A 56,786-nucleotide genomic window follows, 5' to 3' on the forward strand; every position below is an offset into this window, starting at 1 on the left:
GTCGATCATCGTGCGCTCTGGGACGGCCGCTTTCCGGGCCAAGAGGCGGCCGTGCGCATCGGCGCCGCAGGCGGCATTTCGCTGTCGCCGGCGTTGAGCGGCACCGACGGTTTTTATGTCTGCGTGCTGCGCAGGAATGGCTGAACCTTACTTCAATCCACCGCGGATCGTCCATCGAGGCAGATGAGGCCGATTGCTGCAGTGCAGCATTTGCGATTGCCTGCCGTCCATGCCTCTGCAATAAGCTTTTCCTGGAGCGGCGTGCATCCGTTTGGAGGCACAAAGCTCCAGCACTTTGAATCTACACATCGTGCATTCCGAAAATCGGTCCCGATTTTCGGGCCGATGCGGGAAATGAAGGCGGTGGCCATGGCAGCAAAGATTGTACCCGCTCCCGACTACGAGGATCGCGTCAGGACATCTTTTGCCCGCCAGAATGCAATGTCGACCATCGGCGCCGAATTGACGCTGGTGACGCCCGGCATCATCGAGATCGAGATGCCCTATTCGGCAGCGCTGACCCAGCAGCATGGTTTTCTTCATGCCGGCGTCATCTCGACCGCGCTGGACTCGGCTTGCGGCTACGCGGCGTTCTCGCTGATGCCGGAGAATTCCGGCGTGCTGACCATCGAGTTCAAGGTCAATCTGCTGGCGCCCGGCAAGGGAGAGCGCTTCCTGTTCCGCGGCTCGGTGACCAAACCCGGCCGCACCATCATCGTCGCCGATGGCCAGGCCTATGCGTTCGCCGCCGACGGCGAAGCCAAGCTGATCGCTACCATGACCGGGACGATGATGACGGTGGTCGGCCGCGACGGGATTGAAGGGTGAGGGCGACGAACGCCCGGAGCCACAGCGAAGGGCAGGGAGGATTGAATGACCAGCAAAGCATCAGATGAGTTCCTGTCCGGCAAGTCCGTCCTCTTCGTCATGGCGGCGGCGGCCGAATACGGTCCGCATCTGCAGCGGCTGTTCACGCCTGTCATGACAGGGGTGGGGCCGGTCGAGGCCGGCGTCAGGCTGGGCGCGGAACTGTCGCGGCTTAAGTTCGAAGGCACGCTGCCGGACCTCGTCGTGTCCCTCGGTTCGGCGGGCAGCCGGACGCTCGAACAGACGGAAATCTACCAGGCCGTTTCCGTCAGCTACCGCGACATGGACGCCTCGCCCCTGGGCTTCGAGATGGGCGCCACGCCGTTTCTCGACCTGCCGGTGACCGTGCCGCTGCCGTTCCGGATCCCGGGCATCAGGCAAGCGACGCTGTCGACCGGCGCAGCGATCATCTCCGGCGCTGCTTACGATGCGGTCGCCGAGGACATGGTCGACATGGAGACCTTCGCCTGCCTGCGCGCCTGCCAGTTCTTCGGCGTGCCGCTGGTCGGTCTGCGCGGCATTTCCGACGGTGCCGCCGATCTGAGGCATGTCAACGACTGGAAGGAATACCTCCACGTCATCGACGAGAAGCTGGCGGGGGCGGTCGAACTGCTGGAACAGGCGATCGCCTCCGGTACGCTGCAGTTTGGTCCATCGCATGAGCACGCCCAATCGGATTGACGGAGGCGACCTCGCAACCCATTGCGCCGACTCATTTCTTTCTCTAAACGCTCGCCATGAAAACAGCCAATCATCCCGACACCGTCCTGATTGTCGATTTCGGCAGCCAGTTCACGCAACTCATCGCCCGCCGCATCCGCGAGGCCGGCGTCTTTTCCGAGATCGTGCCGTTCCAGTCGGCCGAGGCGGCGTTCGAGCGCATCAATCCGAAGGCGGTGATCCTCTCCGGCGGCCCAGCCTCGACCAGCGACATCGGCAGCCCGCGCGCGCCGCAGATCGTCTTCGACGCCGGTGTGCCGGTGCTCGGCATCTGTTATGGCCAGATGGCCATGTGCGTGCAGATGGGCGGCGTCGCCGAAAGCTCCGATCATCGCGAATTCGGCCGCGCCTTCGTCGAGATCGAGAAGGACAGCCCGCTGTTCGAAGGCCTGTGGGCAACCGGCCAGCGCCACCAGGTGTGGATGAGCCACGGCGACCGCGTCATCTCCTTGCCCAAGGGGTTTGAGGTGTTCGGAAAATCCGAGGGCTCGCCCTTCGCCATCTTCGGCAATATCGAGCGCAAGATGTACGGCATCATGTTCCACCCGGAAGTGGTGCACACGCCGGACGGCGCTCGGCTACTCCGCAATTTCGTCCACAACATCGCCGGCATCGAAGGCGACTGGACGATGCGCGCCTACCGCGAACATGCGGTCGAGACGATCCGCAAGCAGGTCGGCAAGGGCAAGGTCATCTGCGCGCTTTCGGGCGGGGTGGACTCCTCGGTTGCGGCGCTGCTGATCCATGAGGCGGTCGGCGACCAGCTGACCTGCATCCTTGTCGACCACGGGCTGATGCGCAAGGACGAGGCGGCCGGTGTGGTGGAAATGTTCCGTCAGCATTACAATTTGCCGCTGATCCTGGTCGATGCCTCGGATCGCTTCATCGGCGCGCTCGAAGGCGAGGCCGACCCGGAGAAGAAGCGCAAGACCATCGGCCGGCTGTTCATCGAGGTGTTCGAGGAAGAGGCGAAAAAGCTTGGCGGCGCCGATTTCCTGGCGCAAGGCACGCTCTATCCCGACGTCATCGAAAGCGTCTCCTTCACCGGCGGCCCGTCGGTGACCATCAAGTCGCACCACAATGTCGGCGGCCTGCCCGAGCGCATGAACATGAAGCTGGTCGAGCCGCTGCGCGAACTGTTCAAGGATGAGGTGAGGGCGCTCGGCAAGGAGCTCGGCCTGCCCGACAGCTTCATTGGCCGGCATCCGTTTCCAGGCCCCGGTCTCGCCATCCGCTGCCCCGGCGGCATCACCCGCGAAAAGCTGGAGATCCTGCGCGAGGCTGACGCCATCTATCTCGACGAGATCCGCAAGGCCGGCCTTTACGATGCCATCTGGCAGGCCTTTGCCGTGCTGTTGCCAGTGCAGACCGTCGGCGTGATGGGCGATGGCCGCACCTACGAGTTCGTCTGCGCGCTGCGCGCCGTCACCTCGGTCGACGGCATGACGGCGGACTTCTACCACTACGACATGGCGTTCCTGGGCGCCGTCGCCACCCGCATCATCAACGAGGTGCGCGGCATCAACCGCGTTGTCTACGACGTTACCTCGAAGCCGCCCGGCACCATCGAGTGGGAATAAAGGTGCATCATTAGCTAGCTTTCGGTAAGTATCGATCAGAGTTGTATAAGCCTCTGAAATAAGTGTGTTTTCCTTACTGCATCTATCGCCATCTATCGCCTGGAAGCGGAATCATTTGGCGGTAAATTTGACGGCATGCGTTTCAGCGTTCTCTTTCCTGCCATGTAATACCGTCGTCCCGCCGATTGCAAGCGCACTCACTTCTTGCCCATCAAAGCATTGAAATACAATGATCGTTCCTAACAGTTGACGGTAAAATTAATGACGGTAAAATTGGCGGCCGAGAAACCAAAGTTGTGATCCGATCCTCTGTCATTATGTTAACAGATATTGCCCTTAAGCGGCTGAAACCGAAAGACAAAATGTACAAAGTTGCCGACCGTGACGGTATGTACGCTGCGGTGTCTCCGACTGGGCAGATTGCGTTTCGGTACGACTACCGGACCAATGGTCGGAGAGAGACTGTGACGCTGGGCCGATATGGGAACGGAGGTCTCACGCTGGCAGAGGCACGCGACCGCTGCCTTGCCGCGCGAAAAATGGTGGCAGCCGGAAAGTCGCCGGCGCAAGAAAAGCAGCGCGAGAAGCGTCGCCTGTCAGGCACGGCGAGCTTCGGGGATCAAGGCAAGCGCTGGTTAAAGGAAGCGAAGATGGCGGATAGCACCCGCTCGATGCGCAAGGCTATTTTCGATCGCGACATTTTGCCGATTTGGGAAAAAAGACTCCTAACCGAAATAACACCTGACGACTTGCGGGCGCTCTGCGCAAAGGTGAGGGATCGTGGTGCGCCGGCAACCGCCGTCCATATCCGCGATGTCGTGAAGCAGATCTATAGCTACGCCATTCTGCACGGCGAGAAGATCGCCAACCCTGCGGACGAGGTGGGACCAGCCTCAATTGCCACGTTCGAGGCGAAAGACCGCGCTCTGTCGCCTGCAGAAATCCGGATAATGCTGAAAGAGTTGGAAAACGTGCCGACGCTGCCGACGATTCGGGTCGGCCTAAAGTTCATCCTGCTCACGATGGTCCGAAAGAGTGAACTACTCGAGGCGACTTGGGACGAGGTCGATTTCGAGAACGCCGTCTGGAGCATCCCAAAAGAGCGAATGAAGCGGAAGAAGCCGCATAACGTCTACCTGTCACAGCAATCCCTCGATATCATGATCGCGCTCAAGACTTGTGCGGCGAACTCCCGATATGTGCTGCCGTCCCGCTACGATGCCGATGAGCCCATGTCGCGCGCGACGTTCAATCGGGTAACCGCGGCGATTGTCGAGCGGGCAAAGCAGCAAGACTTTCCGCTCGCGCCTTTCACAGTGCACGACCTTCGGCGCACCGGCTCAACACTCCTGAACGAGATCGGATTTAATCGCGACTGGATTGAGAAATGCCTTGCCCACGACGACAGGCGGTCCTCTCGAGGTGTCTACAACAGAGCTGAATATGAGCCGCAGCGTCGTCATATGCTGCAGGAATGGGCGGACATGGTCGATGCGTGGGCGGCAGGCAAAAAGCACACGCCCAGACTCCAGCCGCCTGCAGAGGCAGCGGTTATCCTTGATCCGATTTGACGGGTCTTGCCTTTCGTAGTCTTACGTCAGGCGCAGGCTTGGTCTTGATTTTTCCGACAGATGACGCATTCCGCCGCTCCTCGATCCACGCTTCGACTTCTGCCAAGTCCCAAACAACACAGCGGGCGGTGAGATTGAAGCGTCGTGGGAACTCGCCACGCTGTTCCATCTCATAGACGGTCGTATCAGACAGGGGAACGATTTCTCGCAGCTGCGACCGGCGAACAGTTCGCACTACTCGACGCGACGCGATGTGTGGTAGAACCAGAAGTGGATCCGGCTGCCCAATTTCGATGCCCTTGAATTTATCGACCTCGGAAGACTGCTGCCGTTTGACCATTTGCGTGACCGGGATGGATTGCCTTACTGGCCAACAATCGCGCAACTTTTCGAGGTTTCGTACAGCCCTCAATTGCGACCACGTATCCTCGCCTACTGACGTGAAGACTCAAGGGCATTTCACTGCGGATTATGTCAGGACCGCACCACCAATGGGATCCATCGAGCAGGCGCTGCATAAGGTCCGACAGGCGATCCTTGCTGCAGGCTTCTCGATGCTCGAATATCTCAAGCTGCGCGCTGACAATGACCTTGCGCCAATTGACGCGTTAATCGGCCGGCGCGGCTAGATCGCGGCGGAGGCGAAGCGCCGCGAGATCACGCTCACAGCCGAGGACGCGAAGCGCCGCCGGCTTCGCAGTTACGCCGTCGCCGATCTCACCAATCATGAGAGATTGCCGACATGGACAGCGAGACTTGGTCTTTGGTTAAACGGCAGCAGGCTCGGCGGTCGCAACGGCTACCTTGTCAAATACTGTGATGAGAAACGTTGCATCGCCAACATCTTCATCGAAGATGTGCTCGCATATTTCGAATTCCTGCGTGCCTTAGCGTGGCTGATCACGGAGGACGGCAGAACAGCCGATGCCGACCGACAAAAGGTGAAAGGCAATGAAGGCGAGCATAGTTCCTGCTCCGCTTGGTTGTTTGCGGAACCGGACCGAGTGTTGGAAAATGAAAGTTGGGGACAGTGCTCTCCGGCAGTTGATTGCAGACGCATCACAATGCGTATTACTCCGACTCAACCGCGCGGGGAAAACCAATGGCGAAGAAACCCAATGAGACTACGAGCAAGAAAGTTGCTTCGACGGCATCCAAGTTGCTTCGTTCTAACAGCTCCTCAAAGGCAGTCAAATCGGTCGCGGGATCCGCTCTTACGCAAAGGGTGAAAAAAAAGAAATAGCGCCGGTTTGACAGACATGGAGCAGTTTTGGCCTCATTCAGAAGAGCGCCAAGGAGTTTGGTTTCCGGCGAACTGGTTGTGTCCGAAAAGGTGGACTGCACGTTGGCGTCGACGCCATCCACAAACTGGAGAGCGCAGAGATTGGCGTTTTGGTTTGCCTTGATCCACCAACGGCACCGATGCTGAGAGAGGCTGCATCCGAGGGTGAGGTCGGCCCGCGCTCAAAGCAAGTTCCTAAAGTCCAGATTTAGAAGACGCCCGTCGAACGCCTGGGGGATGATAGATCTTCCGGAAGTAGGAAGACAGCCGGCTGTTTCGCCACAAAAGCTTGGCCGCAAGCGGGTTGAGGGTCAAACGGAAATGATGTTTCCAATGTCTTCAAACAGCAGAATGTCGAAGGGCCAAAACGCAAGGGAAATGGGCCCATCCGGACGGTCGACATCGAAGTGACCCGCGGACCATAGCCGAAAACAAAATAGCCTTTAAGGGCCCGCTCGACTGAATCCAGGAGCGGGCTTTTCTAATTCAGGGCGGGGTTCGAACCCACGAGACCGATGAAGGTCCACCTCCTTATCAGGGATGCGCAATCGACCGCTCTGCCACCTATCCACAACGTTGGTTCGATTGATCGATCTTCAAGCCCCGAGACATTCTCGGTGCGAATACGGCGGACTTTTGCCGCAAGCACGGCATTTCGGCAGCGACCTTCTATAAGTTCAAGGCGAAGTTTGGCGGGGATGGAATTGTCCGACGCCCGTCCCCTGACGGCGCTGGAGGACGAGAACGCGCGGCTCAAGAAGCTGCCGGCGGAGCGGATGCTCGACAATGGATCTTGAAGGATGCTGCCGCAAAAATGTATGGTCCGCCCCGTCCGGGCAAGGTGTCGCGAGATCGCGAATGACCTATGGAAGGGCCGATACCCTCGAAGAGCGGCTTGGGTTGAAGCCGCTGGTTGGCCAGCGCATTGCGCCGATCATCATCTTCGCCGCCAGCATCGAACATCACCTGGAGCGGCGTTGTGGAAGCTCAAGGGCGTCAATCCAAAGGGCATTCGACCCGAGACCGACGCGAAGATGATCTCTGATTTGATCGGGATGCTTGAAACATTCGCGTCAACCGCTGCCAGCGGGAGACGAGCGCACCCTTCTTCAGACATGGTCCAATGCGGCCAGTCTTGCATTTGCGATCAGGAATGACATCGCTCATGGCGTGCCACCAACTTGGGCGAGAACGCGCAAGAGACCGTCCAGCGACTATTGGGCCGACGATCACTCTCTCGATCTCGTTCGTCACGCCTTCGCGGTTCTACTGCGCGTCACTGTTGGCGTTTCGACAGAGAAGATGCCGTTGATCGAGCTTGCGAACCCATCTTTGCTACGTGCCCTCCGCCGCGAATTATTCTGAGCGAGATGGCCTGCAAAGACTATAATCCGACCTTCAGAAATACTAAATCGGCAGCGATGGCTTCCTATTTCCCCGCGAGCGCTACACTGGTCACTTCAAGAATGGCGGCACCGTACCGCGGGCGCGCAGGCCAGGATGTCCAGTTCGACGTCACGGAAGGCCAATCGAAGACACGATCGAGGCATTCAACAATCTTGGATTTAACGATCGCACGATGACGATCAATCGTACGGCTACTCGGGCTATATCGCTCGAACTTGGACCGATTGCCCTTGGCCGCTTCCAGGTCGCATTGGTTTCGAGGTTGTGCCGGCATTCAACGAAGCTTTCTACGGCGCGCTCCACGTCGATCATATCGATCACAGCTGGAATGAGAATGACGGCCTCGCTTTTCGCATTCAAAATACACTTGGCCTTGCCGGCTTAGTGGTCGGCGGCAAAGTAGAGTTCTGCAAGATAAGCGGCACCATTCCAATCGGCGGCGCGCTGGTTACCTTGGGCGCGAAGTCGGCGACGGGGTCGACATCGCTTGATACGCCCAATGGCGACAGCACAACCTACCATGTGCGGCTCACGCAGCCGATCTACATGCTCGCCCATGTCGTCACGCCGGTGTTTTCAGGTACGGTCCCCCTGTGGTTCAAGTTGGAACCGACCAAGGGCAAGATCCCTACAACGCTGGGACAGAAGGGGTCGATCCAGATCACACCGACAGGACAGCGCCGTGACTACGTCCTTGTCGTTAGGCTCGATCAGGCCGCCTTTCTCCCGCAAGGGCTGACCGCGTCGGGCAAAGTCGACGTTAATTGGCAGGCACCGACCACGCTGCCGCCGACCGCGGCCGGCATCACGATGCCGCACCAGTAGCGAATTTCTCGCTGTAGCCGGGTTTGAGCGCAGCAAGCGATCTATTCGTCGCACTGCAATCGGCCTATGGCGAACTGAGTGCGAGGCCCTTTTGGAGGGCTTTTCCGTGTTGGCCGAAACGGTAGCTTTGGGTCAGGTCACGACTATGCCTAGCGGGGTGCCTCAACGTTCGTTTCCGACTATTTGTGCCTTAAAACTGCCAACCTGCAACGGCCCAACGCCGCCTGGCAGCTTTTGCGCCTCGTGTCGGCCATAGAGGCGAACTTTACCTCTGCCCGGAAGCAGACATTTCGGTTGACAACGCGCGCCGTCGCGGTCGCGCCATGAACAGGCATGGAATGTGGGTTCAACTGAAATGGATAGCTGGAGACTAGTATTGGCAAAAGTGCTTGCATCGCGGTGCGAACTGACGCTCTCTATTAGCTTAAGGTAAGATCAATTAGCTAAACCTAGTGCCATGGGCGATACTGACATCAACGCCGCTTTCGCGGGGGTGGACATAGCGCGATTTGCCCCGAGGGGGCATGAGCGTTTTGATGGTCCTATTCGAACGTTCTCAGACGCAGATGGGACAACTCTCTCAGCAATATCGGATCGAACGTTTCTTAGGTGGATAATCAGAGAACTCGGCGATCTGAGGGGGAAGCGCATATACGAAATTGGAACAGGAACTGGTTATCTGGTGTCAGTACTCTCCTTGCTAGCCGGCAGGGAAGGAGACGTCCCACTGATATTTGGTTGCGAGATTATTCCCGACCTCTTCGATCAATCACAGCGCGCCCTCATCGGCACTTCTGGTGTGCGCGTGCAATTAGGTGATTGGGTCGATCGACTGCCCGAGCTGGGTCTCTTCGACGTCATAATAGCCACTTCTGCGTTTCGTGGCATCCCGCGACTGCTTCGCGAGGCGTTGCGGGTGCCGGGAGGCATGCTCGCTATGCCTGTAGCGATTCCGGGTGGCGGGGACTGCTTTACGATCTTCCTAGCAACCGAGAAAGGACTACTCACGGTCGGCGCTAGGATGTCCGTGTCCGTCCCTACAACCGGTTCCATTGCAGATGAGGACACATGGTACATCCCGCTTGAAAAGCTTATTGATCCGCGACCGAAGTCCTTCTTGCATATTGAAAAGGGCCGAGGCTTTGGTCACCCTGTTTTGGATTCTTTGGCATTCCGGAGCTACCTTTTTGGCGCTGAACCGAATTTCCGCGCTGTGAACCTAGGCGTCGAGCGTACATTCGACCTCACACACTACTCTTTCGGTCTCATCGATAGCGAGCGCCGCTCGGGCGCGCTTTATCACGGCCGCGACATAGTCGTGTTCGGTGATCTGGGCCTCGAATTTGCCGGCACCTTGGCAGCCCATCGGGAACGATGGCAAGCAAATGGGCAGTCGGATCTTAGCCGAGTGCACTATCATATCCCTTGGACCGCGTTCGATGCTGACCAGTTGCCAAGCGGATATGTTGCTGCCCTTGGAGGCTGAGGATGTTGCAGACGGCTCCTCCAGACTTGTCATACGTTTGTCCCGATGTGAGATTTCGGGAAATAGGTTGCATCCCCATCATCGGAATGAAGTGCGCAGCAGAGCTGATGGAAACTCCCTGGGTGTCGCGAGACGTTTCCGCTCTGGATGAACTTGCTGCCCTCCTCACACCCCAGCGTATCGCGGCACGGCATGGGACGCGCTTGGTCACGCTCGAGCATAAGGAACGATGGCGGAACCTCCGGGCGCAACAGAGATTGGGCGATTATCTCGCTGGTCTCGACACAACTGAATTTTATCTCAGGCAGAGTGACGCGTCCTTCGTCGACATCGCGCATCGATTGCCTGTTTCACCTCGATCACGCGAGCCGGCATACTTCGACAACATATGGATCGGTCCGCCAGGAACGGTGCAAACCTTTCATCAAGATAACCACAACGACTACGTCACGAACCATAATTACTTCATTCAGTTGTTTGGGTGGAAATATGTTGCAGTCTGCCACCCACGGGATACCTTCGCGCTCACGGACGGCGCCACAGTGCGAGGGCACCATTGCGATGCCTCGCCGACGGACCCCAATGTCTGGCAACGCGTGCCGTCGTTACGTCATGCAATCGTCGGTCCATGCGACCTCCTGCATATCCCTCCCAGTTACTGGCATTACGTCCAATCCCTCTCAGTTAGCATTTCGGTGTCGCGTTGGTGGTTCGATAACCACTTGGCAGAGATCATTTACAGCGTTGGGCAAGAGCGTTGGGAGCGTCCTGCAATCGTTGTGGCGGATACTAGGACATTCTTGGCTGACCTTGAAGAGTTTGGCGGCGCTTCTGCTTTGAAGCGTGTCCTTTTGCAATTGTCTCCCATCGCAAGATTTGCAATTATAACGGCGTTCAGTGAATTCTATGGCAAAGGAGTTTTCGACTATGTCTGAAGCACCGCTTTCCTTCGAACTGAGTGAAGATCAAGCTAAGGCCCTCAGGTCCCTCGCTGGAGGTAAAGGCATACGCATTTCCGGTTATGTCGATGGGACAACCCTGAAGGTCGACAACATTGCCATCAACGCAGGGATAATCGGTATCAGCAGTTCACCCTTCAAGGACGGCATGGCCCCTTTTATCGCTTGCAATGGCCCGCTCGAAGTTGAAAAATGACAATGGACTACGTCGCGCGTTTTGTTGAAACTGCCCTTGACGAACAAGGCGACATAGCAACGCGCGACTACCTTCGGCTGTTTGGCGACGCTGTTGCACGTCACGTGCCGCCATACTTCCTCGCCGACTACGGCAACAGTTTTAGGTCGCATATTGAGAACCCGGTATGGGTGCTGCAGTCGCTTGTCTCGAATGCGATCAAAGAGGGCGAGGGTTCCCGCGACTTAGCGAAGATTGCCAACGCTTGCACAAGTGCCGGGCTTGTTGACGATCTGAGCCAGCATGTCGAGGATGAGGCAGGTCATTGCCGAATGTACCTTCGTCTCGCCGATCTGGTATTTCCAGACGCATTGCCAGATAATGTGCGCGGGGCCGTTGAGACCCAGTTTCCCCCCATGCAGCACAGCCAGGTCGAGGCCGCTAGCCTCGAAACCTGGAGGGTGCTCGACTATTTGATTCAGGTGAACCTCGGTGAGGTGAGGACCCGCATTCACCAGAAGTTGTTGGAGCCCGTGCTCGAGGCATATTGCCCGCACCGTAACCTAGACATGCTGGGTCGAACGCTATGCAAGTTAAGTGGCGACGAGTGTAGCCACATCCGCTACACTGCAAGACGCATCGGAGAACTGTCCAAAGAATTTGCCTCGACTCGGGTTGAAGAACTCTTTTGGCAGAGATTGCTACAGTTCACCGCATACACAGAGCGCGAATTGGGTAGCCAGAGGGCTGGAGGGTTTGCGACGTCCCTAGTTAGGGATCGGTGATTGCTCCGTGGGGATCGTGTTGGCAGGCACGCTCTTATTCAGGTCGCCTTCGCCGTTGACCCGCGCCGTTAGATCTGTCGACCTCCTGGATGAAAATTCGCTTGCGAACCGCGGGGAGTCAACCGGACAGTTCTCAGGACGGCTGTTGGCGCCAAGCGGTCCGCGCTATGCTGGACGTGTTAGTCCGTTTCTAGACCGGCCAACCCGAAAACAAATAGTCCGCTTGCGGCCCAGAAGCCGACGCATCTGGCCGCCGACAGCGCCTACGGATCGGCAGCGAACCTCGCCTGGTTGGTCAAGGAACGGGAGATCGCGCAGCATATCCCCGTGTTCGATAAAACCGCACGGATGGCACTTTCTCGCGCGCCGACTTCATGTTCAGCGGAACTACTGGTTCGCCCTGAGCGAGGATCGACCGCTATTCTTTTTCGCCGGCCTTCGGACGCCTTGGCATGGTATCGGAAGGTTACTCGGGTCTAGCCGGCGCGGCCGTCTTGTCCCGTTCCTGCCCGCTCCTTCGCTGCGCTCCCGTGTTGGGGACAAGCCAGCCCTGCACGCCGTCTCCTTTGGAGCCGTCCTCCCGGGACAGCGCGTCGGCCGCATCCAAGTCTGACGCTTCGTGAAACGAACGCCACCCTGCGACGGCGTTCGTCACGTCTCTTCGATTGAGTGCCAGGAAGGGCGGGCCTGAGACGTACATTCCCGCTGGAAGCTCTGTGTGATAGCAACGGCTTGGCGCGGGTGTTTGAGCGCCCCCACGGCAGTGCCGGAATGGCGGATCGCTCAATTGCATGGCGGAGAACAAGAACCAGCACTTTGTTCCCCGGGTACATCTATCGCCCTTCAGCGTGTGTGCCGAAGGCAAAGCCATTCACCTGTTTAACCTTGATCGCAACCAATCATTCTTCGATGCCCCGGTGAAGAATCAGTGTTCCAGGGATTACTTCTACGGGCAGGACCCAAGGCTCGAAACCGCAATCCAGACCGTCGAGGGACACTATGGCGACTGCGTTTCGTCGTTGCTCAAGCCACGTGCGGTCATCAAGGATCTTCATGCCACAATCCTCAGGCGTTTCGCCTACCTGCAGCATGTCCGCACAGAAGCCGCCGCGCGTCGATCCGCGGAGTTTGCTTTCGCTGCCACGTCAGTCAAAGGTGCGGACTTCGAACAACCGTCTTTCAAGGAGGCCGTCAAAAGTGCGGTGATCTCGGCGATGCATCACTACGCCAAAACGATGAGCGTCGTAGACGATCTAAAGGTGCGGGTTGTTCGCAACCTTACCTCGGTGCCGTTTCTCACATCAGATGACCCTGCTGCTCTCGCCAACCGCTGGCATCAACAGCACAGGCATGCGCAGCACAGATCTTTTGGAATCTCCAGCGCAGGTGCGCTTCTCTTCCTGCCGCTTTCGCCAACGCTGTTGGCTGTTCTCCTGGATGGCGACGTCTATCAAGCCGAGCACGTCGGTGGCTGGATCGATGTGTCAAATACGGCGGACATTCTTGCGTGCAACCACCAGCAGGTACTGAACTGCGCGGCAAATCTGTACTTTGGCGAGCGTAGCTCTGGGGATGATGTGCAAGCTATAGCGATCTCAGTTGCGCATCTGCGACCCCCGAGTCGGTTTGACGTGGTTATGGCGGTAGCCGACGGCAGAACCGAAACTCATACTCACTACGCAGTCGTAGATGCCCCCGACGCTCGGGAGCATGACGACGTGCTTATCCACGTGAGAACTGTCAGGCCGGTTCCGCCAACGTGGCCCTCGTTCCTGAAGTTTCGAAACAATCGTTTCGTCTTCACCAACGATACGGGCGCAGGCTTCCGCCGTCGGAGGACTGCGACGTCAAGTCTTTGGGGTAGTCCGCCTTGGCGGAAGGTTCGAGGCTAAGGAGACCAATGCTATTCTGGCGCTTCGCCATCATTCTCACCTGGCGGCGTTTTCGGGTTGTTCGGTTTCATCGAAGACCAAGAAGAGGGTGTCGTCATCCTCGTTCATGGCCCTTTCCGCCAATCCTTTTGCCAATCGCAAAGGCAACGCGTTGGCCGATGGCGGGATGCTGGTCCCCGAGTGGGTCATAGAACGGAGGTACGGCGTCGGCTTTGACTTTACAGCTTAGCGTGTGAAGCACGAAGAGCAGCCGCTATCGTTTGCGGGAGTGGCGTCCCATGCGAACTGGGACAGATTGGTTAGGTTAGTCTCCTACGGGCTAAGCCCACCCGACGTCGTCCTTTCTGGAAAGTCTCAAAAACAGATCGAACCAGAATCGATATTCGGCATCTTCACGATTGCCAGACACTTCCAAGGGACACTAGGCGACCGACGTGGTAGCGTCCTTGCCGTGCCTTCGATCTCGGCTTCCATCGCCTCGTCGTCGGATAGGAGTGCCCAATCTTTAACAATGTCATACTGGCTTCGCACATCGATGCCCTCCGTCTTGCCGAGAAGCAGCCTTAGGTACCCCGACGCCTCCCGACCTTCAACACAATGACAATGGCCATCACCAGCCCCGACGCGGCCAAGACGCCGTAAAACCCTTCGGCCGTTATTGCAAAGCCCCAGAAGTCGATTGTGATCTTGTCCATTGGTTCGGTTGCCTTCACCAGATTCCAGGTTCAAACGACAGACTGAACCGTCTGCGCTCGTGTTGCGTTTTACGGCGCAAGCATGAGGCACCCTTGCAGGCGTCAATTGCAAAAGCGCCATCTTAGAAAATTATACCTACAAAATGCGTCGTTTCAGTCCCGGCTGGGGCCGAAATCTGTCCTTCGCGAACCGGTCGCGCGCTGCCTTGGCGTCAATTGCCGTTATTGGGCAGTTTTTGTAGCCTCAACCCCATTTTTTCAGCTCGGCAAGGAAGCGATCCTGCTCCTCCAAGGCTTTCAGCATCGTTCCATGACAGTGGAATCCGTCATGCGCCGCAATTCTCGCTGAATGGACGATTCGTGAAGACCCAGCGCCGTCCTCAGCGCCAGTGAGTCTAAAACACCATGTACCTCTTTCCTGAGGGGCGTATCGAGGTATCCAGCCGCGGCCTTTTGGAGAGCAGATGCTTCCGAAAAATTGTACATACTCGCCGTCTCTTTGGCTTTCCGCATAAGGTACTCGCTAGCCGAGTCGGAGATCGATGACGTCGTGCGCGAGGGCGCTCTCGCCGTCCTTGCAGCTCTCGTTGCCGCCGCTTCGTTCATGAATTTCTGTCTGTTCAGCTTCCAGCGCCCCTGCCATCGACGGATCAAGGTAACGTCTGTCTCCCTCCGCGAGCTGGACATATCATTGAGGACCCGCCTCATGGCTGAAGTCGCCTTCATGGAAGGATTATCCAGCAAGATACTTGCGACCTTGGCAAGGGCCTGATCGTTGTTCTTGACGCCGCTGCCAATTGGGCGGCCGACGCGGCGCTTCTGAATCTCTTCCATTGCTTTGCCTCCAGTTGGTGTCGGTCTGCCCCGTGCGCTCTTTGATATTGTAGCAACGGATGGATTCTCAAGCGATTTAAATAGCTCCGATCAGTTTAAAAGCGCGGAAAATTCCCGCTCGTGAATCCAAAAGCGCGGAAAATTCAGCGACACGTAATTTTCCGCGCTTTTACGGCTTACGGAGAGGCTGAGCGCGAAAAATTCCAGCCGGTGCGGCGTTTGGCAATCGGCGTTTTCATCCGAAAACGGCCCCGCATTATTCCTCTAAAGCTTAGAACTGCCGGCCATAGCGCGGGCGAGCGGCACTGCTGAGGTAAGCAACTCAGCTCCCACCTTGCAGGACCTGGATGACGGACTGCCCGCAGGTGCTGCCCCATCTGCTTTGGACCGCATCTGCGAAATTCTCACGTATCCTGCCTGTGCGCATGTAAGCATAGGGTAGCGCCTGGGCTCGATTGGCCACCACACTAAGAACCACCGTCGGCATGGCGACCGCAGGCTGATGTCCCAAACGCCACTCCAAAAGGATCATCCTCTCATGGATCCCAATGCCATCATTGCGTCCCTGCCAGTCGCCGGGGCTGATCGATCTGTGCTCATCGAAGTCGCTAATGCCGCGTTCGAGCCCGTCATTGAGCGGATTGAACCGAATATTAGGAACGACCCGAAGCCTTTGGGATGCTGATGACTACATCGACAATAGCCTTCTCGGCGTCTCTCCCACAAGTCCGTGGGAAACGGCTCAGGAATTCTTTGCGGCTCTCGCACGCAAGGAAACCTTGTTCACCCATACTTGGCAGCTGGTCGGCAGAGAAGCTCCCCTTGCTGAAGCCTTGGAAGCACACAAGAATCCGGACGTTGGCGTGACGCTGGTAACGGGGTCTGGCGGCGGCGGCAAATCTCGAGCTCCAAGCCATTCTGGACCAAATCGCCGCCGATCAGTCTGCGACTAGGATCAGGCTTGTCTCACCGACAATGGAGATCACCAAGGTGTCTCTAGAAGAGCTTGGTTCCGGTGACCTGCTCCTCGTCGTCGATGATGCTCATGACAGCGACAAGTCTCCAGCCATTGTTCAATTACGCCGCGGCCAACGTGGGTCGTGTAAAATTGCTCATTGTCTTCCGACGATATGGAGTTGAGCATATCCGGGCCCAGGCAAGCAGCTATTCCTTTTCTGGAGACCGTCTGAGCGTCATCGACGTACCGCCTCTTTCCAAGGAGGAGTCGGAGTCGCTTGCCCGCCAGGTGCTTGAACACCTAGGTGGACCTATGGAGCTTGCGGCCAGCATTGCTCATCTCACCCAAGATTGCTCGCTCGCCACAGTGGTCGGGGGCTCAGACCTGCATGAAGCCCCATCTTGTGCAGCGTCCTTTGCTTAGGCGCGGAACCATACGGAGCGATACGGGAAGATTTCTGATTTTGGCCCACGAGAAAGCCAATGAAATCAACGGTCCCGGCACATCCTCCGGGCCCACCAGAATTTCAGTTTAACTGATTGATTTAAATGTATTTTTACTGGATAGCCCACAATGTGGACTCGAACCCCTCTGCCTGTAAGCACTCGCGATGCTCTACGCTACTCTTGGTCGCTTTGGCCCGTACCCTCTCGTAACCGGCGGCAATAACGTAGGTTCGGCGGCGATTGCGAAGCCCGTGTCTATCGCTTCCCTCGGGCATTATTCCTCTCTAATCTCGCAAGCTCGATCTGCGACCGCATCCCAGAAGCAGCCGTCCGTTCATCTTGTTGGAGCATGTGCCAAGATGACGGCGGCGCTGCTCGACCGCCTCACCCGCAGCGCCGCGGCTCGGTCGAATCGACGTTCGGGTCAGCCACGTGTGTTCCAGAGCGCAGGCGCCAGAGATGCGGTTCCCCGGCGCCTGCGTGCAACCGACGTATCAGTTCGATCTGCGAAGAGTTTCGAACAGGAACCAGACCCGGTGCTCGGCCTCGTCGATCCAGTTCTCGAGGAGGCTCGCGGTCGCGACGTCGCCGTGCTCGTCGCAAAGGTCATGCAGGGCGCGAATGCGAGCGGCCAGCGTGCCGTTATCCTCGTGCAGCTCCGCCAGCATCTCGTGCGGTTGGACGAAGGTGGCGTCGTTGTCCAAGAGGCGCTGGCGGCGGGAAATGTCGCCGATCGAACGAATGGCGGTGCCACCTAGCTTGCGCACCCGTTCGGCCAGCGGATCGGTCATGGCCAGGACTTGGTCTGCCTGGTCGTCGAGCAGCAGGTGATAGTCGCGGAAATGCGGCCCCGACATGTGCCAGTGGAAGTTCTTGGTTTTCAGATAAAGGGCAAAGACGTCGGCCAGCAGAACTGTTGCTGCGGCAGAAATGTCGTGCACTGCTTCGTCGGAAAGACCCGACCTGGTGTGCAGGGCCGCGCTCATGCGGGATTTGGCACTGTCTTCCATGATCAATACTCCTCGGTTGGGACGAAGCCGAAAGGCGGCTCCGCGGATTAATTTGGGCCTGCTCGAACTGGCCGGAACTCAGCGGATCGCTGGCGGGAAAGGTCTCGCGAACGGCCTCATCCAGATCTTCATCGTTGTGCTTTTTCCAGTCGGCACCGGGCGGATCGCGTTCCAGAGATCAGGCGGCGTCTCCCGCTTGGCCTCGAATGCTCCGGACAGGATTTGACGGCCGGCCGAATGGACATGGCGGGCCAAATTCCGCCACGTCCTTGTTTGAACGCGAACGCGCCTCAAAGATCCGTTCAGCCCTTGATGAAGGCCAGCAAGTCGGGGTTGATGACGTCCGCATGCGTCGTCAGCATGCCGTGCGGGTAACCCTTGTAGACCTTTAGAGTACCGTTCTTCAGAAGTTTGACCGACAGGTTGGCCGAGTCGTCGATTGGCACGACCTGGTCATCGTCGCCATGCATGACCAGCGTAGGCACGGTGATCTTCTTCAGATCCTCGGTCTGGTCAGTTTCCGAGAAGGCCTTGATACCGTCATAGTGAGCCTTTGCGCCACCCATCATGCCCTGAAGCCACCAATGCTGGATCACGCCCGGATAGACTTTCGCGTCCGGCCGGTTGAAGCCATAGAACGGGCCAGAGGGAAAATCGAGAAACAGCTGCGCCCGGTTATCTGCCAGCGCTTTGCGAATTCCGTCGAAGACTTCGATCGGTAGGCCGCCCGGATTCGATTCCGTCTTCAGCATCAGCGGCGGAACAGCACTGACGAGCACGGCCTTGGCAACGCGGCCTTGCGGCTCACCGAATTTGGCGACATAGCGCGCCACTTCGCCGCCACCGGTGGAGTGCCCGATGTGAACGGCATTCTTCAAGTCGAGGTGCTCGGCCACCGCCGAGGCGTCGGCGGTGTAGTGGTCCATATCGTGACCACCCGAGACTTGGGCGGAACGCCCATGGCCGCGGCGGTCATGAGCGACCACGCGAAAACCCTGGTTGACGAAGAACAGCATCTGGGCGTCCCAGTCGTCCGAAGACAGCGGCCAGCCGTGATGGAACATGATCGGCTGGGCGTCTTTCGGACCCCAGTCCTTGTAGAAGATTTCGACGCCGTCCTTGGTTCTAACGAAGCTCTGGGTCATGTCGGAAGTTCCTTTGCTCTGGTTGGGGTGGATTTTTCCGTCGCGATGGCCGCCATCGCAAATGGAAACGGTCGCGCCCGCCACGAGGGCTTGCCGGCGCGAGAGATGAATTGAATCGAAGGCTGTCATCCCGAATTCTCGTTTACTGGACGGTCAGGACGAAGCGGTGGTCGACCTCAGTCGAGGCACTGATCCTTTCAGGTGCCCGCCGGATTGGCTTGTCCGTTGCAATCGCGTTTTGAACACAATTAACAGCACTCAAACACACCGGCCGATACCGCAGCCCAACGGAACAATGACGGCGGGCACCGAGCCCGCCATCATCAAGATCAGCTTCGTTGGCTTGTGGCCTAGTTGTGACCAGCAAGCGCATTCAGGTTTTCACAGAATCTGGCATAGGGTTTGCTCATCGCGGCATCGTTGCATTCTCCCATCAAGGCGTCCCGCTTCTCCTTCGGCATCGCCATGAAAACCGCCTTGAATTCAGGCATCGGCTTCATCTCTTTCATGCTCGCGTCCGTGAAAAACGGCTGCATGTTTGACGGTTCATCGAGGGCGCCCGCAAATGCCGAGGAGCCGAGCAGGCAGAGTGCAAGCGCGCCGAAACAAATAGACTTGATATTCACGGTGTGGTCCTTCTCTAGATTGTGCGAGCATCATCATGATGATCGCAGTGGTAAAGCTCATGATTTGTAAGATGACCAGTTTCGTATATAGAAGTTGCTCAAGGTCGACGGAAAGCAATCTGCGTTCTCAGGCGCGATTGGCTCTCCAGATTTTGGCTCTTCTTGTAAGCGCCCGGGCCGCGAGGGGGTGGCACGGCCCGGGCAGATCGACGCCGCTGTGGGATTACGGGGCGCCGATCGATGTTGCAGCTTCTTCGGCCGGGTTACTTCGCAGGCTTGGATATCTGTCTTTCCAAGCCAATTTGATGCCGCTGCAATGCGTTGTATTTGACAGTTGGATTGCGATTTGAATGATTTTCAACGGACGCGACGGAAGTGCTTTTGGGAATATCTGCTGGGCGCCTGTCCGAAGTTTCTGCTGGTTGCGTTGGAGGTGTTCGGCAAAGTATTCGGATTCATATATCGCAAACATTTGCTGGTGTTCCTGACAGAAAGGCGCTGCTCGGTCAGCGCAGCGACCGGAAAGCCGCGCGGACTTCCCGGGTGAAGATTTCCGGCTGTTCCCATGCCGCGAAATGTCCGCCGTTTTCGGCTTTGCTGAAGTAGACGAGGTTGTGATAGCAGCGCTCGGCCCAGCTGCGCGGCGCGCAATAAATCTCGCCCGGGAAGACGGTCACCGCCACGGGCATCTTCGCAATGTCCACGGCATTGAAATTGTTGGAATGGTCTTCCCAATAGATCTGCGCGGCGGATGTTCCGGACTGCGTAAGCCAGTAGAGCGAGATGTCATCGAGCATCTCGTCTTTCGTCAAGACCCGCTCCGGTTTGCCGCCGCTGTAGGTCCATTGAGCGAACTTCTCGTAGATCCATGCGGCGAGGCCGACAGGTGAATCCACCAGCGAATAGCCGATGGTCTGCGGTCGCGTGACCATCATGCTGGCGTAGGCGGAGCTATCCTTGTAGAAGGTGTCGAGTGCGTTGAAGGCCGCTCTTTCCTCTTCAGACAGGTCGCCCGGGACTGGTCCTCCGGCAGAGAGGATGGACGCAATTTCCTTCGGAACGGTCGCCGGCATATTGATGTGAATGCCAACCAGTCCGGGCACATTCTGAAGCGCCATGCGCCGGGAGATCACCGAACCGCAGTCTCCGCCCTGCGACACGTACCGGCCGTATCCCAGCCGCTGCATCAGCACGGCCCAGGTACGGCCGATCTGGTTGGAGCCCCAGCCCGTGTTCGACGGTTTCCCGGAGAAGCCGAAGCCGGGTATCGAGGGCACGACGACGTGGAAGGCGTCCTCGGCAACCCCGCCATGTGCGGTTGGATCGGCGAGTGGGCCGATGACCTTCATGAATTCCAGGATCGAGCCGGGCCAGCCGTGCGTCATGATCATCGGCATGGCGTTGTCGTGAGGCGAACGAATGTGGATGAACTGGATGTCGAGGCCATCGATCTTGGTGACGAACATCGGCAGATCGTTCAGCCGCGTCTCGATCTTTCGCCAGTCGTAATCGGTCATCCAGTAGCGAACGAGTTCCTGCAGCTTTGCCAACTGCACGCCTTGGGATTGATCCGCGACCGTCTCCCGATGCGGCCAGCGGGTTGCGGCCAGGCGCCGGCGAAGATCGACGATTGCCTCGTCCGGGATGTTAACACGGAACGGCCGGACCGCGGGGTCCGCAGCCGTCTCAGCCAGCGCAGATGAGAGGGTGATCGGGCTCCCTATCGCCGAGGCGGCGAGCAGCACAGAGGCTGAATTGGCAAGAAACGCACGTCGAGTGGTTTCGGAGCTATGTCCTGACATGAGGCATCCTCTAGAACTTGTTAAAATAATCGAAGGGAATAGTTGCCCCTGCAGGGGGGAAGGGGGCGGGCAGCGAATGTTCGATACGTGATGAACGGGCGATATTGGTGCGTTCGTCCGATCATCCGCGTGTGAAGACGCTTACATTCCCCAGATGCCCTGGCCGTAGCTGTCCGCTGGATTATAGGGCGAGTTTTTCGGCGCTTTCTGGGTCGCGTTCTTCGCGGTTCGCTTGATAGAAGCCGTGTACGACCTGTCTGTCGAGCCAACGGTAGGCTGCCAATTGCTCGAGCCATAGTGATCGCTTCCTGCGAAAGCGCTGCCGGTAACAATGATGAATGCCACTGCGGCAAATGCGATGGTCTTCATTTTAGTTCTCCTGTTCCAGATAGATCCGTCGGGCGACGTGCTTGGGAGGATACGTCGTTCGGACAGTTGCAATCTGGGAAGTCTTTTCGGTCATGTCTAGAGACAAAAACGATGTTTAACGCCTGCTAACATCGCCAAACTTCGAGTATTATTGAGGGTATGAAAGCTGATGTGCCGATTTCAAAAATATTGATTGGTAGCGCCGTGTTGATACTATCTCACAGAATCTCACATTGGGCGCCGTGCCCTCGGCATATCTCGACGACACTATCGCTTTGCAAGCAAAGGGTGCGCTTCTATGCCGTTAGTGCGATCAAGCAGGACAGTTTGGAGCGGGAAGGGGAAGCGCGCCCCGAAACATCGCGTGCGCTGTCTCTTATCATGGTGGCTAACGCCGCCTAACTGGCAGTGAAAGCTGAACCTGTCACTCTCCGACAATCGGAAACGCTGGATGGCCGCTGAAGATCAGCGTGATCATCACCATGACTGGGCTGCGGTGAAGCTCGGTGAGATCAGAGGCGCGTCATGAACAAATTTGAACTGCTGCCTTCAGAAGCGCTGGCCGTCGAAAGGGTGCAGGCTGCCGAGAACGCTCGCAACACCTGCGATCTCGACGCGGTGGTGTTGAGCAACACCATTGATTGCCAGTGGCGAAGCCGAGTTGATTTCATCTGGGGCCGAGAACAGATTCGGACGTTTCTCAGCCGGAAATGGCGGCGCGAGATCGAGTACCGGGTGATCAACGAACTCTGGGCGTGGAGCGGCAAGCGTGTTGCGATCCGCTTCTCGTGCGAGTTTCGCGACGACAGCGGGACGTGGTTTCGTGTCTATGGACATGAAAACTGGGAGTACGACGATACTGGTTTGGTGAGCCGACGCTTCACCGGCACCAACGAACATCCTATCCATGAACACGAGCGCGCGCTTCGGTGGCCGCTTGGAGTTCGGCCGGCCGATCATCCTTCGCTGGCGGAGTTGGGCCACTAAAGCATGTCTCCCGAAAGTGGGAACCGGTTTCGGGACAAAGACATGCGTAAAATCAAGAACCTAAAGCGCACGGAATCTGAAAGATCGCGGCGCGCTTTAGGCGGATTTCCGGTTGCTGATCGGTTCACGATCTCGCTTCGGACACGCTCCTCAACTCCTGCCCACGCGTCTCGGGCAGGAAGATCGTCACCAGCAGGACAAGGCCATAAGCGCAGGTTGCGTATATTCCTATCGCGTGGCTGATGCCGATATTGGCGGCGCTGCCACCGATCAGCAAAGGTGTCGAGCCGGCCATGCCCCGTCCAAAATTGTAGCAGAAACCCAATCCGGACCCCCGGATTTCGGTCGGATATAGTTCTGTCAGGACGGGGCCGATCGCGCTGAACATCCCCAACGCGAAAAACCCGAGAGGGAAGCTCAAAAGCAGCAATCCGAAATTTGACACCTGAAGTTCGGTGCAGGCAAGTACCGCAAGCGTGCCGCCCAGCGCGAAACTAACCAAAGTCGCCTTTCGCCCTATGCGGTCGCCAAGCCAGGCGCTGGACACATATCCAAAGAACGACGCGGTTGCGATGGCCGCAAGATAGGCGCTGGTGGCTGTCGTCGAAAGCCCGCGCTCGGAACGAAGCATGACTGGCCACCAAGTCGCGATCGCCCAATAGCCGCCATGCATCCCTGTCGCGAGAAGGCTTCCCTTGATCGTAGCCGCTGCCATCGACCGAGAGAAAATCGCGTGCCGGGACGATCGCAGTCCTGCTTTCAAGAAAGTTTCCGACTCCTTCAACCTGGTTCGGTAAACATAGACCGGGATTGCCGGCAGGAACCCGACAATAAATGTGATCCGCCATCCAAGATCAGCGGGGGCCAAGGCGAGCACGACGGCCGATATCGCCGCGGCCATGCCCCATCCCACTGCCCAGGCGCTCTGGACCATTCCGACCGCTCTGCCTCTAATCTCGGGGGCAACAACCTCCGCCACGAACACGACGCCGGCGGCCCACTCGCCTCCGAAGCCGAGACCCTGAATCAAGCGGGCGACCAGCAGTTGACCGAAGTTATCGGCAAGACCGCAAAGGCATGTGGAGATCGCGAGCCAAAGGATTGTGACTTTCAGCACGCGGATACGGCCAATCCTGTCCGCAAGCAGCCCGGTGATCCATCCGCCTGCCGCGGAAGAGACCAGGGTTGCGGAGGCAAGGAGTCCGGCCTCAGTATGGCTCAGGCCCCAGGCTGTCAGGAGCACGGGCAACACGAATGCGTAGAGTTGAACATCCATCGCATCCAGACTGAACCCCGCGAACGAAGTCCAAAATGCTCGGCGAGCATTCCTGTCCAGCATTTTGTACCACTGCGGTTTCATATCATGTTGGCTCCATCGCCAGATCTCCATCGCTCGACCGGCATGCGCGCGATGTGCCTCTCAAACTGAATTTTCTGAACGCGCCGCTGGCGCCAGGTCAGCGCTTGCCGAGTTCGAGCGCGAGCTTCCGTCGGAGCCGTTCTCGATATCTGCCTCATCCAAACCAAGAAGCGCCTTCAGAAGCAGATCCGAGGCGCGCAAATCAGCGGTATCGAAACCTTCGGAAAACGCCTCGCGGAGGGGCATCAGCAGAGCAAGCGCCTCGGCCCGGCGATGATCCATCCACAGGCGCGCTAGGTCGATCGCGCTTCTCAATTCCCAGGAACGGGCTCCCTGGTGCCGGCCGCAGGCAAGCGAGTCGAGAAGCAATGCCTCGATTTCGCTCGTGCTGTTCCCAGCCGGGGACTGCAAGACTTGCGCCTTGATCCGGAGCAATTCGGGCATCGCGAACAGCTCGCCATTTCTGTTGCAACGGTCGATTGTTGCGTTCACCAGCTCAAGCGCTTCCCCAAATCGGCGTTCCAGCACAAGACCTTGCGTCAGCGCGATCGAAAAGCTTGTCGTCAACAGCTCGTATCGGGCGGAGCGCAACCGGGCGATGCTTTCCTCGATCCAGCCCAATGCTTCCTGCGGCCTTTTCTGCTGAACAGCCAGTTCTCCCCTAAATCCGCCGGATGCGGCGACGTAGGGCCCAAGTGCATTCACTTCGGCGGAACCGGCGAACGTCCTCAGGCTTGCTTCCGCCTTCTCGTGGTCGCCGGTCCAGATGTAGACCGAAAGGGTCCAGATGAGCGCAATGCAATGAGTAACAGGATGCTCCAGGCTGGCAGCCTCTTGCACTGTCTGCCCGGCAACGCGCCGCGCCTGATCTGCATACCCTTGCAGCCACAGCGTGCGGGCGAGCGCGATGCCGGATCGGTTTCGGTGATCGAATCCGTAGTAGATCGTGCGGCCGCGATCGGAAGGGACGCTCTGTTGCAACGACAGCTCCAGTTCGCTGCGTGCAAGCGGTTGATCTCCTGCCAATTGATGAGAAATGCCGGCGAGCGAGGCAGCGACCGCGATTGCCTCCGGTTCACCGATCTCATCGGCAATTTTCATAGCCATCTCGGCCCACTCGAGGGCGGTCTTGAAATCGCCGATCCGTTCATGAAAAATATGCAGGCGGCCAAGCAGCCTCAGTTGGCTCCAGCGATCGGCCAGCGCAACCGCAATGTCGAGGGCGCGACGCAGCGCAGTTTCGGCCGCTTCACTGTTCCCCCGCGCAAACATAAGCGAAAGACCGAGGGCAGCCTGCAATTCAAGCTCGACAGAGGCGCCGTGATAGCGATCCTGATCCGCAAGATGCGCAATCGCCCGCGCGCACCAGGTCCTGCACTCAACGAGAAGCGAAAGGGTCAGGAATGCCGGCGCGCTGGCGGCGGCCAAGGGTACTCCGATGGAAAGATCGCCGCCGGCGCCGAAACTCCAGTCCAGGGCGCTGCGGATGTTCGCCAGTTGTTGGGAGAATTGCGCCGCGCCATCCTGAAAGTTTCTTTCCGAGCGACCGGCCTCTTCGAGTTCTTTCAGAAAGAACTTCGCATGCCGCCGCGCCACGGTGATGGACTCCTTCCCGCCTCGGGCGAGAAGTTTCTCTCTGGCATAGGCCCGCGTCATCTCCAGCAATCGATAAGAGCCCGCGCCTCCAGAACGGTTCGGTGAAATCAGGGATTTGGCTGTAAGTTCATCCAGCGCTGCGACGGCCGTTTCGGCGTTAACGGTCTCGTCGGCAACGACATCCAGCGCAGCGTCGATCGAGAAAGACCCCAGAAAGACCGAGAGCCGTTCCAGCGTGCGGCGCTCGACATCGGGAAGAAGATCATAGCTCCAGTCAAGTGTCGCCTGGAGCGTTTGCTGACGCGGCAGCGCGGTGCGGCGCCCTGTCCAGCCAAGGCTGAACCGTTCTCCCAAAAGCCTTGCTGTCGCATCCAGTCCGTGCGCAGCCACCCTGACCGCCGTTAGCTCGATTGGCAGGGCCATTCCATCCAGCCGGCGGCACATGTCTGCGATCAATCGGGCGGTGTCGGCGTCTATCCCAAGCGCGCTATTGCCCGCAGCCGCGCGTTCGACAAACAACTCGACTGCTGGATACGCAAGAAGCTGGTCGAGGGAGAGGCCCGCCGTCTCGGGCGGATAATCCAGTGAACCCAGCCAGTGCACATGCTCGCCGCGAACGCGGAGCGGTTCGCGGCTGGTCGCCAGGATACTAACGTTCGGTGCGGCTTCGCTTATGCGCTCGACAATGGCCGACACCGCGTTGATCAGATGCTCGCAATTGTCCAGGATGAGCAGCAGTTTTTGCGCGCGGATATGACCCAGGATCACTCTCATCGCGTCTTCTGCCTGCACAAGAATTCCGAGCGCTCCGGCCAGCGCCGAAGATACAAGGGTTGGATCTTCAATCGTCCCCAGGTCGACGAAGCTCACCTTGTTGGCATAGCGGGGTAACAGGGCATGTCCGATCTCGACCGCAAGCGTCGTCTTTCCAACCCCTGCAGCGCCGACAATTGTGAACAGCTTTGCGTCCGCTATCCGATCCGTCAGCAACCGGACGTCACGTTCGCGCCCAATCACGCGCGGCAACCGCGGGGGAAGCTTTCCAATAGAAGCAGGCTCAGATCCTGGACGGTATTCCGTCGAGCCGTCGAGCGGTGCGAATGATAATAATCCATTGCCTCCAATCGGTAGCGGCTGAACCGGCGCGACGAAGGCGTAACCCACTCCGACCTGGGTGGCGATGTAGCGGGCGCCGCCCTCACCGTCGCCCAGGATCTTCCGCAGACCCGCCATATGAAAGCGCAGGCTCCCGTCCTCGACGACGACGTCTGGCCATATGCGTTTGAGCAGTTCACGCTTGGACACGACCCGGCCGGGCTGCTCCGCAAGTGCGATGAGGAGGTCGAGCGAGCGCCCGCCGATACCGACCGGAATCCCCTCCCTGGTCAGCAACCGTTCGCCGGGCGTGAGGCAAAACGGACCGAACGCTACGCGGCCGACCCATGTGGTGGAGGGAATGTCATCCATGGCCCGTCGCCTTTCTTGAGCGCGATCGATCTCAGCCGCTCGATTGCGTGAGCTCCAAGGGTCTCGCTGAATATCCCGGCCTTCATCCAAAATCGGTGGCGGCGCAAAAGCTGTTCATCAGGCAGGTGATGCCGCGACGAATCCTTACGCGTATGTCAGCGATCGGCCGACATTCGGTTTCTTCCGTCTGCTTTGTTCGAAAGCCGGCTCCCGAAGGCGACCAGCAGTGATGATAGAGTAGCCGCCACCATGGCGAACGCCATGTCGCGCCAAACATGGCCAAAACCGCTATTGCCGCAAGGTGTCCGATCTCATTGGCATGCACTGCCCAGGTTGCGCGTAATTCGCAGCGACTGCTCGAGCATGATCCAATTCCTTAGGTTGGCAGTACGGCGTTGCTGCTTCAACACATAGCCAGAGATCGAGCGGCGAGCCCGTTATGCGTTATGATGGATTATTAGGGCTCATAGGTGTTTGTAAGCCGAGACCGGGTGATAACTCGGTCCGTCTTGCCCGTTGCCGCGATGCCCGACGCGGCTCTTTCGGCTGATTGTCGATCCAGCACGCAGCATTCGGGATCACCGGTCTGCGCCACGACATTCAACAGATGCCGGTCGGAAAAACGGGGCGCTAAAACAACCGCTCCGCTGGGCACCGTTGTCGGCTTGCGAGGGATAACGCAGCCTCACACCGGCGAACTCGATCCCCCCATCACAAACAGACACAGTAGCGCAAACCAACCGCACTTTGCGGGCTCGATTGTCGCGCGCCGACGATCCAACGCGCAAACATCTTGGAGGTAACATGAAACCGATATCCGATACGGCCACCACCAACCAAGAACCCGTCAGGCTTTTGGCTCTGGGGCTTTCTGGGCGGGAGGCCCGATTCGACGTTGGCGCAGTTATCGGGATCGCGGCAAGCGCCATCCATATGCTTCAGGACGATTTAGCTAGACCTTGCAACATCCTTAAGCGCGCTGACCTGAATGGTCGCCCTTCAACCCACCTTGCGGGCGGTAGCGCAGCTACCCTCGATGGCTTTGCAGAACCTGATATCTCCGCCGCGAGGGTCATCAACGTTGCTGCGATACTGACGTCGACCGAACGAATCTCCCGTTGGGGGCACAATATTCCGTTCGAGCTGGAGATCGGGAGAGGCCTGTCTGCAGCCATTTACGGAAGAAATGAATTCAAATCGGCGTTTCTGTCCCTTGTCGGCGATGCGCAGGTTGCCTTGGCTCAAAGCGGACGGTTCATGGTGAATGTCGAAAGAACGGATGATTCCTATAGGGAGCTTCATCAGGAGATCACCCGCGATTTTCGCTGTGGAGGAAATGGCGACCAGCGCGATCGCCTGGATGCGAGGCGGGTGTTCGCCGAATTGCTCTCACTGATGGAAGTGGCGCGCGACGGCGGGCCTGGGATCGCCGTCGCTCTCGATTTCGTGCTTTGCCGCCACCGTCTGATCGAGAGCGAAGCACTCGGCGCAACACAATGTGTCGTGATGCGGCTCCAACGTATCCAACTGATGCATGGGAGCATGGCAGGAAGCCGCTACCGCCAATTGAGCGCAAGGCCGCGCCGTGAATCTGTTCCCGCTCTTTGATTGCGGCCCTGATCGCCTCGCGCAAAGCCCCCTTCGCACCGCAATTGCCCGGCTACCCTTCAACGCTTGGACGCGGACGGTTCCTGCCAGCGTCTGTCGATCTTCCCCGGAATTGTATTCACCGCCCGCCGTCCTGCTTCCAGTGCACCGAATACTGCGACAGCAGGCTGGAGAATTCGCTCCGACATCTCAACAGGACCGCTCGATGTGAAAAGTCTTCCAGATTCACAAGGCGATGCAGCTCCCGTCGTCACCCCTGCAAGGCATGGTCTCGGTTCCACTTTCGTCCTGGCGCTTGGTACGTTCGCGGTCGGCACTGACGCATTCATCATGTCGGCCTTCCTGCCTGCAATGGCCGATGACCTGTCCGTCACACCGGCTATGGCCAGCCAATCGGTTACAGCATTCGCGCTTGCCTATGCGTTGCTCGCCCCCGTTGTCACGAGCCTCACCGCGATCATGCCGCGCAGAAAGCTCCTGGTTCTGGCGCTGATTTTCCTGGGCCTTGCGAATATCGGATCGGCCCTGGCTCCGACGCTTGGTATCCTCATCGCCATCCGAATTGCGGCGGCGGCTGCAGCCGCCGCCTATACGCCAAGCGCGGGCGCCGTCGCAGCGGCGATCGTGCATCCACACCTTCGCGCCCGAGCGCTGGCCGTCATCATCGGCGGCCTTGCAACAGCGACCGCGCTTGGCGTGCCGCTTGGGCGCATTGCAAGCACTGCGCTGAACTGGCGCGCGTCGCTCGCACTGGTCGGCATCGTATCTTTCATCGCCGCGCTCGGCGTCCTTGCCGCCATGCCCAAGCTACCCGGCAACGTGCCTGTGACGTTGCGCCAGCGCCTTGCCGTGCTCGCTCGTCCGGGCGTGATGATCGTTCTACCGCTGACCGTGATCGGCATGGCGGCGTGTTACTTGCCCTATGCCTTCACCGTCCAGGTGCTCGACTCACTTCTAATCCCATCCACCTCGATCATGCTGATGCTCCTGTGCTACGGTTTTGGCGCGGTGGTTGGCAGTTGCGCCTCCGGCTGGGCGACAGACCGCCTCGGCCCGAATGCGGTGCTCATCACGGTCTATTCCCTGATGGCGGGCACGCTAGGCGGGCTGGCGCGGCTCAGCGACGTTCCCTCCGCAAGCATGTACACTGGTGTGGCGGTGCTCATGGCATGCTGGGGCGCAAGCAGCTGGTCGCAGACACCGGCCCAACAGCACCGGTTGATCGCAAGCGCGCCGCAGGACGCGGCGCTCGCAGTCGCGTTCAATTCGTCGGGGATCTACCTCGGCATTTCGATCGGTACCGCCATCGGTAGCCATGCAATCGGCATCGGCACCTCGACGGCCCTGTGGTACGGATGCGCGCTCGCACTCGCCGCACTCTTCTACATGCTTGTTACAACGGCGCTCCGCAGCACCACCAGCGGCTCCGCGGAAGACACGCACAAACCGATGCAGCCGTAACGCAGGACGCGCGGCACGCGGCGCCCTTGAGCTCGGAACGCCACCGCGGCCGTCATGCCCGTTTCGGTCGTTCGCTATGCCGGCGAGCGCACCTGCGCCGGATGCGCAGATAGAGCTCGCTTCGATACCAAATCGGTCAATGGCTTGGGACGGTTGTAGTCAACTTCGTTTCGCCTCGCCGGCCAGGCGCCCGCTCCGGCAGGCGCCGCAGTCTTCTGGCGCGGATCCCGGTTCGCGTTTCTACGGTATGAGCAGGAGCTTGCCCGTAGTCGTTCGGCTTTCCATGTCGGCATGGGCATTCGCCGCTTCCGCCAGCGGATATTCGCCACCGATCCGGATCTTGAGCTTGCCATCGATGATCCAGTCGAAAAGTCGAGCCGACCGCGAGCGGAGCAGTTCAGGTGTACGGATATGATGGAAGAACACGGCGTAGCCGATCTTGATGCTCTTTGGGAGTTGCATGATGTCGATGGGACCGGGACCGCCCAGGACGGGGCCATACCAGCAGAAGGTTCCTGAAATCCGGAGTGCATCGAGCGAGCCCTGGAAGGTCGTGGGGCCGGAGCCGTCATAGACGACATGCACACCTTCACCATCCGACAAGCGAACCGCTTTCTTGGCGAACTGGCCTTCGGTATCCACGATGACATGATCGGCTCCCGCCTCCTGAGCGATCGCCACCTTGCCGGCCGAGGAGACGCGCCCGATGACATGCCCGCCTCTCAACTTGATGACCTGGGTCAGGAGCAGACCGAGACCCCCGGCCGCCGCATGGACAAGCGCGATATCGCCGGCCTGCACGGGGTAGAAATCGGTCGCAAAATGACTGGCGGTAAGCCCCTGCATCATCACCGCTGCCGCCATGCGGTCGTCGATTTCGTCGGGGATCCGCACGAGAGCATCGGCCGGTATTGCCGCTCGCTCTGAATAGCTCCCCGGCGCGTAGACCCACGCAACCCGCTCTCCAGGCCGGACATTCTCCACCCCGTGGCCAACTGACATCACCCGTCCGGCACCTTCCACGCCAAGAATCTTCGGGTTGGGCATCTCGGTCCACGCCGTGCCGTGTCGCACGCCGATATCCATGAAGTTCACGCCCGCTGCGGCGATCTCGATCAGCGCTTCGCCGGGACCCGGTACAGGCTCCGGCCGCTCGGCAAATTCCATCACCTCCGGCCCGCCCTGCCGGGTCATCACGACTGCCTTCATCGCGATGCCTCCTTGGCTGCCTTCTCGATCAGCCGCGCGACTGGCTCAGGGTTCGACACCATCACTACATGCGAAGCGCCCTTGACCACGACGGTATCCCGCGAGTGAGCTCGTGCGGCCATGAAGGCCGAAGCTTCCGGTGGGATGTTCTTGTCCCCGCCACCATAGATGAACCAGTTCGGAATCTTCTTCCACGCTGCCGCCGTCTGGGCCTCGTTCAGCGCTGCTTCCGTGATGGGTCGCTGCCCTGCGGCCATCAGCTTTGCCTCGGCGACGGAAACGTCAGCCGCGAACTGGTCGTGGAACTTCTCCTGCAAGATGTAAAGATCCTTCCCGCCGCCTGAAAGCGGAACCGGCGGAGCAAGAGTGGGCGCAAGCGTGCTGCCCGGAAACTTGCCCGCAAGCCCGGCGGCCGTCTCGCCGACGTCCGGGGCATACGCAGCCACATAGACCAGCGCCTTGACATTGGCGTGGCCTTCGGCGGCTTCGCTGATGACCGAGCCGCCATAGGAATGCCCAGCCAGGACGACAGGCGACGCGATGCCGGAGACGATATCGGCAACGTATTGCGCGTCATTGGCGACACCCCGCAAGGGATTGGCGGCGGCCACCACCGAATAGCCGTCTTTCTCGAGAATTTTGACGACGCCGTTCCAGCTCGATGCGTCGGCGAACGCGCCGTGAACCAGTACGATAGTGAGCTTAACGGGCGCGGGCTTTCCGGACTGCGCGTAAGCGTTGCCGAATACAGCCATGGCGATTGTCAATCCTGCCAGCAGTTTTTTCATCTCATACCCTTTCGATGGTTTTGATCGGTGCGGTCTCATTGCGATGGGAGAAAGGCTAAAACGGAGATATTTCAGTGTTACTTGGCTGAACCCGCGGCGGGCCGGCCTTGTTGCGGAAAGCTGAGTTGGTCAGCCCGCGCAATTGCGTGGGCTCACGTGCGACCAGACGATGACCGGCGGCGAGGACGCTTCGGCCAAGGGCACGCCGATGCCGCGCGAACTTCCAGTGATAAGCCATCTTTGCGACATGGCTTCTCCTTCGGCAGGGGTGCCTGCCTCGCAGGCGTTCAGATACCAATTCCGGTGAGCCGCTAGGGCGCGTACCGCGTGAAGACGTAGTCATGTCCCTGAACGCGCGCCTCATGACAGGCGAAGCAGGTTTCATGCTGGGCCTCGTCAGCCGGTTTGCCGTCGACAAACCTGCCGAATCCCCATCCGCCGGTGGCGGCGTATTTCTTCGAATCCTTGACCATGATCTGTACGGTCGTGGCGGCGCCGGGAATGGAGGCGGATTCGAATTCGGGCGATTGGACGTGTTTCCAGGCAAGCTTTGCGAGGATGGTTCCGTCAGGGAACGGCAATGTTCCTTCACGATATGCCTTCATCGCCACGACGTTGCCGAGGACCGCTCTAAGCTCGTTCAGGGGCTCTGCTTCCTCGGCCGGCGCGACCAGTTCCCATTGCCGATATTTATCGGGGATCGTGACGCCATAGATCGGTGATGCCGCCTTGGGTTTCGCATCGTCATTTGCTCCGGCCACCGCCGCGAAGACAGATGCCGCAACGATCGCGCCCACACACGGCAGGAGGTGGATAGGTTTCATTGGAAAGCTCCGCTTGACATGCCGTCAGAACTTGTCGACGTCGATGACCGCCTGCGCAAAGGCCTGCGGAGCCTCCTGCGGAAGGTTGTGGCCAATGCCGCCCGAGATCAGCCGGTGTTCGTATTTGCCCGAGAATTTCTTGGCGTAGGTCGCCGGATCGGGATGCGGCGCGCCGTTTGCGTCGCCTTCCATCGTGATCGTCGGCACGCCGATCGCCGGAAATGTCGCCAGCTTCTTTTCCAAGGCATTATATTTTGGCTCGCCCTGCGCCAGACCGAGCCGCCAGCGATAGTTGTGGATCGAGATGGCCACGTGGTCGGGATTGCCGAACGCGGCAGCGGAGCGTTCGAAGGTGGCGTCGTCGAAAGCCCATTTCGGCGAGGCAAGCTCCCAGATGAGGCGGGTGAAATCCCGGGTGTATTTCTCGTAGCCCGCTCGTCCCCGTTCGGTGGCGAAGTAATATTGATACCACCATTGCAATTCGGCCTTCGGCGGCAGCGGCGCCCGGTTCAACGCCTGACTGCCGATGAGATAGCCGCTGACGGACACCATGGCCTTGCAGCGCTCAGGCCAGAGCGCGGCTATGATGTTGGCCGTCCTCGCGCCCCAGTCATAGCCGGCGATGACCGCTTTCGGGATCTTCAGCGCATCCATCAGGGCAACAATGTCGCACGCAAGCGCCGCCTGCTGACCGTTCCTCGGCGTTGCGTCCGACAGGAACCGCGTCGTGCCGTAGCCGCGCAGATACGGCACGATGACCCTGTACCCAGCGTCTGCTAGCAGAGGCGCGACATCGACATAGCTGTAAATGTCATAGGGCCATCCGTGCAGGAGGACGACCGGGGGGCCGTCCGCAGCACCGGCCTCGGCATATCCAACGCTCAGCAGATCAGCGTCGATCTCCTTCATCGAGGAGAAGGAGGTCCGCGATTTTAGCGTGCGGGAAGCGGTAGTTTCCGTCCCGCCGCCCTGCGCTTCCACGATCCCGGTCGCGCCGAAATGCGCTGCGGCGACCGTCGCGGCAGCGACGCCGAAGAGGTGGCGACGCTGATGGTCGATTTTTTCCGGGGTTCTGAATGCGTTCATTGGTACACCGCCTTTTCGTAAATAACATTCTGCCGAGAGTGGTCACGCCGGATCGATCAATGGATCGACGGGTCAAACCAGGTTGATTGCGACTTCGATGTTGCCGCGGGTAGCCTTCGAGTAGGGGCAGGTCTGATGCGCTGCGTCCAAAACGACTCGGGCAACATCGCGGTCGAGTCCGGGCAGGCCGACATTGAGGCGTGCACTGAGGAAGAACGCGCCGTCGGCAACGTTCAGATCCACTTCCGCATCGATGGCGAGGCCGGCCGGCAACATGATGTTCATCTTGCGGGCAGCGATTGCCATCGCACCCTCGAAACAGGCCGACCAGCCGGCAGCGAATAGCTGTTCCGGATTGGTGCCGCCGCCAGGGCCGCCGGGCGTGGAAAGCCGGATGTCAAGCCGACCGTCGGAACTGCGCGACGCGCCGTCCCTGCCGCCGGTGGTGCGGACCTTGGCGGTATACAGTGGTTTTGCAGATTGGGTCATGACGGCTGTGTTCCTTGCAAAAGGTACTGGGAAAAATCGGGGGAGATGGGTGCGCGACGTCGCTATCAGCGGGTGCGCAAGCAGGCTGGAAGGGCCGGTGGCCGGGCAGGCTTCACCGCATCAGCGATGATGACAATGCAGGCATGATCATTCTCCCTGAGCCGCAGCAGAAGTTCTCGCTGCTTCGAAACATAGAGGAGGGTCGCCTGGAGCTCCCGTTATGCACTATGATGGGGTGTTAGCGCTCGCCAGCAGCCGCACGTCTTGGAACCGGGCCGCTATCACGTCCTGCCTCAAAGTCGCCGCTCGGGGCGACGAAATCGAACTTTCTGCGATGTAGATCTTGGATTTCGAACCAGGATCTGCCCCAGCCATCAGACAGGATGCGATGAAAAACGACGTCATGATATCGCCAGCCGCGCAGACGAGCGACAGGATATCGTTTGGTCCCTTTACGCTGGCGCCGGGCGAAAGGCTTCTGCTGCGGCAAGGCATGCCTGTCGGTCTCGGCACGCGCTCTTTCGATATCCTGGCAGCCTTGGCCGCGCGTCCCAACGAGATCGTCAGCAAGAAGGATCTGCTGGCCCATGTCTGGCCCGACGCCACCGTCGAAGAAGGCAGTTTGCGGTTTCACGTCGCCAATCTCAGAAAGGCCTTAGGCGACGGCAAGGATGGGGCACGCTACATCGCGACCCTGACGGGACGAGGCTACTGCTTTGTCGCCCCGATCTCGCGATCGGATGGTCAAAACCATGTAGCAAGGGAGGTCGTTGCCAGCTATCCGCAAGCCAATCTGCCAGGCCGCCTGGTCCGGATGGTCGGCCGTACCGGTGATACCGACGCACTTTCAACTCAACTGGCCGACAGGCGTTTCGTCACGATCGTTGGCACCGGTGGTGTCGGCAAGACCACGGTTGCCGTGGCTGTGGGCCATGACCTGGTCGAAGCATTCGCGGGTGCCGTGCATTTCGTCGATCTCGGGGCGCTGAGCGATCCAAGCCTGGTTGCGACGACCGTAGCCTCGATGTTGGGGTTGTCCCTTCAGGCCGACGACCCGACATCCGGCTTGGTCGCCTATCTGGCGGACAAGAGGATCTTGCTCATCCTCGACACTTGCGAGCATGTCATCGACGCGGCGGCGGACCTGGCGGCCCGTATCTTCGCCGCTGCGCCGCAAGCGCACCTGCTGGCAACGAGCCGGGAGCCTCTTCAGGTCGAAGGCGAGCATGTTTACAAGCTGGCGCCGCTTGAATGCGCGCCGGGCGATCTGGAATTCACCACGTTCGTGGTGAACAGCTTTCCTGCGACTCAGCTCTTCCTGGAACGCGCCGCGGCGAGCGGCGCCCGGCTTGACCTCCAAGATGCGGATGCCGCCATCGTGGCCGGCATCTGCCGCAAGCTCGACGGCGTGCCGCTGGCGATTGAGCTGGCGGCTGGACGGGTTGCGAGTTACGGCCTGCAGAAAACCGCGGAACTTCTCGACGAGCGGCTGACGCTGTTGTGGCCGGGACAACGCAGCGCGCCGGCGCGGCAGAAGACCCTCCAGGCCACTTTGGACTGGAGCTACGGCTTGCTGTCCGAGTTCGAGCGACTTTTGCTTCGCCGGCTTGCAGTCTTCGTTGGTCACTTTTCGATCGACGCCGCGCTCGAAGTCGTGACGAGCGCAACGGTCGACGACACTCTCGTGTTTGGCGCAATCGACAGTCTCGTTGCCAAGTCGATGGTGGCGGCAAGGCCCGCCGGAGCAACGATGCGTTATCGACTGCTCGACACGACAAGGGCTTATGCCCTTCAGCTCGACGTCGACGATGCCGAGCTCGCGAGCCTGGCCGCACGTCACGCGACTCATTACCTGCGCTGGCTGGAGCAGACAGGAGCCGAGTGGCCTACCTTGTCGAGCGCCGCGCAACGATCGCTTCAACTCGCGGGCCTGGCCAATGTGCGAGTGGCTCTGGATTGGTGCTTCGGACCCGGCGGGACCATTGAAGTCGGCGTCCGTCTGGCCGCCGCGGCGGCCCCTGTTTTTCTGTCGATGTCATTGCTCACCGAATGTCATCGTTGGACGGCGCGGGCGGTCCTTGCCCTCGACGACACTACTGGCGGCGGATCGGAGGAGATGCTTCTTCAGGCCGCCCTCGGGGTGTCCCTGATGTTCACCCGTGGTGGAAAAGATGCGGCGCGCGTGGCTTTGAACAGAAGCCTTACCATTGCCGACCGGCGTGGCGACGCGCTCGATCAGCTTCAGATTCTGGGCCCGCTGCAGATGTTCCACCTGCGCAGGGGAGAGTTCAGGGTCGCGCTGCGCTATGCGGAGCGCTGTACCGTCATCGCCGCAACGCTCGAGGATTCTGTCTCCACCACATTGGCGCATTCCTTGATGGGGATTTCTCTTCACCTCAGCGGAGAGCTGGGCCGCGCCCAGACCGCGCTGGAAGCGGCGCTGAGATGCGGGCCGCGTTCCGACCGGACAACGACGAACTATCTCGGCTTCGACGGCAGGATTCTGGCCGGCGCAATTCTGGCAAGGACGCTCTGGCTGCAAGGTTATCCGGATCGGGCCGTGGAGCGCGCGCTGCTGACGGTCGAGGATGCGGAGGTCCTGAACCATCCCCTGACGCTCTCCATTGCACTTGTCTGGGCGATTTCCGTGTTCCTCTGGGTCGGAGACCTGGCGCGCGCAGAGGAACACATCGATCGTCTTTTCTCCCGTGCCGAATTTCATTCCCTTGGACCCTATCTCGCGCTAGGGCGCGGCTTCAAAGGGGAACTCGCCATTCGTCGAGGCAACGCAGGCAGCGGTGTCGAAAGTCTTCGATCCTGTCTCGCCGAGCTTCATGCCGCCCCCTACGAACTACTGACCACGCCGCTCAACATCTCGTTCGTTCAGGGCCTCGCCGCGACCGGTAGGTCCGCCGAAGCGCTTTCACTGATCGAAGAGACGATCCAGCAGGTCGAGGCAAGCGGCGATCTTTGCTACATGCCGGACCTGCTGCGCGTGAAGGGCAATCTTGTTCTCGCGGCCCCGCAAGCCGGCACCGACGAAGAAGCGGAACTTTGTTTTCGGCGGTCGTTAGAACTCAGCGATCGTCAGGGAGCTCGCGCATGGGAGTTGCGGACCGCCATCGACCTCGCTTCGCTGTTGGCCGTACGCGGACGACACGAGGCCGCCCGAGCACTCCTCCAGCCAATTTTCGCGCGATTCGGGGAGGGTTTGGAGACAGCAGACCTGCAGTCAGCCGCACGCCTGCTGGCTACGCCGAACTAGCATGGCTCTGGCAGCGCCGCGGGCAGGCAGCAGCGGCGATCCCTGCCGCTGCTCCCGATATGACCGTTCGCGATTTGAACCTATGGATGACGTTGAGGCCGTGCCGTCATCGGCCGCGAAACCATGCGGAACGATACGGGAAGATTTCTGATTTTGGCCCCCGAAAAAGTCAATAAAATCAATATCCTTGGCACACCCTCCGGGCCCACCATTCAGTCCACCAGTTTTGTGGCGTTTTCGACCGTCTCAGAATAGTGTCGACATTTCCGTAGGTTAGCGGCGCCATCGGGGTAACGCTTGGCTGAGACACCGCCGTCCCGGCCCAGAATGCCCCGAATTCTGGGCTTCGTCTCTCGGGGCCCATTTCCGTAGCCAACTGTTTGGAAAAGCGATGCTCGGCTGATGGTCGGAATCAGAGGCCGAGCAGGGCAGACTGACCGGACCAGGCGAGGGGAAGGTCAGAAAGGCGTGACAGCCTATGAGCTGTGAGTTCGACTGGCTGATTGCCGGCGATAATTTTCGACACGACCTTCGGCGAGAGAAATGCCAGCGGGAGGAGCCTGCTAACTTCGGAGACCGTTGTCTCGTTTAAGCTCGCGATCTCTGTTAGGCTTCGGCCGGAGCCATCCGTGAGTAGATGGAGATACCGCTGGGAGCGTTGCACTACGTCGATCAAAGCTGCGTCTGGCTCCAAGCCGTTGCTCGAAGCATCGCTTAGAACGATACGCATCTCGACACCGCGTCGCTTGATGTCGAATGGGCAAGAGATCGAAAAGGTCTCGGCACCGCCATCAGATGGCAAAGCTCGGTCGAGCAAACGTTCCGCGATTGCCCTGCAATCGACGTCGACGGTCAGCACTTTCTGACCAAGCGTGATGCGGCGGACGAGCTTTTGCAGCAGCGATCGCTTTCCGTCTGCAGTCTCGGAGCTCCAGGCAGCCTTGACTTCAGCCGCGCAACGCATCGCGTTTTGGATTTCGGCCGCGCCTCCCCATCGCTGAATCAAATCAGCGATTTGGCCATGATCGCTGAGAATACGATTCAGCTGTTGCTCAATTACTGATTCAACTGCATCGGCGGGAAGGCGCCAGCCGTCGGAATTGCCGCGTCGCTGATCAACGAACTGTTTTGAGACGTAGTAGCGATAGCGGACGCCGCGCTTGTTGGCATGCACCGACCTCAGTTTTTCGCCGTGTTCGTCAATGAACAGGCCGGTGAGGAGATGCTGTTGGATGACGTTGGATGTGCTCCTCCGCCGCGGCGCCTGAGACGCCAACAGCGCCTGCGCCTCATCGAACATTGGATCTGCAATGATCGGCTCGTGCTCGCCGTTGTGGACCTGATCTTTGTGCTTGATCTTGCCGATGTAGATAGGGTTCGAGAGCAAGTGATAAAGATTGCCGCGGCCGAATGGCATCGTCACGGCAACGGTTCCATCCTGGCGTTCGCGGCTTCGAGTGACGAGGCCATCGCGCGCAGCTTCGTCAGCGAGGCTACGTACTGATTTCAGCACAAGATAGCGGTCGAAGAGATGTCGGACGATCTTCGCCTCGGCGTCGTCGATGACGAGCTTGCGGTGCTCCACGCGGTAGCCGAGCGGCACTACGCCACCCATCCACATGCCCTTCTTCTTGGAGGCCGCGATCTTGTCTCGGATGCGCTCGGCTGTGACCTCACGCTCGAACTGGGCGAAGGACAGAAGCACGTTGAGCGTCAGCCTGCCCATCGATGTGGTGGTGTTGAACTGCTGGGTGACAGATACGAATGACGCCGCGCTGGCGTCGAAGATCTCGACGATCTTGGAGAAGTCCATCAGCGAGCGGGTGAGGCGGTCGATTTTGTAGACGACCACGACATCCACCTTCTTGTCGCGGATGTCCTGAAGCAGTCGCTGCAGGGCAGGGCGCTCCATCGTCCCACCAGAAATGCCGCCGTCGTCATAGCGATCCGGGACAAGCTTCCAGCCGAGGCCGACCTGCGAGGCGATGAACGCCACGCAGGCCTCGCGTTGGGCATCGAGGGAGTTGAATTCCTGGTCGAGGCCTTCCTCACTCGATTTGCGAGTGTAGACCGCGCAACGCAGGCGAGGTGTCGGGTTGCTGCTCATAGGCCGAAGAACCTCGGACCGGACCAATGCGCGCCAGTGATCTTGCGCGCGATCGACGAAAGCGAGGGATAGATCTTGGCCTCGAAGACGAAGCCATCTTCGATCACGTCGACGATGTGGGTCTTGCCGTTCCAGTCACGGACCAGCCTAGCGCCGGGCAGAACTTGTTTGCGCTTCTGCGCGATCGTCACCTTGATGTCGTCGTCGACGACGTTAGGTTGCCTGTCGCGGTCGGCGATCTTCTTTTCGACCCGGTCTATGGCGGACCTGAGCAAGCGACGCGTCTCGGTGGAAAATCCACCGAGACGCTTTGCCTGAAGATGCCAGGCTGCTGCCCTGATCAGAAGTTCACGCCTGACACCCTTTGGCGGCGGACACTTATAGATCTTCTCCCATTGGGCTGTGAGTTCCTCCCGGGAGAGGTCGCTCATAGCGGCGACCTCTGTTTCGATGCTGAGCCTGGCGCGCATTGGCTTAGGCGCCCTTGGCGCTGTCATCGATACGATAGCGGCGGACCCCATCTTTGCCGACCTCGCTGACCAGGTTGAGGCCAAGCTTCTTCTTGACCACCGCTGACAGGAAACCCCGTACCGAGTGGGCCTGCCAGTCGGTCGCCTCCCTCAGCATCTCGATCGTGGCGCCCTTAGAGAGCCGAAGCTTTTTCAGCACCAGGTCGGATTTGCTCTGCTTCGCCTCATTGCGAGGCGCAGCCTTCAATGGCTTTGCCGGTGCGGTCTCCGTACCGGCTTCCGCGTCACGAGCTTTCTCCTTGGGCGACTTCGGCTTCCTCGCACGCTTGGTCGCAGAAGGTGGCGCATCCCAGATGTGCTCGTGCGGCTCCGGCGGGATCTGAAGCTTGTCGTGGTTCGATTCACTGCCTTGGTCGGTGCCGAATGTCGCCATGGTCGTTCTCCTCAGTTCGAGGCGTCGGCCAATCCGGCGCCTGTACTGAAGTGAGCCCGCTTGGCGGGCTGGAGAGACCTTGGTCCTGGTGGGGCGATAACCGCCGCGTTGGTGGCTACAGCAATGCTTGCGTGCGCAACGAAGTCCAGTGGAATATGCCTCGACGGCTAGCTATTTCAGTAAGAAGCGTTCGGGCTTCGATTTGCTTCAAACCAAGGAACTTTACGCGATGTCGGACGAACACGATCACGCTCGCACTGCTCTGATCGAGCTGACCGCAGATATTGTGTCTGCGTATGTCAGCAAAAATGCTGTGCCGGTCTCTGCATTGCCCGAATTGATCGAAAGTGTGAACTCGTCGCTGTCAAAGATTGGGCAGCCGCCCGAAGAGCCGAAACCTGCACTGACGCCGGCCGTCAATCCGAAGCGATCGGTCACCCCGGACTACATCGTCTGCCTTGAGGACGGACAGAAATTCAAATCGCTCAAACGCCATCTGAGCGTACGCCTCCGGCGAGGACCGGTGAAGACTTCACCGGATGGGTACCTTCGATCCGGCGAGAGTGTCGCCGAAGCCGCACAATGGGTGGCCGCTTCCAGCATTGATGCATTGCTGCTGCTTCAGGTGCGGCGGCGGCAGCGCGCTATGCGCCTTGGCCAGGGCCTCGATCCAGGCGGCGACCGCCAGCGGCAAACGTTCACATGACGGGGATATGGCCGGTTTCCGCCATACAACGGTGGTTGGACGGGCACCTAGTAGACGGCATGGTGCGACCCGTTTCGGACATCCGGCTCCAAGTACCGAATGACAAAAAGGCACGTCAAGGCGAACGTTGATTTCTGCCTTAAGTCGGCTTCAAGCAGTCACCCAGAAATTCGATGAAGCGTTGCGTCATTGCCGAAGCAGGCGCGTCTGGATGGCGGCGAAGACAGAGCGGCGGCGACGATTTCCTCCGCCAGAAGCGCGATGCCTAACGTCGGTGTTGATCCGGCGTCTCATCGCATCGGATGCAAGGAGACGCGAAGGGCGAGCAGGCGGTCACATTACTCAGGCGTCAGTTCAACTCGATACGTTCTCCAGTTGCCGCCGAGCGTTTTACCGCATCGACTACCCTCAAGGTTTTGAGCCCCTCACGCCCGCTGACAAGCGGCGGTTCGTCTCCGCGGATTACCTTGCAGAATTGCCTGATCTGCAGAACGAGTGGGTCCTCGTCGTCGACCTCGATACGCGTTTGGTCAAAGGGTTCCCACCAACTCCGTTTACCAGGATTGCGCCAGACCTCGAGTGACGGAACAGCCAGCGACCCGTGCGTTCCTCCGATCAAGTAACAGGATTGCTCGGTCTTGGCGTAGGCCGGATTCTCTCCGGTTGTCATCTCCCAGCTCCACGGTGCGACCACCGCGTCCGAGACTGTCGCAGTTCCCAACACTCCGTTCTTGAACTCAATCAGGATCACTGCCGTTTCCTCAACTGCGTTGCCGCGCACCGCGTTGGACTCGCGTGCCTGAACCGCAGCCACATCGCCGAAAAGGTAGCGCAGATTATCGACATCGTGGATGAGATTGAGGAAAACCGGCCCCGCACCGCGCTCACGACGCCACGAGATGTCGAAGTAGTCGTCGGGTTTGAATAGCCAGAACATCGCATTGACAACAAGAACGCGGCCGAGCTTTCCGCTCTCGATGATTTCCTTTGCCTTTTGCATCACCGGATTGTGTCGGCGGTGATGACCGGTCAAAAGAGGAACACCTTTTGCCTCAGCCGCTGCGATCAGCCTTTCCCCGGATATAATGTCGTCGGCGATAGGCTTCTCGATGAGTGCAGGAATGCCGGCTTCAACGGCTTCCAACCCGTTCTGAACGTGAGCCGGGTTGGGCGTAGCCACGATGATCCCATCAGGTAGGTCTGCGGCAATCATTTCTGCGAAGCTTGGAAACCACTTCACGCCGGCTTCCTTGGCAATGGTCTCGCCAGCCGGCGTGGGATCGACCACGGCGCTGAGTTGCGCCGAGGGCTCGGCCAGGACGTGCTGAATATGGCGCTACCGATGAGGCCTGCCCCAACTACGGCCAGCTTAACCCGTTGGGTCATGGTCACCTCAGCCGTTGCCCGCCGCCTTGATCATTGTCGCCGCGCGTCGGATGGCAAGCTGGTATCCTTCCGTTCCAAGGCCGCAAATCACGCCATCCGCGCGGTGCGAAACGAACGAATGGTGTCGGAAGCTTTCGCGCTTGTGCACATTGGAGATGTGGATCTCGATCACAGGCCCTTCAAATGTGTTCAGAGCGTCAAGGATGGCGAGTGAGGTATGGGTGAAGGCCGCCGGATTGATGACGATGCCCGCACCGTCCTCGCGCGCCTCATGAATCCAATCGATGATCTCGTATTCCCGGTTGCTCTGATGAAAGCGGATTTCATGGCCAAGTTCGGCTGCCAGCTTGCGGCAGTCCGCCTCTACGTCTGCGAGCGTTTCATGCCCGTAGATATGCGGCTGGCGTTTGCCAAGCAGATTGAGGTTTGGTCCATTGAGAACGTAGATCAGGCTCATAGCATAGTGTCCTTCTTGAGCACTCTGTTCTGGTCAGACGAACGCGATTGCTTGAACAGCAAAATCAGGGTCCGACTCGTAGAGATCTGCGCGCAAGCCGAGCTTTCCAGCTTCGAGAGCAGGCGCGGCGATCGTCCGCGCGGCCTCGAGAACGGCAGTGAGAAGCTTCTGCTTGGTCTCTGCAGTACGACCCGGTGCCATCCGCACGATGATTTGGATGAAATGATGATCGACATGCTCATCGCCCACGCAGGAGTATGTCGCCTCCCGCGCAAGCGTGCGCACGGCGGAAGGTTTCACAAGGCCGCCATCGCGAACGCAGCGATGCACGGTCAGCGTCAGTCGGTCCATGGCTACATGCTCGCCTGCGCCCCGGCTATAATCGATGATGATATGCGGCATTTGGGATATCCCCATCAAGCCGACAGGCGGCATAGGTCCGTAAAGTGAAGGGACATGCGCTCTGCGTCCGGTGCTATCCCGGTGAACAATTCGAAAGCCGCTGCTGCCTGGTAGACGGTCATGCCGCCGCCCCGAAGGGTCCGGCAGCCTTTTCCTTCGGCGAGAGCAAGGAGCTCTGTGACGAGTGGCATATAGACAATGTCGGCCACCCAATGCCGTGGCAGAAGCCATTCCGCATCAATCGGCAAACCAGGATGGCTCTTCATACCCGTCGGCGTCGCGTGGATAAGGCCGTCCGCGGAGCGCAGGGCGCTGCCGACATCCGTCGTGGCACGCGCGCAATCCCACGAGAACCGATCGTTCAACTGCCGAGCCAACGTTTCTGCCCGTTTTGAATCCTGGTCAAAGATCGATAATCTCTCAATACCGAGCTTGATTGCGGCATGCGCCACGGCGACACCGGCGCCGCCGGCGCCAAGCAGGACGGCATGCGACTTCGCGACGTCCGGAAGGCCGCGCTGGAAATTCTCGTAGAAACCGTACCAATCAGTGTTGTGGCCGATCCTCTCGCCGTTGCGGAAGACCACGGTGTTGACCGCACCGAGCATCTTTGCATCCTCGGAAAGGCGATTGAGGTGGGCGATCACCGTCTGCTTGCACGGATGTGTAATGTTGCTGCCGGCAAAACCGCGCTGCTCTTCCTCGTCTAGGAGGTCCGGCAGCGCGGAGGCGGGAAGGCCTCGCTCGGCGAAGTCGAGAAGCTCGTAACGGTAATCGAGGCCCTGGCGTCGCCCCTCCATTTCGTGGAGGGCCGGGGACTTTGACATTTGAATGTCGGCACCGATCAGTCCCACGAGGAATTTCTTGTCGTGCATTGGCATCGCTTTGGAAAGTCAGTGATGGGCCAGGATTTCACCGAGGAAGGTTTTCGTGCGCTGGTGCTCGGGAGACTTGAAGAAGACCTCCGGTTCGGCCTCTTCGACGATTTCTCCGGAGTCCATGAAGATGACGCGGTCAGCGACCTGACGGGCAAACCCCATTTCGTGCGTGACACAGATCATCGTCATGCCGTCACGGGCGAGCCCGATCATGGTGTCGAGCACCTCTTTCACCATTTCGGGATCGAGGGCAGAGGTCGGTTCGTCGAAGAGCATGACCTTCGGCTCCATGCAGAGCGCGCGGGCGATGGCGACGCGTTGTTGTTGTCCGCCCGATAGCTGCGCGGGATATTTGTCCGCCTGGTCAAGGATTCGAACGCGCTCGAGATATTTTCGAGCCAGTCGCTCTGCGTCAGCGTGGCTTACGCCTCGAACACGCATTGGGGCGAGGGTACAGTTCTGAAGTACGGTTATGTGGGGGAAGAGATTGAAGCTCTGGAAGACCATTCCCACTTCGCGACGTACAGCGTCGATGGATTTGGTGCTTCCGTCCAGTACGTGACCCTCGACGACGATCTTGCCTTCCTCGATCGTCTCGAGGGCATTGATGCAGCGGATTAACGTTGATTTCCCGGAGCCTGACGGCCCGCAGAGGACGATTTTTTCGCCTTTGCGGACCGACAAACTGATGGATTTCAAGGCATGGAAAGTGCCGTACCACTTCTGCACGTCCTCAAGGGAAATCAGCGGCGATTGATCTTTTGCGGAATTGAGCACGGAACCCTCCATTTGGGCTTTACTTCACGGTGAACGGGATGTTCGGAATGGATTCCGGGAACTGCGGCAGATCGATCGCCATCCACTTCTTCGTGATGGCGGCAAGCTCACCATTGGCCTTGATCTTGTCGATGAAGGCGTTGACGGCTTCGTTCCAGTCCTTCTCGCCGAGACGGGTACCGACGCCGTTGTAGGTCGTCAAAAAGTTAATCTTGCGCTCGTACGTGCCGGCACTCGCCGCATCCAGACGCTGACCATAGAACTGGTTGCCGCCAACCGCCTTTACCTGTCCGGAGACCAGAGCCTGGATGGTTGCGGCGTCGTCATCAAAGCGGCGAACCGTTGCGGTGGATCCGACGGCGTTCGTTACTGCCTTGTCCTGCGAACTGGATTTCGGAACGCCGATCTCCCATCCGGCAACGTCTTCAGGCTTCGTAACCGTGTCGGACTTGGCGGCATAAAGCGAAATCGTGTTGGCGGCGTAAGGCTTGCTGTATTGAATTGCTTTCGCGCGTTCTTCCGTCATCGCCATCGTTGCGAACAAGATGTCGACTTTGCCGGTGGTAAGCGCCGGAATTCGGTTGGCAACGGCGAGCGGCTGGAATTGAACCTTCACGCCTAATTCCTTGGCAAAAAGGTTGGCGACGTCAGCGTCGAAGCCGTCCTGCACGCCGCTTGTGTTGACGAACCCCCATGGCGCATTGTCGCCCTGGATGCCGACCACGAGCGTGCCCTTTGCCTTGATTTCCTCTACAGTTGCCGCAGAGGCGGCGGCAGTGCCAACGGTTGCGAAGGCAATAGTTGCCAGTGCAAGTCCGAGAAAAATCCTACGACTGTTATGCATGCTTATTCTCCTCCTTAAGAGTTTTGCTTCGAGCGAAGCGGTTAGCGGGCAGCTTTCGCCATCCGTTTTTCAAGGCGACTTCCCGCATGGGAGAGCGGCCAGCAAATGATGAAGTAGATTGCGCCGACAATCCCGAAGACGAGCAGCGGACGATAGGTCTGGTTTGAAATGATCTGACCGGCGCGAGTCAGTTCAATGAAGCCGACGATTGCTGCCAGCGACGTGCCCTTGGTGAGCTGGACAAGGAAGCCGATCGTGGCCGGCAACGAAATTTTCAGGGCCTGCGGCAGAATGACGTCTTTCATCCGCGAGACATAATGCAGACCGAGGGCGTTGGCGGCTTCCGTCTGGCCCTTCGGCACAGCCTCGATGGAGCCGCGCCAGATCTCGCCCAGGAAGGCGCTGGCATGGAGCGTGAAGGCGACTGCGACCGCGATCCACGCGTTAACGTCGATGCCCAACAGCGCAACGCCGTAATAGACAACGAAGAGCTGCATCAGAAGGGGCGTGCCCTGGAAGACGCCGATATACCCTGCGGTGATCGTCCGGGCGACCTTGTTCTTCGAGGTGCGCAGGAGCGCGATCAGGATTCCGAATATCCCCCCACCGATGAAGCCTACGATCGCAAGCAGCACGGTCCATTTCAAACCCTGCATCAAAAAGAAAAATTGATCTTCTCCGATGGGACCCATGGCTGCTTCCTATCGCGTCGGGTAGTTGAAGTAGTGGCGAGAAATGAGCGCAAAGAGGCCCATCATCAGGCTTGAGATGACCAGGTAGATAGCGGTCACCGTGAAATAGACTTCGAAGCTGCGGAAGGTGTCAGACTCAATGCGCTGAGCGGCCGAGGTCAGCTCGTAGGCGGCGATCGACGTGCAGACAGACGTTGTCAGTGTCAGCATGATGAACTGGCTTGTGAGCGAGGGATAAATCGCCCGCAGCGCCGGCTTGAGCACGATGAGCCGGAAGACGTCCGCCTTGTGAAGACCAAGTGCGAAACCTGCCTCGATCTGGCCGCGCGACACGCTCTCGATCCCGCCTCGGATGATCTCGATTGCGTAGGCCCCACCATTGATGCCGAGGGCAATGATCGCCGTGACGGTCGGATTGAGGCGGATGCCCATGAGAGGAAGGGCAAAATATATGAAGAAGATCTGCACCAGGAATGGCGTATTACGCACAACCTCGACGAACACGATCACGGCAGCCCGCGTGATCTCGCTCTTGGAACTCCTTGCAACGACGCCCAGGATCCCGATGACGAGTGCGAGGAGCATCCCAGCTAACGCAAGGCCAACCGTTCCAAGCGAACCCCATAGCAATTCTGGGGCGCGGTCGAGGACCGCACCGAAATCGAACGTATACCGCATGTAAGACTTCCTCCTCCTGACCGGCCTAAGCCGCGTCGGCGCCAGATCAGTGATCCGGTTTCAAAATTCCCAGTGCGCTGGCATGCAGATGTTTTAAATGTGCCTCCGGGTCCACCGGCCCGACGAGTGGCACTTCAACCGAGATAGCAGCGCCGTATTCGGTTGCCGCACAGAGGTCCTTCAATGGCAATTCGCCTTCTCCAGGAGCGAGCCTGCCGCTTCTCGCCTCGGCGATCATTGCGTCCGATGTTTTAGGCGCAGGCCCGCGGCAGTCGCAAAGCTGGATGTGTTTTACCTTCCCTGCATTTGCGCGAAGCTCGTCGATCGAGGCGCCGTTTCGGAAGAAGTGAATCCCGTCAACGAGGGCACCGGCGTTCTCTGCTCCACAGGCATTCAAGACCTCTACGCTGTCGCGAAAGGTCCTTACCGTCCGCCAGCCCATGTTTTCGATGTCGACTGACATGCCATATCGCGCCGCGACGGCGCAAAACTCTGAAAGGTTTGTGGCAAGACGGCCGCGGTCTCCATCATCGCCGCAAACACTCAGCCGGCGCGCCCCTATGTTCGCAGCGGCTGCGACTGTCGCCTCATGGGAGGCAGCAACGAAGCTCTCGTCGATCACGAAGAACTCGATATCGAATATCTTGATGCCTTCGCCATCGGCAATTGCCTTGAATTCCTGGGCACTGTGGCTGCCCACCGGCAACTCGTAGAAAGGGGCTCCGGGAAAGGCGGGGTGAAGACGAAGCCCTATCGACGCAAAACCCGCCCGAGCAGCTATCACCGCGAATTCCTTGGGCGGCAACCCGATCGATGAAAAGTGCGCCACGCCCAGTTCAAGGCCCGGCCCTGGCGTCGCGACGGTCATCACAAGGTCCCCTTTGTCGCAAGGTGATTGCGCAGATTGGTTCCCGTGCGGTGAATATGCTGACGCAACATATCGCACGCATAGTCCAGATCCCGGGCGACGGCTCCCTGAGCGATCTCGCTGTGCTCCTGGCTGACGTTGCGGTCACCCGACGTGCGGGTCAGAAACACCCGGCGATAACGGTCGTTGAGATTAAGCAGCAGGCTGCAGAAATGGAGCAGGATCGGCTTCCCGCAGCCCGATATAAGTGTCAGATGGAATTCGCGGTGGAGCTCTTCCCAGCGCTCGAGTGTCTCGGGGCGGGCCGCGTCACGCTCAGTGCGGTTAAGGCGATGCAGCGCTCTCATAACGTTGCCTTCCCACTCCACATCGCCGATCCGCATGGACTCGCGAAGCGCAAAGACTTCGAGCTCTTCGCGCAGGATGGTTATCTCTTCCAGATTGGCCAAGGAGATTGATGAAACGCGGTAGCCGCGATTGTCCTCGAACTCCACTAGACCGTCCGATATCAGCCGCGCCAACCCTTCACGCAGCGGACTGAGGCTTACGTTGAACGTCTTGCGCGCCTTTTCGAGATTGATCTTGCTGCCAGCCTGAAGCTCGCCGGAGATGATCGCCTCACGAAGACGGGATGCAAGCTGGCTCCCAATCGTGTTTTTGCCGTCATCGAGAAAGCCAGAAGACGGTGGAGAATCTTCTGTCGGCGGAGCAGATGCGCCGTCATCATGCGGTACCATTGCTTCTGCGGGCTCCCCGAAATTAGTCGTCGATGATCGGTATAATAAACGATTATTCATGTCAACTTCGGTGCACTTAAATTTGCGAAAATGCCAAGCGCTAATTTCGGTGTTGAAGACAAAATATAATTAAATCAACCACCTGGACGCTTCCACCCTGATCCTTTTGGCATCTCGGTGGCGCGAGAATCTGCGGCGGCGGCCTTGACAGATAATCGATTATTTGAATAGTCGGGCAAATCGGGAGGTAGCCCCACATGGTGATCAAAACTGAAAGCGATCTGACGCCAGCCGTCCTCGCCGTGATGAATCGCACTAAAGACCCCCGCCTGCGAGAAATCCTCGTGTCGATGGTCACGCATCTTCATGCTTTCGTGCGCGAGGTTCGACTGACTGAGGTCGAGTTTCGGGAGGCGACAGCCATGCTGAACGAGATCGGGCAGCTGCATACTGATCACCACAACGAGTTTGTGCTGATGGCCGGTTCTCTTGGCGTGTCTTCACTTGTCTGCCTGCTGAACAATGGCGACAGAGGACAGACTGAGACCTCCCAGTCGCTGTTGGGCCCATTCTGGCGCCTCAACTCTCCGCGAGTCGAAAATGGCGGGTCGATCATCCGATCCGAGACGCCGGGCACTCCCTTATTCGTGCATGCCAAGGTCGTTGACCGCGACTGTAAGCCAATTGCCGGCGCCGAAGTGGATGTCTGGCATGCATCTCCCGTCGGTCTTTATGAAAACCAGGACCCGGACCAGGCCGAGATGAACTTGCGCGGCAAATTCACGACCGACGAGCAAGGTCGGTTCTGGTTCAGGACCGTCAAGATGGTCGGGTATCCGATACCGGTCGATGGCGTGGTCGGACGCCTGCTCAAAGCTCAGGGACGCCATCCGTACCGACCAGCGCACCTGCACGCACTGATCTTCAAGCATGGATACAAGACGCTGATTTCCCAGGTCTTCGACCCCAGCGACCCGAACATCGACTCCGATGTTCAGTTCGGTGTCACGGCAGCGCTGACCGGCGACTTCATTCGTCATGAGGAGCCCCATCCGACCGAAGCGGATATTCCTGGTCCGTGGTTCTCGCTCGACTACACTTATGCCATGGAGCCCGGCGAAGCCGTTTTGCCGCGTCCCCCGATCAAATAAATCACGATCAGCAGAGCAAACGATATGATCACCGAAGAAGAACGCCGGGCCGCGGCAGACGCGCTACTCAAAGCTGAAATCGAGCGCAAGCCGATCATACAGCCTAGCGAGACCTACCCGAACCTCGAGCTCGAGGACGCCTACCGAATTCAGGCTTTGTGGGCGGAGGCGAGGGTAGCCAAGGGCGCACGGATCGTCGGGCATAAGATTGGCCTGACGTCACGCGCAATGCAGATGGCTTCGAAGATGACGGAGCCGGACTACGGCTGCATTCTTGACGATGCGCTTTACAACGACGGAGCGCAGATCAGGGCTGACTTGTTTATCAAGCCGCGCCTCGAGGTCGAGCTGGCCTTTGTTATGGGTGAGGATCTCGTCGGGCCCGGCACCAGGATCTATGACGTCATGCGTGCGACCGAGTTCGTTGTCCCGGCGCTCGAGATTATCGACTACCGGACCGAAGTCCCTCGAGCGATCACGGATACCATTGCGGACAACGCGGCTTTCGGCGCCCTCGTCGTTGGCGGCCGCATAATTCGCCCGATGGACATCGATATCCGTTGGGTCGGAGCGACTCTTTCCAAGAACGGCATCATCGAGGAATCGGGCGTGTCGGCGGCGATCATGGGACATCCGGCAGCCGGCATCGCGTGGCTGGTCAACAAACTTCATGCTGTGGGCGGTGGCCTGAAGAAGGGACAAATAGTCCTGGCCGGCTCCTTCACGCGTCCTGTCGATATCGCGAAAGGTGATGTCATCCAGGCCGACTATGGCCCTGTTGGCTCCATCGGCGTGTCGTTCGTGTGAGGTGCTAGATGGAACATCCTGTCAATCGGTTCAAGCGGAAGCTCCTTGCTGGTCAAAGTCAGATCGGCCTGTGGTGTGGCCTGCCGGGAAACTACGCCGCGGAAATCGTCGCGCCTTCAGGTTTCGATTGGCTCCTGTTCGACACGGAACATTCTCCGGGTGACGTTCTGACCGTCCTGCCACAATTGCAAGCGGTCGCACCATACGACGTTTCCCCAGTCGTCCGCCCGGCCATCAACGACCCCGTTCTCATCAAACGCTTCCTGGATATTGGCGTTCAGACACTGCTCATTCCCTACGTTCAGAACGCGGAAGAGGCGAAAGCCGCAGTCGCGGCCGTGCGATATCCTCCGGATGGAATTCGTGGTGTTTCTGCCCTGACGCGCGCCACTCGTTTCGGCCGAGTTGCGCACTATGCGCAAAATGCGGAACGGGAAATTTGCCTGTTGCTGCAAGTTGAGACGCGGGAAGCGCTTGGCAACCTCGAGTCGATTGCCTCGGCAGAGGGAGTGGATGGCGTATTCGTAGGACCGGCAGACCTTGCAGCGAGTTTCGGACACAGGGGCCAACCGAGCCACCCGGAGGTGGTCGATGCAATTGTCGACGCGATTGAACGCCTGAAAGCGTTGGGCAAGCCTGCGGGCATTCTTACCCCGGATGAGAAGTTCGCGGCACGGTGCATCTCACTGGGAACACTATTTACTGCCGTTGGTGTCGATGTCGCTGTTCTGGCGAGGGGATCGGAAGCACTCGCGGCACGATTTGCATCGCAAGGAGCGTCCCGCGATGCCGGAACGTGATGAACTCCTCACTGAAATCGCACCGACGGGAGTCATCAGAGCGGCGGTCAACATGTCGAATGCCGCACTTGTCCAACTCGATCCAGTGACAGGCGTTCTAACAGGGCCGAGCGCGCAGATCGCGATCGCACTTGCGGCAGAACTCGACTGCTGTTTGTCGCTGGTTCGATACGGATCGGCCGCTGACATTCTTGCGGCTGCCGAAGTCAACGAGTGGGACGTTGCATTCATTGCTCCCGATCCGTCACGTGCCGACAGGTTCTCCTTCTCGCCCCCCTATACCACGGTGACCGCCAGCTTTCTGGTGTCAGACAGTAGCCCGCTAGGCAGCGTGGGGCATGTCGACGTCGAAGGGGTGCGCATCGCCGCCGCCAAAACCGCTGCGTATACAAAGCAGCTTGAGCGACAGGTTAGAAATGCAATCCTCCTCCATACCGAAAATCCCGCCTCCGCCCTGGACATGCTTATATCCTCCCAGTGCGATGCGGCTGCGGGCTTGACCGAGTCCCTGTCACGTTTCTGCGAAGAGAATCCAGGTTTCCGCGTTGTTGAGGGGACATTCTCGAAAGTGCCTCAGGCGATCGCTGTGCATCGGAGGTGCGTTCACGCTTCAGCCTTCCTGTCGGACTTCATCCAGCAGCATTGCAGTGCGGGTAAGCCGAGCAATTGAAGCAGTTGGCGGAACATGCGAGGGAGCCGGGTCGAGGGGACGCGACAGGTTAACCCGCGAATAGTCAATTGGAATCCTCTTCCCTCTCAAGCGTTCCGACTCGGAAGTTCATGTTTTGGGGACGATGTCGAGCAACTCTTATTCCGAACGGTTGGGGGTGGCCGTGCCCTGGATCATGGGCGTGTGCTTCGTGGTGCAGCAAGTCCTTGCCGTCGTTGCCATTCGGCGTCCTGATGACCGCGTGGATGTGCCCGCGCGTCGGCCACGCCCCGCCGCCACCGCGAGAATGGCCCAGATCGGCGCTCCTCCCCCACCATGACCGCCAGGCAAACTGCGAGCGCCATCGCGACCAACTGGATGAGCATCATCAGGCGGCGGGAACCCGACGCGAATATCATCCCTCTTAAGTCGTGGGTCCGCCCGGTATCTCTGTGAGACCTTCATCTCACCGATCATCCGTAACCGGTTTCGAGATGCCGAAAGCTGCCAGTCCTGTAGCGGCCCCAAATCAGCCGCTCTTGCACCCTTTGTGGTCAACACGTGTTCGTCGACCCTTTGTGTGAGCTGGATAGAGAATCCGCTCGCACGGAAAACTAGTCCTCTTCCTCGTCCGCAGGTTCGCCAGACCATACGAGAGAATACGAGGGAAACGGGTTGGCGAACCACCCGCTAACGTATTGATTTCCTGTAGAAAAAGACCACCCTCCGGGCCCACCATCCAGTCCCCCCGTTTTTTGGGGTTTTCGACCGTCTCAGAATAGCTCCGACATTTCCGTGGGTTAGCGCCGAGTAATGGGCAACACTTGGCTGAGACGCCGCAGTAAACGTCCAAAACACCTGACTTTTAGTCGTCCGTCTCTGTCGGGCGAATTCCGCAGCCAAGTGTTTGCCAAAGCGATGGTCGACTGATCAGCGAGATGCTCGCCGGATGGTTAGAAGCCGAGGAGTGCAGCCTGGTCAGTCCAAGCAAGGGGGAGGTCCGACAATCGGGACAGCCGGTGCGCCGTTAGTTCAACAGGTTGATCACCTGCAACGATGTTGGCCGCAATTTTCGGAGCGAGGAAGGCGAAGGGCAGGAGGCGGCTGACCTCCGATGCATCGGTGCCGTTGAGGATGGCAACGTCGGTGAGGCTCCGGTTGGCTCCGTCCGTAAGTTGGGCGAGATACAAGTGGGCTCGACGCAGAAGGTCGATCAAAGCGCCATCGGGTTCTCGGTTGCTGTTAGATCCGTCCGTAAGCACGGTACGTGTTTCGACACCGCGCCGCTTCATGCCGATTGGACATTCAATGGAAGTCACTTGCGACCCATCGCTGGATGGCAGAATCCGGTCGAGAAGCAATTCCGATAGCGAGCAGCGATCCAGTTCGATGGTCAACGATCCGGGCTTGAGGGTGATCCTGCGAACGATCTTTTGGAGCAGAGATCGCTTCGCGTCTGCAGTGCCTGATGCCGAGCGCAACCGCATCTCGTCGGCTCGCCGCATCGCCGACTGGATTTCGCCAGCATCGGCCCATTGCCCAACCCAGTCAGACAGTTGGGCATGATCGCTGAGAATCCGATTCAGGGGATGCTCAACTAATGATTCAAGTGCGGGCGCTGGAAGACGGCAGCCTTCTGACCCTTTTCGGCGCTGGTCGACGAATTGCTTCGAGACGTAGTATCGGTAACGGACACCTTGCTTGTTGGCATGGACCGATCGCAATTTCTCGCCGGCCTCATCAAAGAGCAAACCAGTGAGCAGATGCGGCTGCGTGACGTTGGAACTGCTTCGCCGCCGCGGCGCCTGAGAGGCGCGAAGTGTCTGGGCCTCCTCGAATGTGACTGATGTGACGATCGGCTCGTGCTCACCATCGTATACGTGATTCTTGTGCCTGATCTTGCCGATGTAGATCGGGTTCGAAAGAAGGTGATAAAGGTTGCCGCGACCGAACGGCATGGTGACGGCAACTGATCCGTCTTTGCGTTGTCGCGACCGTGTAGAAAGCCCGTCACTCGCAACCTCGTCGACAAGATCCCGGACCGACTTCAGCGTGAGATAGCGGGCGAACAGGTGTCTGACTGTTTGTGCTTTCGGTTTCGTCAATCACGAGCTTGCGGTTCTCGACACGATAGCCCAGCGGCACCACGCCGCCCATCCACATGCCTTTCTTCTTCGACGCGGCGATCTTGTCACGGATACGCTCGGCTGTGACCTCTCGCTCGAACTGAGCGAAGGACAAAAGTACATTGAGGGTGAGCCTGCCAATTGAGGTCGTGGTGTTGAACTGCTGGGTCACCGAGACAAACGAGACGGAGCTGGCATCGAAGATTTCGACGATCTTGGAGAAATCCATCAGCGACCGAGTGAGGCGATCGATCTTGTAGACGACCACAACATCGACTTTTTTGTCCTGGATATCCTGTAGGGGACGCTGCAGGGCAGGGCGTTCCATCGTACCGCCCGAGATGCCACCATCGTCGTAGTGGTCTGGCACCAGCTTCCAGCCAAGACCCACCTGCGAAGCGATGAAGGCCGCGCAAGCTTCGCGCTGCGCATCGAGCGAATTGAATTCCTGCTCCAGGCCCTCTTCGGTCGATTTGCGCGTGTAGATTGCGCAGTTGAGGCGAGGGGTCATTGTCATAGTCCAAAGAACCTTGGGCCGGACCAATGGGCACCGGTGATGCGACGGGCGACAGCCGACAGCGATCCGTAGGTCTTGCCGTCAAGCACGAAACCGTCGTCGACAACCTCAACAATGTGCATCCTACCGTTCCATTCCCGCATGAGACGAGAGCCGACTTTTGGCGGAGGAGATTGTGGCGGCGCCGTCAATGCCTTATCCGATGACGCTGGCCAGACTGATGGAACTCCGTCCTGGCGACCCGGCCCAGCATTGCTTGGTTGGATAGCATTCACGTTGGTCCGACGCGCAATGCGTGTCCCGAGTGTTTTCTTGACGGTCGAAGGCAAACCACCCAATCGCTTGGCTTGAAGATGCCAGGCAGCCGACCGCTCGAGCAACCCACGTTTAACCCCTTTGGGCGGCGGACAGCCATAGGCCTTTGTCCAGGCTGCTGTGAGTTCATCGCGCGTGAGATCGCCGACGTCGGCGATCTCACTATCCATGTCCAGTCGCTTGCGCATTAAATCAACCGACAGTCTTCGCCTCGACGATGCGATATCGCCGTTGTCCGTCCTTGCCGGTTTCGCTGAGCAGTTCGTGGCCAAGCTTCTTCTTGACGGTGCCGGACAGGAAACCTCGCACCGAGTGCGCCTGCCATCCCGTCGCATCCATCAAAGCCGGGATGGTTACGCCCTTGGCCGACTTCAGTTTCTTGAGGACGATCTCGGTTTTGGGAGGCGCCGCGGGCCCCTCGTCTTTGGTTTTCTTCACAGTCACCGAGGCGGTCACACCTGGCTTTTCGCGCGGCTTCCGGGTTGGGGTACTGTTGTCGGCGCTGGACGCCGTCTCGGCACCCTCGACGTTGTCGGCCTTGCTAACGATAGTGTTGGGGATAGCCATTTTGAATTCTCCGTCAGTTCGAAGCCCGGACCATTCCGGCGCTTGTACTGGCTGAAGCCCGCCGTTTGGCAGGCTGGAGATTCTGCTCTGTCTTAATCCGCTGCTCTTCTGCTGCGCTGGAAACACCAATGCTTCAAGGCCGCCGGGCGGCATGGCGCCTCATGTCTGCCGTAGAGTTCAGATTTGACGATTCCTGAAAGCGGACATCGCCGGCGGCCACGTTGGAAGTCGTCGTTGCGCCATGTGTGGACGGCTCCCCGTTGGCAAAGGAATTTTTGATGTGCTGCGGTGTCGGTCGGTGCGGCCATGTGTTCGACCTGTTGGTACGACACGTATAGACCGCTGGCCATAATGCCTTCCGCGGAGACGGGTCCCGACCAAAAGCACGCACTTTGAAGCGCTCTGCGTATGTGTGGGTTTTCCGATCTCCGGAGTGTCGACCGTTTCTGCATTACATCGCGTTTGCCCTTCCCAAACACAAAATCCGACGGCCCTCCCGGTGGACTATGCGGCCGCGACCTGCGGCTCTCTGTAACGTTCGCCGCTCGTCATGATGGCCCAGATCATCCGCGCCATCTTGTTGGCGAGCGCAACCGCAGCGATCTTCGTCGTGCGACGGGCAAGCAGCTGGACCAACCAGGGTCGCCTCGTTCCATGCCGTTGGGCATAGCGGATGACCGCGAGCGCGCCGACCACGAGCAATTGCCGCAGGTATCGATCTCCTTGCTTGGTGATGTCACCGAGCCGTTCCTTGCCGCCGCTGGAGTTCTGTCGCGGCACTAGGCCGATCCAGGCAGCCAAGAGTATCGCGGCTACCGCTGCGTTTTGCCAGAGTTCCTCGATGA

General features: G+C 59.0%; 53 protein-coding genes and 4 pseudogenes (1 of these 57 running past the window's edge). 23 read left to right on the forward strand and 34 right to left on the reverse strand.

Annotated features, from left to right (window positions below):
* The 5 genes from EN859_RS26665 to EN859_RS26685 all read left to right on the forward strand — a co-directional run.
* A protein-coding gene (locus tag EN859_RS26665) for an RsmB/NOP family class I SAM-dependent RNA methyltransferase (protein ID WP_127855719.1) crosses the window boundary here: on the forward strand, window positions 1–144 show its final stretch. It extends 1,146 nt beyond the left edge of the window; the window shows 144 of its 1,290 coding nt (coding positions 1,147–1,290); the start codon falls outside the window, past its left edge; the stop codon is at window positions 142–144.
* 225 nt (window positions 145–369) lie between these two features.
* A complete protein-coding gene (locus tag EN859_RS26670) occupies window positions 370–828 on the forward strand; it encodes a PaaI family thioesterase (RefSeq protein ID WP_127855718.1) in 459 nt (152 codons plus the stop codon).
* A 45-nt stretch (window positions 829–873) separates the two neighbouring features.
* Entirely contained in the window at window positions 874–1,548 is a 675-nt protein-coding gene (locus tag EN859_RS26675; protein WP_127855717.1) for a 5'-methylthioadenosine/S-adenosylhomocysteine nucleosidase, read from the forward strand.
* A 56-nt stretch (window positions 1,549–1,604) separates the two neighbouring features.
* The gene (gene guaA, locus EN859_RS26680; RefSeq protein ID WP_127855716.1) at window positions 1,605–3,167 is read left to right on the forward strand and encodes a glutamine-hydrolyzing GMP synthase; all 1,563 of its coding nucleotides are present in this window, start codon (window positions 1,605–1,607) and stop codon (window positions 3,165–3,167) included.
* 317 nt (window positions 3,168–3,484) lie between these two features.
* A complete protein-coding gene (locus EN859_RS26685; RefSeq protein ID WP_091595769.1) occupies window positions 3,485–4,738 on the forward strand; it encodes a site-specific integrase in 1,254 nt (417 codons plus the stop codon).
* Here EN859_RS26685 and EN859_RS26690 read toward each other — a convergent pair.
* Window positions 4,719–4,973 (reverse strand): AlpA family phage regulatory protein, encoded by a 255-nt coding sequence (locus EN859_RS26690; RefSeq protein ID WP_091595894.1) that lies wholly within the window; start codon window positions 4,971–4,973, stop codon window positions 4,719–4,721. The two genes, EN859_RS26685 and EN859_RS26690, sit on opposite strands and share 20 nt — an antisense overlap.
* A 256-nt stretch (window positions 4,974–5,229) precedes the next feature.
* Here EN859_RS26690 and EN859_RS38320 point away from each other — a divergent pair, with 256 nt between their 5' ends.
* From EN859_RS38320 to EN859_RS26740, 9 genes and pseudogenes are all read left to right on the forward strand, one after another.
* Entirely contained in the window at window positions 5,230–5,367 is a 138-nt protein-coding gene (locus EN859_RS38320; protein WP_164746654.1) for a hypothetical protein, read from the forward strand.
* A gap of 1,245 nt (window positions 5,368–6,612) precedes the next feature.
* Window positions 6,613–6,808 (forward strand): annotated as a pseudogene (locus EN859_RS26700) (transposase); the annotation flags it as partial.
* Between the two features lie 883 nt (window positions 6,809–7,691).
* Window positions 7,692–8,252, forward strand: a complete 561-nt coding sequence (locus tag EN859_RS26705; RefSeq protein ID WP_127855715.1) for a hypothetical protein — start codon at window positions 7,692–7,694, stop codon at window positions 8,250–8,252.
* 457 nt (window positions 8,253–8,709) lie between these two features.
* A complete protein-coding gene (locus EN859_RS26710) occupies window positions 8,710–9,738 on the forward strand; it encodes a hypothetical protein (protein WP_091595766.1) in 1,029 nt (342 codons plus the stop codon).
* A 107-nt stretch (window positions 9,739–9,845) separates the two neighbouring features.
* A complete protein-coding gene (locus EN859_RS26715; RefSeq protein WP_164750383.1) occupies window positions 9,846–10,673 on the forward strand; it encodes a cupin-like domain-containing protein in 828 nt (275 codons plus the stop codon).
* Entirely contained in the window at window positions 10,666–10,893 is a 228-nt protein-coding gene (locus EN859_RS26720; RefSeq protein WP_091595762.1) for a hypothetical protein, read from the forward strand. The genes EN859_RS26715 and EN859_RS26720 overlap by 8 nt, the downstream gene beginning before the upstream one ends.
* A 2-nt stretch (window positions 10,894–10,895) precedes the next feature.
* Window positions 10,896–11,657 (forward strand): hypothetical protein, encoded by a 762-nt coding sequence (locus EN859_RS26725; RefSeq protein ID WP_091595760.1) that lies wholly within the window; start codon window positions 10,896–10,898, stop codon window positions 11,655–11,657.
* 246 nt (window positions 11,658–11,903) lie between these two features.
* A pseudogene (locus tag EN859_RS26730) lies at window positions 11,904–12,037 on the forward strand (IS5/IS1182 family transposase); the annotation flags it as partial.
* A 411-nt stretch (window positions 12,038–12,448) separates the two neighbouring features.
* Complete coding sequence (locus tag EN859_RS26740; protein ID WP_091595756.1) at window positions 12,449–13,549, forward strand: DUF4238 domain-containing protein; 1,101 nt, start codon at window positions 12,449–12,451, stop codon at window positions 13,547–13,549.
* Window positions 13,550–14,112: 563 nt separating this feature from the next.
* Here EN859_RS26740 and EN859_RS40320 read toward each other — a convergent pair.
* The 8 genes from EN859_RS40320 to EN859_RS26775 form a co-directional block, all read right to left on the reverse strand.
* Window positions 14,113–14,244 (reverse strand): hypothetical protein, encoded by a 132-nt coding sequence (locus EN859_RS40320; protein WP_268929511.1) that lies wholly within the window; start codon window positions 14,242–14,244, stop codon window positions 14,113–14,115.
* A gap of 297 nt (window positions 14,245–14,541) precedes the next feature.
* On the reverse strand, window positions 14,542–15,078 hold the full coding sequence (locus tag EN859_RS26745) for a hypothetical protein (RefSeq protein WP_126043593.1): 537 nt from the start codon (window positions 15,076–15,078) through the stop codon (window positions 14,542–14,544).
* A gap of 1,898 nt (window positions 15,079–16,976) precedes the next feature.
* Window positions 16,977–17,492 (reverse strand): DNA starvation/stationary phase protection protein, encoded by a 516-nt coding sequence (locus tag EN859_RS26750; protein WP_127855714.1) that lies wholly within the window; start codon window positions 17,490–17,492, stop codon window positions 16,977–16,979.
* Window positions 17,493–17,794: 302 nt separating this feature from the next.
* On the reverse strand, window positions 17,795–18,637 hold the full coding sequence (locus EN859_RS26755) for an alpha/beta hydrolase (RefSeq protein ID WP_348632946.1): 843 nt from the start codon (window positions 18,635–18,637) through the stop codon (window positions 17,795–17,797).
* Between the two features lie 350 nt (window positions 18,638–18,987).
* Window positions 18,988–19,263 carry a hypothetical protein gene (locus tag EN859_RS26760; RefSeq protein WP_127855712.1) on the reverse strand — a complete coding sequence of 92 codons (276 nt, stop codon included), beginning with the start codon at window positions 19,261–19,263 and terminating at the stop codon, window positions 18,988–18,990.
* Between the two features lie 223 nt (window positions 19,264–19,486).
* The gene (locus EN859_RS26765) at window positions 19,487–19,735 is read right to left on the reverse strand and encodes a hypothetical protein (protein ID WP_127855711.1); all 249 of its coding nucleotides are present in this window, start codon (window positions 19,733–19,735) and stop codon (window positions 19,487–19,489) included.
* Between the two features lie 34 nt (window positions 19,736–19,769).
* Window positions 19,770–21,065 carry an epoxide hydrolase gene (locus tag EN859_RS26770; protein WP_127855710.1) on the reverse strand — a complete coding sequence of 432 codons (1,296 nt, stop codon included), beginning with the start codon at window positions 21,063–21,065 and terminating at the stop codon, window positions 19,770–19,772.
* A 141-nt stretch (window positions 21,066–21,206) separates the two neighbouring features.
* On the reverse strand, window positions 21,207–21,434 hold the full coding sequence (locus tag EN859_RS26775) for a DUF680 domain-containing protein (RefSeq protein ID WP_127855709.1): 228 nt from the start codon (window positions 21,432–21,434) through the stop codon (window positions 21,207–21,209).
* A gap of 525 nt (window positions 21,435–21,959) precedes the next feature.
* Here EN859_RS26775 and EN859_RS26780 point away from each other — a divergent pair.
* A complete protein-coding gene (locus EN859_RS26780; RefSeq protein WP_127855708.1) occupies window positions 21,960–22,421 on the forward strand; it encodes a DUF1348 family protein in 462 nt (153 codons plus the stop codon).
* Between the two features lie 124 nt (window positions 22,422–22,545).
* Here EN859_RS26780 and EN859_RS26785 read toward each other — a convergent pair whose 3' ends face one another.
* Together EN859_RS26785 and EN859_RS26790 are read right to left on the reverse strand one after the other, a co-directional pair.
* Window positions 22,546–23,781: an MFS transporter gene (locus EN859_RS26785; RefSeq protein WP_210237725.1), complete on the reverse strand. Its 1,236-nt coding sequence runs from the start codon at window positions 23,779–23,781 to the stop codon at window positions 22,546–22,548.
* A gap of 60 nt (window positions 23,782–23,841) precedes the next feature.
* Complete coding sequence (locus EN859_RS26790; protein WP_127855706.1) at window positions 23,842–26,844, reverse strand: winged helix-turn-helix domain-containing protein; 3,003 nt, start codon at window positions 26,842–26,844, stop codon at window positions 23,842–23,844.
* Between the two features lie 804 nt (window positions 26,845–27,648).
* Here EN859_RS26790 and EN859_RS26795 point away from each other — a divergent pair.
* Complete coding sequence (locus EN859_RS26795) at window positions 27,649–28,452, forward strand: hypothetical protein (protein ID WP_127855705.1); 804 nt, start codon at window positions 27,649–27,651, stop codon at window positions 28,450–28,452.
* A 207-nt stretch (window positions 28,453–28,659) separates the two neighbouring features.
* Complete coding sequence (locus EN859_RS26800; RefSeq protein ID WP_210237726.1) at window positions 28,660–29,913, forward strand: MFS transporter; 1,254 nt, start codon at window positions 28,660–28,662, stop codon at window positions 29,911–29,913.
* Window positions 29,914–30,153: 240 nt separating this feature from the next.
* Here the strand turns inward: EN859_RS26800 and EN859_RS26805 are convergent, their stop codons facing one another.
* The 5 genes from EN859_RS26805 to EN859_RS26825 form a co-directional block, all read right to left on the reverse strand.
* Complete coding sequence (locus EN859_RS26805; RefSeq protein WP_127855704.1) at window positions 30,154–31,122, reverse strand: quinone oxidoreductase; 969 nt, start codon at window positions 31,120–31,122, stop codon at window positions 30,154–30,156.
* Window positions 31,119–31,910 carry an alpha/beta hydrolase gene (locus EN859_RS26810; RefSeq protein ID WP_127855703.1) on the reverse strand — a complete coding sequence of 264 codons (792 nt, stop codon included), beginning with the start codon at window positions 31,908–31,910 and terminating at the stop codon, window positions 31,119–31,121. Before EN859_RS26810 ends, EN859_RS26805 begins: the two co-directional genes overlap by 4 nt.
* Before the next feature lie 311 nt (window positions 31,911–32,221).
* Window positions 32,222–32,734, reverse strand: a complete 513-nt coding sequence (locus tag EN859_RS26815; protein ID WP_127855702.1) for a cytochrome P460 family protein — start codon at window positions 32,732–32,734, stop codon at window positions 32,222–32,224.
* Window positions 32,735–32,758: 24 nt separating this feature from the next.
* Window positions 32,759–33,820 carry an alpha/beta hydrolase gene (locus EN859_RS26820; protein ID WP_127855701.1) on the reverse strand — a complete coding sequence of 354 codons (1,062 nt, stop codon included), beginning with the start codon at window positions 33,818–33,820 and terminating at the stop codon, window positions 32,759–32,761.
* Between the two features lie 72 nt (window positions 33,821–33,892).
* Window positions 33,893–34,309, reverse strand: a complete 417-nt coding sequence (locus EN859_RS26825; protein WP_127855700.1) for an organic hydroperoxide resistance protein — start codon at window positions 34,307–34,309, stop codon at window positions 33,893–33,895.
* 388 nt (window positions 34,310–34,697) lie between these two features.
* On the opposite strand from EN859_RS26825, the gene EN859_RS26830 reads away from it, so the two are divergent.
* Window positions 34,698–37,574, forward strand: coding sequence for a winged helix-turn-helix domain-containing protein (locus EN859_RS26830; protein WP_245525709.1), 2,877 nt, complete (start codon window positions 34,698–34,700; stop codon window positions 37,572–37,574).
* A gap of 412 nt (window positions 37,575–37,986) precedes the next feature.
* Here the strand turns inward: EN859_RS26830 and EN859_RS26835 are convergent, their stop codons facing one another.
* Genes EN859_RS26835 through EN859_RS26845 form a run of 3 tightly spaced genes read right to left on the reverse strand, consistent with a single transcriptional unit; the run spans window position 37,987 to window position 40,584 of the window.
* Complete coding sequence (locus tag EN859_RS26835; protein WP_127855699.1) at window positions 37,987–39,681, reverse strand: recombinase family protein; 1,695 nt, start codon at window positions 39,679–39,681, stop codon at window positions 37,987–37,989.
* Window positions 39,678–40,151: a DUF2924 domain-containing protein gene (locus EN859_RS26840; RefSeq protein ID WP_210237727.1), complete on the reverse strand. Its 474-nt coding sequence runs from the start codon at window positions 40,149–40,151 to the stop codon at window positions 39,678–39,680. Before EN859_RS26840 ends, EN859_RS26835 begins: the two co-directional genes overlap by 4 nt.
* Window positions 40,152–40,155: 4 nt before the next feature.
* Window positions 40,156–40,584, reverse strand: a complete 429-nt coding sequence (locus EN859_RS26845; protein ID WP_127855698.1) for a DUF3489 domain-containing protein — start codon at window positions 40,582–40,584, stop codon at window positions 40,156–40,158.
* A 229-nt stretch (window positions 40,585–40,813) separates the two neighbouring features.
* Here EN859_RS26845 and EN859_RS26850 point away from each other — a divergent pair, with 229 nt between their 5' ends.
* Window positions 40,814–41,290 carry a MucR family transcriptional regulator gene (locus EN859_RS26850; protein ID WP_127855766.1) on the forward strand — a complete coding sequence of 159 codons (477 nt, stop codon included), beginning with the start codon at window positions 40,814–40,816 and terminating at the stop codon, window positions 41,288–41,290.
* A gap of 349 nt (window positions 41,291–41,639) precedes the next feature.
* On the opposite strand, the pseudogene EN859_RS26855 reads toward EN859_RS26850, so the two are convergent.
* From EN859_RS26855 to EN859_RS26900, 10 genes and pseudogenes are all read right to left on the reverse strand, one after another.
* Window positions 41,640–42,676 (reverse strand): annotated as a pseudogene (locus tag EN859_RS26855) (Gfo/Idh/MocA family oxidoreductase).
* 7 nt (window positions 42,677–42,683) lie between these two features.
* Window positions 42,684–43,133 (reverse strand): type II 3-dehydroquinate dehydratase, encoded by a 450-nt coding sequence (gene aroQ / locus EN859_RS26860; RefSeq protein WP_127855697.1) that lies wholly within the window; start codon window positions 43,131–43,133, stop codon window positions 42,684–42,686.
* 33 nt (window positions 43,134–43,166) lie between these two features.
* Window positions 43,167–43,535, reverse strand: a complete 369-nt coding sequence (locus EN859_RS26865) for a 5-carboxymethyl-2-hydroxymuconate Delta-isomerase (RefSeq protein WP_126092641.1) — start codon at window positions 43,533–43,535, stop codon at window positions 43,167–43,169.
* A 14-nt stretch (window positions 43,536–43,549) separates the two neighbouring features.
* Window positions 43,550–44,410: a shikimate dehydrogenase gene (locus EN859_RS26870; protein ID WP_189502243.1), complete on the reverse strand. Its 861-nt coding sequence runs from the start codon at window positions 44,408–44,410 to the stop codon at window positions 43,550–43,552.
* 18 nt (window positions 44,411–44,428) lie between these two features.
* Window positions 44,429–45,202, reverse strand: coding sequence for an amino acid ABC transporter ATP-binding protein (locus tag EN859_RS26875; protein ID WP_189502245.1), 774 nt, complete (start codon window positions 45,200–45,202; stop codon window positions 44,429–44,431).
* A 7-nt stretch (window positions 45,203–45,209) separates the two neighbouring features.
* Window positions 45,210–46,034, reverse strand: coding sequence for a transporter substrate-binding domain-containing protein (locus EN859_RS26880; protein ID WP_126092644.1), 825 nt, complete (start codon window positions 46,032–46,034; stop codon window positions 45,210–45,212).
* Between the two features lie 41 nt (window positions 46,035–46,075).
* Window positions 46,076–46,726 carry an amino acid ABC transporter permease gene (locus EN859_RS26885; RefSeq protein WP_127855694.1) on the reverse strand — a complete coding sequence of 217 codons (651 nt, stop codon included), beginning with the start codon at window positions 46,724–46,726 and terminating at the stop codon, window positions 46,076–46,078.
* A gap of 9 nt (window positions 46,727–46,735) precedes the next feature.
* Window positions 46,736–47,404 carry an amino acid ABC transporter permease gene (locus tag EN859_RS26890; protein ID WP_127855693.1) on the reverse strand — a complete coding sequence of 223 codons (669 nt, stop codon included), beginning with the start codon at window positions 47,402–47,404 and terminating at the stop codon, window positions 46,736–46,738.
* 46 nt (window positions 47,405–47,450) lie between these two features.
* Window positions 47,451–48,272: a sugar phosphate isomerase/epimerase gene (locus EN859_RS26895; RefSeq protein WP_127855692.1), complete on the reverse strand. Its 822-nt coding sequence runs from the start codon at window positions 48,270–48,272 to the stop codon at window positions 47,451–47,453.
* Window positions 48,272–49,009 carry a GntR family transcriptional regulator gene (locus EN859_RS26900; RefSeq protein ID WP_127855691.1) on the reverse strand — a complete coding sequence of 246 codons (738 nt, stop codon included), beginning with the start codon at window positions 49,007–49,009 and terminating at the stop codon, window positions 48,272–48,274. Before EN859_RS26900 ends, EN859_RS26895 begins: the two co-directional genes overlap by 1 nt.
* Window positions 49,010–49,266: 257 nt before the next feature.
* Between EN859_RS26900 and EN859_RS26905 the strand changes: the two genes are divergently transcribed.
* From EN859_RS26905 to EN859_RS26920, 4 genes are read left to right on the forward strand one after another with little or no spacing between them, the layout of a single operon-like run.
* The gene (locus tag EN859_RS26905; RefSeq protein ID WP_127855690.1) at window positions 49,267–50,160 is read left to right on the forward strand and encodes an intradiol ring-cleavage dioxygenase; all 894 of its coding nucleotides are present in this window, start codon (window positions 49,267–49,269) and stop codon (window positions 50,158–50,160) included.
* 24 nt (window positions 50,161–50,184) lie between these two features.
* Window positions 50,185–50,967 carry a fumarylacetoacetate hydrolase family protein gene (locus EN859_RS26910; protein ID WP_018237596.1) on the forward strand — a complete coding sequence of 261 codons (783 nt, stop codon included), beginning with the start codon at window positions 50,185–50,187 and terminating at the stop codon, window positions 50,965–50,967.
* A gap of 8 nt (window positions 50,968–50,975) precedes the next feature.
* A complete protein-coding gene (gene hpaI / locus EN859_RS26915) occupies window positions 50,976–51,767 on the forward strand; it encodes a 4-hydroxy-2-oxoheptanedioate aldolase (protein ID WP_127855689.1) in 792 nt (263 codons plus the stop codon).
* A complete protein-coding gene (locus EN859_RS26920; RefSeq protein WP_127855688.1) occupies window positions 51,754–52,437 on the forward strand; it encodes a transporter substrate-binding domain-containing protein in 684 nt (227 codons plus the stop codon). Before hpaI ends, EN859_RS26920 begins: the two co-directional genes overlap by 14 nt.
* A gap of 932 nt (window positions 52,438–53,369) precedes the next feature.
* Here the strand turns inward: EN859_RS26920 and EN859_RS26925 are convergent.
* From EN859_RS26925 to EN859_RS26940, 5 genes and pseudogenes are all read right to left on the reverse strand, one after another.
* Window positions 53,370–54,521 carry a recombinase family protein gene (locus EN859_RS26925; RefSeq protein ID WP_245525710.1) on the reverse strand — a complete coding sequence of 384 codons (1,152 nt, stop codon included), beginning with the start codon at window positions 54,519–54,521 and terminating at the stop codon, window positions 53,370–53,372.
* A complete protein-coding gene (locus EN859_RS39610; RefSeq protein ID WP_245525711.1) occupies window positions 54,427–55,053 on the reverse strand; it encodes a recombinase family protein in 627 nt (208 codons plus the stop codon). The genes EN859_RS26925 and EN859_RS39610 overlap by 95 nt, the downstream gene beginning before the upstream one ends.
* A gap of 2 nt (window positions 55,054–55,055) precedes the next feature.
* On the reverse strand, window positions 55,056–55,562 hold the full coding sequence (locus EN859_RS26930) for a DUF2924 domain-containing protein (protein ID WP_127855687.1): 507 nt from the start codon (window positions 55,560–55,562) through the stop codon (window positions 55,056–55,058).
* Between the two features lie 4 nt (window positions 55,563–55,566).
* Window positions 55,567–56,094, reverse strand: a complete 528-nt coding sequence (locus EN859_RS40555; RefSeq protein ID WP_348632947.1) for a DUF3489 domain-containing protein — start codon at window positions 56,092–56,094, stop codon at window positions 55,567–55,569.
* Window positions 56,095–56,445: 351 nt separating this feature from the next.
* Window positions 56,446–56,739 (reverse strand): annotated as a pseudogene (locus EN859_RS26940) (transposase); the annotation flags it as partial.
* Window positions 56,740–56,786 lie beyond the last annotated feature (47 nt).

The organism is Mesorhizobium sp. M00.F.Ca.ET.216.01.1.1 (genome assembly GCF_004010325.2).
Classification (GTDB): Bacteria; Pseudomonadota; Alphaproteobacteria; order Rhizobiales; family Rhizobiaceae; genus Mesorhizobium.

Bases quoted from the DNA above. Each gene is read 5' to 3' on its own strand.
- EN859_RS26670 (WP_127855718.1), top strand. From the start codon at position 370: ATGGCAGCAAAGATTGTACCCGCTCCCGACTACGAGGATCGCGTCAGG.
- EN859_RS26675 (WP_127855717.1), top strand. From the start codon at position 874: ATGACCAGCAAAGCATCAGATGAGTTCCTGTCCGGCAAGTCCGTCCTC.
- guaA (WP_127855716.1), top strand. From the start codon at position 1,605: ATGAAAACAGCCAATCATCCCGACACCGTCCTGATTGTCGATTTCGGC.
- EN859_RS26685 (WP_091595769.1), top strand. From the start codon at position 3,485: ATGTTAACAGATATTGCCCTTAAGCGGCTGAAACCGAAAGACAAAATG.
- EN859_RS38320 (WP_164746654.1), top strand. From the start codon at position 5,230: ATGGGATCCATCGAGCAGGCGCTGCATAAGGTCCGACAGGCGATCCTT.
- EN859_RS26710 (WP_091595766.1), top strand. From the start codon at position 8,710: ATGGGCGATACTGACATCAACGCCGCTTTCGCGGGGGTGGACATAGCG.
- EN859_RS26715 (WP_164750383.1), top strand. From the start codon at position 9,846: ATGGAAACTCCCTGGGTGTCGCGAGACGTTTCCGCTCTGGATGAACTT.
- EN859_RS26720 (WP_091595762.1), top strand. From the start codon at position 10,666: ATGTCTGAAGCACCGCTTTCCTTCGAACTGAGTGAAGATCAAGCTAAG.
- EN859_RS26725 (WP_091595760.1), top strand. From the start codon at position 10,896: ATGGACTACGTCGCGCGTTTTGTTGAAACTGCCCTTGACGAACAAGGC.
- EN859_RS26740 (WP_091595756.1), top strand. From the start codon at position 12,449: ATGGCGGAGAACAAGAACCAGCACTTTGTTCCCCGGGTACATCTATCG.
- EN859_RS40320 (WP_268929511.1), bottom strand. From the start codon at position 14,244: ATGGACAAGATCACAATCGACTTCTGGGGCTTTGCAATAACGGCCGAA.
- EN859_RS26745 (WP_126043593.1), bottom strand. From the start codon at position 15,078: ATGGAAGAGATTCAGAAGCGCCGCGTCGGCCGCCCAATTGGCAGCGGC.
- EN859_RS26750 (WP_127855714.1), bottom strand. From the start codon at position 17,492: ATGGAAGACAGTGCCAAATCCCGCATGAGCGCGGCCCTGCACACCAGG.
- EN859_RS26755 (WP_348632946.1), bottom strand. From the start codon at position 18,637: ATGACCCAGAGCTTCGTTAGAACCAAGGACGGCGTCGAAATCTTCTAC.
- EN859_RS26765 (WP_127855711.1), bottom strand. From the start codon at position 19,735: ATGTTTGCGATATATGAATCCGAATACTTTGCCGAACACCTCCAACGC.
- EN859_RS26770 (WP_127855710.1), bottom strand. From the start codon at position 21,065: ATGTCAGGACATAGCTCCGAAACCACTCGACGTGCGTTTCTTGCCAAT.
- EN859_RS26775 (WP_127855709.1), bottom strand. From the start codon at position 21,434: ATGAAGACCATCGCATTTGCCGCAGTGGCATTCATCATTGTTACCGGC.
- EN859_RS26780 (WP_127855708.1), top strand. From the start codon at position 21,960: ATGAACAAATTTGAACTGCTGCCTTCAGAAGCGCTGGCCGTCGAAAGG.
- EN859_RS26785 (WP_210237725.1), bottom strand. From the start codon at position 23,781: ATGAAACCGCAGTGGTACAAAATGCTGGACAGGAATGCTCGCCGAGCA.
- EN859_RS26790 (WP_127855706.1), bottom strand. From the start codon at position 26,844: ATGGATGACATTCCCTCCACCACATGGGTCGGCCGCGTAGCGTTCGGT.
- EN859_RS26795 (WP_127855705.1), top strand. From the start codon at position 27,649: ATGAAACCGATATCCGATACGGCCACCACCAACCAAGAACCCGTCAGG.
- EN859_RS26805 (WP_127855704.1), bottom strand. From the start codon at position 31,122: ATGAAGGCAGTCGTGATGACCCGGCAGGGCGGGCCGGAGGTGATGGAA.
- EN859_RS26810 (WP_127855703.1), bottom strand. From the start codon at position 31,910: ATGAAAAAACTGCTGGCAGGATTGACAATCGCCATGGCTGTATTCGGC.
- EN859_RS26815 (WP_127855702.1), bottom strand. From the start codon at position 32,734: ATGAAACCTATCCACCTCCTGCCGTGTGTGGGCGCGATCGTTGCGGCA.
- EN859_RS26820 (WP_127855701.1), bottom strand. From the start codon at position 33,820: ATGAACGCATTCAGAACCCCGGAAAAAATCGACCATCAGCGTCGCCAC.
- EN859_RS26825 (WP_127855700.1), bottom strand. From the start codon at position 34,309: ATGACCCAATCTGCAAAACCACTGTATACCGCCAAGGTCCGCACCACC.
- EN859_RS26830 (WP_245525709.1), top strand. From the start codon at position 34,698: ATGAAAAACGACGTCATGATATCGCCAGCCGCGCAGACGAGCGACAGG.
- EN859_RS26835 (WP_127855699.1), bottom strand. From the start codon at position 39,681: ATGAGCAGCAACCCGACACCTCGCCTGCGTTGCGCGGTCTACACTCGC.
- EN859_RS26840 (WP_210237727.1), bottom strand. From the start codon at position 40,151: ATGCGCGCCAGGCTCAGCATCGAAACAGAGGTCGCCGCTATGAGCGAC.
- EN859_RS26845 (WP_127855698.1), bottom strand. From the start codon at position 40,584: ATGGCGACATTCGGCACCGACCAAGGCAGTGAATCGAACCACGACAAG.
- EN859_RS26850 (WP_127855766.1), top strand. From the start codon at position 40,814: ATGTCGGACGAACACGATCACGCTCGCACTGCTCTGATCGAGCTGACC.
- aroQ (WP_127855697.1), bottom strand. From the start codon at position 43,133: ATGAGCCTGATCTACGTTCTCAATGGACCAAACCTCAATCTGCTTGGC.
- EN859_RS26865 (WP_126092641.1), bottom strand. From the start codon at position 43,535: ATGCCGCATATCATCATCGATTATAGCCGGGGCGCAGGCGAGCATGTA.
- EN859_RS26870 (WP_189502243.1), bottom strand. From the start codon at position 44,410: ATGCACGACAAGAAATTCCTCGTGGGACTGATCGGTGCCGACATTCAA.
- EN859_RS26875 (WP_189502245.1), bottom strand. From the start codon at position 45,202: ATGGAGGGTTCCGTGCTCAATTCCGCAAAAGATCAATCGCCGCTGATT.
- EN859_RS26880 (WP_126092644.1), bottom strand. From the start codon at position 46,034: ATGCATAACAGTCGTAGGATTTTTCTCGGACTTGCACTGGCAACTATT.
- EN859_RS26885 (WP_127855694.1), bottom strand. From the start codon at position 46,726: ATGGGTCCCATCGGAGAAGATCAATTTTTCTTTTTGATGCAGGGTTTG.
- EN859_RS26890 (WP_127855693.1), bottom strand. From the start codon at position 47,404: ATGCGGTATACGTTCGATTTCGGTGCGGTCCTCGACCGCGCCCCAGAA.
- EN859_RS26895 (WP_127855692.1), bottom strand. From the start codon at position 48,272: ATGACCGTCGCGACGCCAGGGCCGGGCCTTGAACTGGGCGTGGCGCAC.
- EN859_RS26900 (WP_127855691.1), bottom strand. From the start codon at position 49,009: ATGGTACCGCATGATGACGGCGCATCTGCTCCGCCGACAGAAGATTCT.
- EN859_RS26905 (WP_127855690.1), top strand. From the start codon at position 49,267: ATGGTGATCAAAACTGAAAGCGATCTGACGCCAGCCGTCCTCGCCGTG.
- EN859_RS26910 (WP_018237596.1), top strand. From the start codon at position 50,185: ATGATCACCGAAGAAGAACGCCGGGCCGCGGCAGACGCGCTACTCAAA.
- hpaI (WP_127855689.1), top strand. From the start codon at position 50,976: ATGGAACATCCTGTCAATCGGTTCAAGCGGAAGCTCCTTGCTGGTCAA.
- EN859_RS26920 (WP_127855688.1), top strand. From the start codon at position 51,754: ATGCCGGAACGTGATGAACTCCTCACTGAAATCGCACCGACGGGAGTC.
- EN859_RS39610 (WP_245525711.1), bottom strand. From the start codon at position 55,053: ATGACCCCTCGCCTCAACTGCGCAATCTACACGCGCAAATCGACCGAA.
- EN859_RS26930 (WP_127855687.1), bottom strand. From the start codon at position 55,562: ATGCGCAAGCGACTGGACATGGATAGTGAGATCGCCGACGTCGGCGAT.
- EN859_RS40555 (WP_348632947.1), bottom strand. From the start codon at position 56,094: ATGCCGCCCGGCGGCCTTGAAGCATTGGTGTTTCCAGCGCAGCAGAAG.